This is a genomic window from Aeromonas sp. R2-3, assembly GCF_040908375.1.
Taxonomy (GTDB): domain Bacteria; phylum Pseudomonadota; class Gammaproteobacteria; order Enterobacterales; family Aeromonadaceae; genus Aeromonas; species Aeromonas veronii.
On record NZ_JBFODP010000029.1, the window covers coordinates 1 to 45,940 of the forward strand.

38 protein-coding genes, 1 tRNA gene and 3 pseudogenes are annotated in these 45,940 nt (G+C 59.0%); 31 read left to right on the forward strand and 11 right to left on the reverse strand.

The window, feature by feature from the left end; genetic code table 11:
• The first annotated feature begins 15 nt into the window (after positions 1-15).
• The 5 genes and pseudogenes from pykF (at position 16) to AB5Z02_RS14950 (ending at position 9,065) form a co-directional block, all read left to right on the forward strand.
• Entirely contained in the window at positions 16-1,428 is a 1,413-nt protein-coding gene (pykF, locus tag AB5Z02_RS14930; protein ID WP_100654233.1) for a pyruvate kinase PykF, read from the forward strand.
• 150 nt (positions 1,429-1,578) lie between these two features.
• On the forward strand, positions 1,579-4,908 hold the full coding sequence (mscK, locus tag AB5Z02_RS14935; protein ID WP_136501503.1) for a mechanosensitive channel MscK: 3,330 nt from the start codon (positions 1,579-1,581) through the stop codon (positions 4,906-4,908).
• 409 nt (positions 4,909-5,317) lie between these two features.
• A complete protein-coding gene (locus AB5Z02_RS14940; protein ID WP_368216336.1) occupies positions 5,318-5,722 on the forward strand; it encodes a hypothetical protein in 405 nt (134 codons plus the stop codon).
• A 54-nt stretch (positions 5,723-5,776) separates the two neighbouring features.
• Positions 5,777-7,793, forward strand: a pseudogene (locus AB5Z02_RS14945) (M13 family metallopeptidase).
• 339 nt (positions 7,794-8,132) lie between these two features.
• Entirely contained in the window at positions 8,133-9,065 is a 933-nt protein-coding gene (locus tag AB5Z02_RS14950; protein ID WP_368216337.1) for a GGDEF domain-containing protein, read from the forward strand.
• Between the two features lie 98 nt (positions 9,066-9,163).
• On the opposite strand, the gene crr is transcribed toward AB5Z02_RS14950, so the two are convergent.
• From crr to cysK, 4 genes are all read right to left on the reverse strand, one after another.
• Positions 9,164-9,673: a PTS glucose transporter subunit IIA gene (gene crr, locus AB5Z02_RS14955; RefSeq protein ID WP_005338264.1), complete on the reverse strand. Its 510-nt coding sequence runs from the start codon at positions 9,671-9,673 to the stop codon at positions 9,164-9,166.
• A 42-nt stretch (positions 9,674-9,715) separates the two neighbouring features.
• Positions 9,716-11,443 (reverse strand): phosphoenolpyruvate-protein phosphotransferase PtsI, encoded by a 1,728-nt coding sequence (gene ptsI / locus AB5Z02_RS14960; protein ID WP_019446785.1) that lies wholly within the window; start codon positions 11,441-11,443, stop codon positions 9,716-9,718.
• A 46-nt stretch (positions 11,444-11,489) separates the two neighbouring features.
• The gene (locus AB5Z02_RS14965) at positions 11,490-11,747 is read right to left on the reverse strand and encodes an HPr family phosphocarrier protein (protein ID WP_005338266.1); all 258 of its coding nucleotides are present in this window, start codon (positions 11,745-11,747) and stop codon (positions 11,490-11,492) included.
• A 440-nt stretch (positions 11,748-12,187) separates the two neighbouring features.
• A complete protein-coding gene (gene cysK / locus AB5Z02_RS14970; protein WP_368216339.1) occupies positions 12,188-13,156 on the reverse strand; it encodes a cysteine synthase A in 969 nt (322 codons plus the stop codon).
• 159 nt (positions 13,157-13,315) lie between these two features.
• Here cysK and AB5Z02_RS14975 point away from each other — a divergent pair, with 159 nt between their 5' ends.
• The 18 genes and pseudogenes from AB5Z02_RS14975 (at position 13,316) to exeN (ending at position 32,250) form a co-directional block, all read left to right on the forward strand.
• On the forward strand, positions 13,316-14,158 hold the full coding sequence (locus AB5Z02_RS14975) for an AAA family ATPase (protein ID WP_368216340.1): 843 nt from the start codon (positions 13,316-13,318) through the stop codon (positions 14,156-14,158).
• Between the two features lie 3 nt (positions 14,159-14,161).
• Positions 14,162-15,325 carry a VWA domain-containing protein gene (locus AB5Z02_RS14980; RefSeq protein WP_231720402.1) on the forward strand — a complete coding sequence of 388 codons (1,164 nt, stop codon included), beginning with the start codon at positions 14,162-14,164 and terminating at the stop codon, positions 15,323-15,325.
• A 54-nt stretch (positions 15,326-15,379) separates the two neighbouring features.
• Entirely contained in the window at positions 15,380-16,501 is a 1,122-nt protein-coding gene (locus AB5Z02_RS14985; RefSeq protein ID WP_139459968.1) for a beta-ketoacyl-ACP synthase III, read from the forward strand.
• A 49-nt stretch (positions 16,502-16,550) separates the two neighbouring features.
• Positions 16,551-17,996: an HD domain-containing phosphohydrolase gene (locus AB5Z02_RS14990; protein ID WP_368216342.1), complete on the forward strand. Its 1,446-nt coding sequence runs from the start codon at positions 16,551-16,553 to the stop codon at positions 17,994-17,996.
• A gap of 327 nt (positions 17,997-18,323) precedes the next feature.
• Positions 18,324-19,892, forward strand: a complete 1,569-nt coding sequence (locus tag AB5Z02_RS14995; protein ID WP_368216344.1) for an ExeA family protein — start codon at positions 18,324-18,326, stop codon at positions 19,890-19,892.
• Positions 19,892-20,587, forward strand: a complete 696-nt coding sequence (exeB, locus tag AB5Z02_RS15000) for a GspB family T2SS assembly factor variant ExeB (RefSeq protein ID WP_368216345.1) — start codon at positions 19,892-19,894, stop codon at positions 20,585-20,587. The genes AB5Z02_RS14995 and exeB overlap by 1 nt, the downstream gene beginning before the upstream one ends.
• Positions 20,588-20,815: 228 nt before the next feature.
• On the forward strand, positions 20,816-21,649 hold the full coding sequence (exeC, locus tag AB5Z02_RS15005; protein WP_368216364.1) for a GspC family type II secretion system variant ExeC: 834 nt from the start codon (positions 20,816-20,818) through the stop codon (positions 21,647-21,649).
• Between the two features lie 21 nt (positions 21,650-21,670).
• Positions 21,671-23,710, forward strand: coding sequence for a GspD family T2SS secretin variant ExeD (gene exeD / locus AB5Z02_RS15010; protein ID WP_064336999.1), 2,040 nt, complete (start codon positions 21,671-21,673; stop codon positions 23,708-23,710).
• Positions 23,710-25,215 (forward strand): GspE family T2SS ATPase variant ExeE, encoded by a 1,506-nt coding sequence (gene exeE, locus AB5Z02_RS15015; protein ID WP_040065841.1) that lies wholly within the window; start codon positions 23,710-23,712, stop codon positions 25,213-25,215. Before exeD ends, exeE begins: the two co-directional genes overlap by 1 nt.
• 1 nt (position 25,216) lies before the next feature.
• Positions 25,217-26,437 carry a GspF family T2SS innner membrane protein variant ExeF gene (gene exeF, locus AB5Z02_RS15020; RefSeq protein ID WP_005338296.1) on the forward strand — a complete coding sequence of 407 codons (1,221 nt, stop codon included), beginning with the start codon at positions 25,217-25,219 and terminating at the stop codon, positions 26,435-26,437.
• A gap of 97 nt (positions 26,438-26,534) precedes the next feature.
• A complete protein-coding gene (gene exeG / locus AB5Z02_RS15025) occupies positions 26,535-26,966 on the forward strand; it encodes a GspG family T2SS major pseudopilin variant ExeG (RefSeq protein ID WP_005338297.1) in 432 nt (143 codons plus the stop codon).
• A gap of 38 nt (positions 26,967-27,004) precedes the next feature.
• Positions 27,005-27,577 carry a GspH family T2SS minor pseudopilin variant ExeH gene (gene exeH / locus AB5Z02_RS15030; protein ID WP_368216346.1) on the forward strand — a complete coding sequence of 191 codons (573 nt, stop codon included), beginning with the start codon at positions 27,005-27,007 and terminating at the stop codon, positions 27,575-27,577.
• Positions 27,574-27,933, forward strand: coding sequence for a GspI family T2SS minor pseudopilin variant ExeI (gene exeI / locus AB5Z02_RS15035; RefSeq protein WP_368216347.1), 360 nt, complete (start codon positions 27,574-27,576; stop codon positions 27,931-27,933). Before exeH ends, exeI begins: the two co-directional genes overlap by 4 nt.
• Positions 27,930-28,577 (forward strand): annotated as a pseudogene (gene gspJ / locus AB5Z02_RS15040) (type II secretion system minor pseudopilin GspJ); the annotation flags it as partial. The gene exeI and the pseudogene gspJ, both read left to right, overlap by 4 nt.
• Before the next feature lie 112 nt (positions 28,578-28,689).
• Positions 28,690-29,691: a GspK family T2SS minor pseudopilin variant ExeK gene (gene exeK / locus AB5Z02_RS15045; RefSeq protein ID WP_368216349.1), complete on the forward strand. Its 1,002-nt coding sequence runs from the start codon at positions 28,690-28,692 to the stop codon at positions 29,689-29,691.
• Between the two features lie 122 nt (positions 29,692-29,813).
• On the forward strand, positions 29,814-30,998 hold the full coding sequence (gene exeL / locus AB5Z02_RS15050) for a GspL family type II secretion system protein ExeL (protein ID WP_368216350.1): 1,185 nt from the start codon (positions 29,814-29,816) through the stop codon (positions 30,996-30,998).
• Entirely contained in the window at positions 30,995-31,486 is a 492-nt protein-coding gene (exeM, locus tag AB5Z02_RS15055) for a GspM family type II secretion system protein ExeM (protein ID WP_204479835.1), read from the forward strand. Before exeL ends, exeM begins: the two co-directional genes overlap by 4 nt.
• Entirely contained in the window at positions 31,483-32,250 is a 768-nt protein-coding gene (gene exeN / locus AB5Z02_RS15060) for a GspN family type II secretion system protein ExeN (RefSeq protein ID WP_368216352.1), read from the forward strand. Before exeM ends, exeN begins: the two co-directional genes overlap by 4 nt.
• A gap of 63 nt (positions 32,251-32,313) precedes the next feature.
• Here exeN and AB5Z02_RS15065 read toward each other — a convergent pair whose 3' ends face one another.
• The 5 genes and pseudogenes from AB5Z02_RS15065 to AB5Z02_RS15085 form a co-directional block, all read right to left on the reverse strand.
• On the reverse strand, positions 32,314-32,958 hold the full coding sequence (locus AB5Z02_RS15065) for a 3-keto-L-gulonate-6-phosphate decarboxylase UlaD (RefSeq protein ID WP_368216353.1): 645 nt from the start codon (positions 32,956-32,958) through the stop codon (positions 32,314-32,316).
• A gap of 125 nt (positions 32,959-33,083) precedes the next feature.
• On the reverse strand, positions 33,084-33,776 hold the full coding sequence (locus AB5Z02_RS15070; RefSeq protein ID WP_368216354.1) for an L-ribulose-5-phosphate 4-epimerase: 693 nt from the start codon (positions 33,774-33,776) through the stop codon (positions 33,084-33,086).
• 40 nt (positions 33,777-33,816) lie between these two features.
• Positions 33,817-34,293, reverse strand: coding sequence for a PTS sugar transporter subunit IIA (locus AB5Z02_RS15075; protein WP_368216355.1), 477 nt, complete (start codon positions 34,291-34,293; stop codon positions 33,817-33,819).
• A gap of 44 nt (positions 34,294-34,337) precedes the next feature.
• Positions 34,338-34,853 carry a hypothetical protein gene (locus AB5Z02_RS15080; RefSeq protein ID WP_368216365.1) on the reverse strand — a complete coding sequence of 172 codons (516 nt, stop codon included), beginning with the start codon at positions 34,851-34,853 and terminating at the stop codon, positions 34,338-34,340.
• Positions 34,854-36,152: pseudogene (locus tag AB5Z02_RS15085) on the reverse strand (PTS ascorbate-specific subunit IIBC); the annotation flags it as partial. It lies immediately after the preceding gene.
• A 449-nt stretch (positions 36,153-36,601) separates the two neighbouring features.
• Here AB5Z02_RS15085 and ulaG point away from each other — a divergent pair.
• The 5 genes from ulaG (at position 36,602) to AB5Z02_RS15110 (ending at position 40,843) form a co-directional block, all read left to right on the forward strand.
• A complete protein-coding gene (gene ulaG, locus AB5Z02_RS15090; protein ID WP_021229099.1) occupies positions 36,602-37,669 on the forward strand; it encodes an L-ascorbate 6-phosphate lactonase in 1,068 nt (355 codons plus the stop codon).
• A 119-nt stretch (positions 37,670-37,788) separates the two neighbouring features.
• Positions 37,789-38,613 (forward strand): Cof-type HAD-IIB family hydrolase, encoded by an 825-nt coding sequence (locus tag AB5Z02_RS15095; protein ID WP_368216356.1) that lies wholly within the window; start codon positions 37,789-37,791, stop codon positions 38,611-38,613.
• A gap of 14 nt (positions 38,614-38,627) precedes the next feature.
• Entirely contained in the window at positions 38,628-39,500 is an 873-nt protein-coding gene (locus AB5Z02_RS15100) for an L-ribulose-5-phosphate 3-epimerase (RefSeq protein ID WP_368216357.1), read from the forward strand.
• Between the two features lie 97 nt (positions 39,501-39,597).
• A complete protein-coding gene (gene ulaR, locus AB5Z02_RS15105) occupies positions 39,598-40,356 on the forward strand; it encodes an HTH-type transcriptional regulator UlaR (protein WP_069526315.1) in 759 nt (252 codons plus the stop codon).
• Positions 40,357-40,585: 229 nt separating this feature from the next.
• Positions 40,586-40,843, forward strand: coding sequence for a hypothetical protein (locus AB5Z02_RS15110; protein WP_368216359.1), 258 nt, complete (start codon positions 40,586-40,588; stop codon positions 40,841-40,843).
• 75 nt (positions 40,844-40,918) lie between these two features.
• On the opposite strand, the gene AB5Z02_RS15115 is transcribed toward AB5Z02_RS15110, so the two are convergent.
• Positions 40,919-41,917: an acyltransferase family protein gene (locus tag AB5Z02_RS15115; RefSeq protein WP_368216360.1), complete on the reverse strand. Its 999-nt coding sequence runs from the start codon at positions 41,915-41,917 to the stop codon at positions 40,919-40,921.
• Between the two features lie 321 nt (positions 41,918-42,238).
• Positions 42,239-42,326, reverse strand: a tRNA-Ser gene (locus AB5Z02_RS15120).
• A 208-nt stretch (positions 42,327-42,534) separates the two neighbouring features.
• Here AB5Z02_RS15120 and AB5Z02_RS15125 point away from each other — a divergent pair.
• The 3 genes from AB5Z02_RS15125 to AB5Z02_RS15135 all read left to right on the forward strand — a co-directional run bounded on the left by AB5Z02_RS15125 (position 42,535) and on the right by AB5Z02_RS15135 (position 45,896).
• A complete protein-coding gene (locus AB5Z02_RS15125; protein ID WP_005338308.1) occupies positions 42,535-43,191 on the forward strand; it encodes a Bax inhibitor-1/YccA family protein in 657 nt (218 codons plus the stop codon).
• 164 nt (positions 43,192-43,355) lie between these two features.
• The gene (yccS, locus tag AB5Z02_RS15130; RefSeq protein ID WP_368216362.1) at positions 43,356-45,521 is read left to right on the forward strand and encodes a YccS family putative transporter; all 2,166 of its coding nucleotides are present in this window, start codon (positions 43,356-43,358) and stop codon (positions 45,519-45,521) included.
• Between the two features lie 24 nt (positions 45,522-45,545).
• The gene (locus AB5Z02_RS15135; protein WP_019446869.1) at positions 45,546-45,896 is read left to right on the forward strand and encodes a TusE/DsrC/DsvC family sulfur relay protein; all 351 of its coding nucleotides are present in this window, start codon (positions 45,546-45,548) and stop codon (positions 45,894-45,896) included.
• Positions 45,897-45,940 lie beyond the last annotated feature (44 nt).

Sequence of the window (45,940 nt, forward strand, 5' to 3'; positions counted from 1 at the left end):
ACCATGAAGATTGACATGAAAAAGACCAAAATTGTCTGCACCATCGGTCCGAAGACCGAATCCAAAGAAATGCTGGCCAAAATGCTGGACGCCGGCATGAACGTCATGCGCCTGAACTTCTCCCACGGTGACTACGCCGAGCACGGCAGCCGCATCAGCAACCTGCGCGCTGTAATGGCCGAGACCGGCAAGCACGCAGCTATCCTGCTGGACACCAAGGGTCCGGAAATCCGTACCATGAAGCTGGAAGGCGGCAACGACGTCGCGCTGGTCGCTGGCCAGACTTTCACCTTCACCACCGACCAGACCGTGGTTGGCAACAAAGACAAAGTGGCCGTGACCTATGCAGGTTTCGCCAACGATCTGCGCGTCGGCAACCGCATCCTGGTTGATGACGGCCTGATCGGTCTGGACGTTATCGAAATCACCGAGCGCGAAGTTATCTGTAAAGTGCTGAACAACGGTGACCTGGGCGAGAACAAAGGCGTTAACCTGCCGGGCGTCTCCATCAAGCTGCCGGCCCTGGCCGAGAAAGACAAGCGCGACCTGATCTTCGGTTGCGAGCAAGGCGTTGATTTCGTTGCTGCTTCTTTCATCCGTAAGAAAGAAGACGTTCTGGAAATCCGTGAGCACCTGAAAGCCCACGGTGGCGAGAACATCCAGATCATCTCCAAGATCGAAAACCAGGAAGGTCTGGACAACTTCGACGAGATCCTGGCTGTTTCCGACGGCATCATGGTTGCTCGTGGCGACATGGGTGTAGAGATCCCGGTTGAAGAAGTTATCTTCGCCCAGAAGATGATCATCGCCAAGTGCAACAAAGCCCGCAAAGTGGTTATCACTGCCACCCAGATGCTGGACTCCATGATCAAGAACCCGCGTCCGACCCGCGCCGAAGCTGGTGACGTGGCCAACGCCATCCTAGACGGTACCGACGCAGTGATGCTGTCCGGTGAATCCGCCAAGGGTAAGTACCCACTGGAAGCCGTGACCATCATGGCCACCATCTGCGAGCGTACCGATGCCGTGATGCCGTCCAACCTGTCTGCTGCCAACGACAGCAAGAAGCTGCGCATCACCGAAGCCGTATGTAAAGGCGCCGTAGAGACCTCCGAGAAGCTGGACGCCCCGCTGATCGTGGTTGCTACCGAAGGCGGCAAATCTGCCAAGGCCATTCGCAAGTACTTCCCGAAAGCCTGGATCCTGGCTATCACCACCAACAAGAAAACTGCTGCCCAGCTGGTTCTGACCAAGGGTGTGGTTGCCCACGTGGTTGACAGCATCGCCTCTACCGACGATTTCTATCGCATCGGTAAAGAAGCCGCGCTGGAAATCGGCATGGGTCTGAAAGGTGACGTGGTTGTGATGGTCTCCGGTGCTCTGGTACCGAGCGGCACCACCAACACCGCTTCTGTTCACGTTCTTTAATCAGAGCTGAACGAGTTGAAAACGGCGCCTGCGGGCGCCGTTTTTTTTGTCCCTCCCCCCTGCTTACCTGACAAGCCCGGTGTTAGAATCCACGCGAATTTAATCTATGCGGGAAATCTCCCGAATATCGCGTAATAACCCGGAAGTTATATGCCCTCAATACGTTTTAAAAGAGTCTCGGCCACCCTGTTGCCGCTGCTCTGTCTCCTTGCCAGCCTCTGCGTTCCGCAAGCCATGGCGCAAGATGTCCCCTCTCGCAACGCAGTTCAGCGAGCGCTGGATGGTCTGGGTAAATCAGAGACCCTGACCGTCAGTCAGCAAGCGGATCAGAAGTTGCTGACCGAAACCCTCGGACTGCTCGACAGCATCGACAAGGAAGAGGCGAAGGCCAAGACCCAGGCCCAGCGGATCCGCAACCTGCCCACCGAACTCAGAGAGATCAGTGCCAAGCTCGATGCACTGACCAAGGGCAAGAGTGCCGAGCAGATCAAGAGCGAATACGCCAGCATGAGTCTGGCAGAGCTCGACAGTCGTCAGCCGGAAGTGCTGGCCAACATGCAGGCGGCTCAGGAGGCCCTCGGCGCCATCGGCAGCCAGCTCACCAGCTTGCAGACCCTGCCGGAGCGGGCCCAGGCCAGCATGAGCCGCGCCTACCAGCGCAGTCAGGAGATCCGTACCCGCCTCAACGCAGGTGAAAGCGTCTCCAGCGCCGAGAAGATGAAGCTCGGTGCCGAGCTGGCCCTGCTCGACCTGCAACTGGCCCACTTGCAAAAGGAGCTGGATAACCGTACCAGCATGCAGGATCTGGCGATCAAGCAGCGCGACTACCAGAGTGCCCGTCTCGCCAGCGAAGAGCAGAAACTGCAGCTGTTGCAGGATCAGAGCAGCGCCAAGCGCCTCGGCGACACCGAAAAAACCGCCGAGCAGACCGGTGAACTGGTGGCGACCGAAGACAGCCCGCTGGTGCAAAAAGAGCAGGAGCTCAACCACCAGCTCAGCCAGCAGCTGATCGGTGCCACCACCAGCCTCAACTCGCTGGTACAGAAAAACCTGCAAGCCAAGAGCTGGCTGGAGCGCGGCATCCAGACCGAGCGCAACCTCAATGAACAGGTGCAGATGCTCAAGGGCAATCTGCTGCTGTCACGCATCCTCTATCAGCTCTACCAGCAGCTGGAAGCGGCGCCCACCATCGCCGTCAAAAACCTGGAAGAGCAGATCGCCGATCTGCATCTGGCCCAGTTTGAACTGAGCCAACAGCGTGACCAGCTGTTCCAGAAGAACCTCTATCTGGACAATCTGATCGCCGGCAGCAAGGATCCGGTCAGCGAGGAGGACAAGCAGAGCCTTGCCAAGCTGCTCGATACCCGCATCAATCTGCTCGATCAGCTCAACCGCCAACTCGACAGCCAGCTCACCAACGCCATCAGCCTGCAGCTGACCCAGCAGCAGCTGGCGCGGGTCTATGCCTCTATCGAATTTACCCTGCAGCAACACATCTTCTGGGTAAGCAGCAACAAGCCCATCGACAGCAAGTGGTTTATCAGCTGGCCCGCCCAAGCATACAAACAGGCATCCGACTGGGTATTGAAACCGGACTGGAAACGCTGGCGCGAAGAGCTGCTGGGGATCTCCCTGCTCGCCTTCCCGCTGCTGCTGATCGGCGGCCTGCTGGTCTGGAAACGTCCGGCGCTGGTTGAGCGCGAGAAGAAGATCACCAAGGACCTTGGCCGTTTCCGTCAAGACAGCCAGTGGCACACCCCGCGCGCCCTGCTCTATACCGTGCTGCAACGCCTGCCGGGCAGCATGTTCATTCTGGCTGGCGGTCTGCTGCTCACCTACTGCGGTCTGCTCAGTCCCAAGCTGATGTTCCAGATCACCCTGAACCTCGCCCTCGGTTATCTGGTGTTCAGCGTCTATCTGGCGGTGATGCGCCCGGGCGGCATCGCCGAAACCCACTTCCGGATCCCGAAAGCGGAGCTGCAGGCCAAGCGCAACAGCATGCGCTACATCTGGTTGCCACTGCTGCCGCTCATCATGCTTGCAACCAAGGCGGTGGTTGAACCCTCCACCCTGGGCAACGACGTGATCGGTCAGGCCATGACCCTGACCCTGCTGGGGCTGGCCGCCTATCTGGTGTTCCCCATCTCCCGCGCCCGCATCAAGGGCGAGGCGAGCATGCAGAAGTCGCTGATCGCCATCGCCCTGGCGCTGGCACCGGTGGCGCTGATCGTGCTGGCCGTGCTCGGTTACTACTACACCGCGCTGAAGCTGACCGGTCGCCTGATCGAATCCTTCTACCTCATCATCATCTGGAGCCTGGTCTACCGCACCGCCCTGCGTGGTCTGGAGCTGGCTGCCCGTCGTCTGGCCTACCGCCGTGCGGTGGCCAAGCGTGAGCACAAATCTTCGGAAGATGCGGAAGGTGGCGAGTCCATCGAAGAGCAGCCCATGGATCTGGAGGATGTCAGCCAGCAGTCCCTGCGTCTGACCCGTACCGTGCTGATGCTGATCTTCGGCGTCGCCTTCTACTGGCTCTGGTCCGATCTGGTGGCGGTCTTCTCCTACCTCGACAGCATGGTGCTGTGGCACCGCAGCGAAGGCACCGGCGCCAACGCCGTGCTGTTCCCCATCAGCCTGAGTGACGTGCTGATCGGCTTCCTGCTGCTCGGCGGAGCCTGGTCACTGGCGCGCAACCTGCCGGGCTTGCTGGAGGTGCTGGTGCTCTCCAAGCTCAACCTGGCTCAGGGGACCGCCTACGCCATCACCACCATGCTCAACTACGTGCTGATCGGCTTTGGCTCCCTCACCGCTCTCTCCATGATGGGCGTGCAGTGGGACAAGCTGCAGTGGGTTGCGGGTGGTCTGTCAGTCGGTATCGGTTTCGGCATGAAGGAAATTCTTTCCAACTTCGTCTCCGGCATCATCATCCTGTTCGAGCGTCCGGTGCGGATCGGTGACACCGTCACCATCGGCTCCTTCTCCGGTACCGTCTCGCGGATCCGCATTCGCGCCACCACCCTGACCGACTTCGACCGCAAAGAGGTGATCATCCCCAACCAGCAGCTGATGACAGAACGGCTCATCAACTGGTCGCTGAGTGACACCGTCACCCGGGTGATCGTACGGGTGGGCGTGGCGTATGGCTCGGATCTGGAGCTGACCCGCACCCTGCTGAAACAGGCGGCGGACGAAAACAGTCGGGTACTGAAAGACCCGGCCCCCATCGTCTACTTCCTCACCTTTGGCGCCAGCACGCTGGATCACGAGCTGCGCTTCTTCGTGAGCGAACTGGGTGATCGCAACCCGGCGGTGGACGAGTTGAACCGCAAGATCGACCAGCTGTTCCGCGAGAATGGCATCGAGATCGCCTTCAACCAGATGGATGTCTACATCAAGAACATGCAGGGCGAAGAGCAGAAGGTGGAGTCCAACTCCGCCGCTCTGCCGCCGCCCGCAGAAGATGGCAAGCAGCCAGCCTGATAGCGAACTGCATGAATCTGATGGCAACAGCCGCTCACCCTGGTGAGCGGCTTTTTTATGCCCAGTTTATGGCGATAGAGACAGTGATCCATTGCCAGCATCAGTGAAAGCCACGCAACAGTGCGGCCATCGCACTTGATAAAATATAAAGAGAAATAAAAGCATAAAAACAATAACTTAAGTCACAAAGCAACTGACTGCGTGGATCAAACCTATGCTCTTCTCCCCTCACCGCTTACCCCATGCTCCGCTCGCTCCGGCTCCCGGACTTTTATAACTTTTTTTAATTTTATTTGAGTGTTCTCTTCATCCTGACCATTGCAAAGTAGCGCCATTCCCGCGCCGGGCCCTGTGACCACCGTCCGGCTGACACCGACTTGCTCATTTGATAATTGAAAGGATCCGAGAGATGAAATACTCCTTGATGGTAATGGGGTTGGCCGCCTGTCTGGCATTGAGCGGCTGCCAGAATATGGACACCAAGAAAGTCCTGATAGGTGCAGCTGCGCTGGGTGCCATCGGCGCCGCTGGCTATTACGCCGGGAAAAAGCACAGCGATAACAAACACGAGCATGATGGCCAACATGACGATAGCGATGACCAGCATATGGCCACCAGCAAGATGCCCCGCTACTGCTCGGGGGAAGCGGCCAGCAAATTTCATGTCTCCCCGCGCGATATCACCACCGAGTCGGCAGAAGAGAGTGGCCACAGATACAAGGTCTATGGCCAGTACGAGACCGACGATGATGCGGTCGACTTTACCTGCACCTTCGATCACGACGGTCGCTTCCTCTCGGTCGTTCGCAGCTGATTGGCCAGCGGTTACAGCCAATTCACCACCGACTCTCCATACAGGACACTCACGATGAAACAGCAACGCAGCATGATCGCCAGCCTCATTGCGCTGGCCCTGCTTGGCCTCGCGCCATGCGTCGGTGCCGCCAGCGGCCACTCCGGGGTGGATCTGGCCAGCATGGATAACAGCGTGCGCGCGGCGGACGATCTGTTTCGCCACGTCAACGGCAACTGGCTGGCCCAGACCCAAATACCGGATGACCTGCCGGGGCAGACCATCGGCAATCTGCTGGCGGACAAGTCGCTGGAGGATCGCAAGGTGTTGCTGGAGGAGCTGCTCAAGCGCCCGCAACAAGCCGGAACCCCTCGCCAGCAGATCGCCGATCTCTACGCCAGCTATCTGGATCAGGCCGGACGGGATGCCAAAGGGCTGACCCCCATTCAGCCACTGCGCGACGAGATCATGGCCATCCATGATAGCGCCTCGCTAGCCACCTACTTTGCCCGTGTTAACAAGCTGGGGGGCGGCGCTCCCTTTGGTATCGGGTTCATGGCCGACAAGAAGCAGCCTGACAGCTACGGGATCTACCTGCAGCAATCCGGCCTCGGTCTGCCGGATCGGGACTACTACCTGAAAGCAGATGCCGCCAGCAAGGCACTGCGGGCCAGCTACGAGCAGTTCATTACCGCCCTGCTCAACCATGCCGGCGTCGAGGGGGCGAGCGAACAGGCCGCTGGAGACCCGCCTCGCCAGCCTGCAGTGGGACAGAGTCAAGCTGCGGGATGACAACCTCACCTACAACAAACTACCCCTCGCCCGCCTCAGTCAGTTGCTGCCCACGCTGGATTGGCAACGCTACCTGGCAGAGGCCGGTATCGCCGGGGAAAGGGAGATCATCGTTAGTGAGCCGGACTATCTGGAGAAGCTGACCGCCGTGATGCAGGAGACCAGCATCGCGCAGTGGCAATCCTACTGCCTGTTCCATCTGCTACGCACTTATGCGCCCTATCTCGACAGCCAGAGCAATGCCCTGCACTTCGCTTTCTACGGTACGACCCTGAGCGGCATCCCACGGCAGAGGGAGCCCTGGAAGCAGGCCATGGAGGTGCTGGACGACTATCTGGGTCAGGCGGTGGGCAAACTCTACGTGGAGCGCTACTTCCCGGCCGAAGCCAAGGCACAGATGGCGACCATGGTGCGCAATCTGATCGCCGCCTATCGCCAGGAGATCGGTGGGCTCGACTGGATGTCTGCCCCGACCAAACAGCAGGCGCTGGCAAAACTGGCCAAGGTACGGGTCAAGATCGGCTATCCCGACCAGTGGCAGGATTACAGCGCAATCGAGATCCGTCCCGATGATCTGGTCGGCAATGCCCAGCGCGCGGCCACGGTGCGTTACAACGAGCACCTTGCCCGCCTCCATCAACCGGTGGATCGGGAGGAGTGGTTCGACAATCCGCAGACGGTGAATGCCTACTACAACCCGAACAACAACGAGATTGTCTTCCCGGCAGCCATACTGCAACCGCCCTACTTCGATCTGAAGGCGGATGATGCGGTCAACTATGGCGCCATCGGCGCGGTCATCGGTCACGAGCTGAGCCATGGTTTCGATGATCAGGGGGCCAAATTCGATGGCAACGGTGCCTTGCACAACTGGTGGGCGGCGACCGATCTCAAGGAGTTCACCGCCAGAGCGCAAAAACTGGCGAAACAGTACGACCGTTTCGAGCCCATCAAGGGGGAGCATGTCAATGGCCAGCTGACCCTTGGCGAGAACATCGGCGATCTCGGCGGCTTGACCATCGCCCACAAGGCTTACTGGCTCGCCCTGGGCAACCGCCTGCCAGCGGTGCTCGATGGCTTCACTGCCGAGCAGCGTTTCTTTATCGGCTGGGCGCAGGTGTGGAAAGGAAAGTACCGGCCCGAGCTCGCTGCCGTTCTGCTCAAGACAGATCCCCACTCGCCGCTGGAGTACCGGGTCAACGGCGTCGTCGTCAACATACCGGCCTTCTACAGTGCCTTTGCTATCAAGCCGGGAGACAAGCTCTATCTGCCACCTTCCGAGCGTGTGAAGATTTGGTGACCACCAGCAGGGGCCCTGGCCCGAAAAGCTCCAGCAGATGGACCACCTCCACCTGAGCTGAAGATGACCGACACAGGGAGTGTCTGTTTTACCCTGCCTGGTTTTTCCCGACCCACATGTGCCTGACCATGTGGGTTTTTTTGACCCTTTTGCCCCGCCGCTTCTCCTCAGCCTGCCCAGCTTTCACCCGATACGGCCACGGCAAACAACTCCGCCATTTTCTCGCCTTTGCCATTGGCTGAAAAACCGGCGGCGTAACCGCCATAAATCGGTTTACCACCACACTGGTCTGACCTATGGTAAAGCATATAAAAGATGCATCGTGGAGCTGCTTTTCCTATGAATGACCGAGAACTGCAACAGATCCTGTTTCGCTCCTTCGATGTGATCCCGCTGCCTATTCTGGTGTCCGAATCCATTGCCCGTCACGATGGCTGCTCACCCGACATGATCCCGCAGCGGCGCCACCGCTTCCTGAATAAAGCCTTTATTGAGCAACTGGGCTACAACCTTGACGATCTGCCGGACATGGCCTCCTGGTTTCAGGTCGCCTACCCGGATGAAGGGTATCGCCGCACCATCATCGACGCCTGGCACTCCCAGGTGGAACAGAGCTTGTCGCAAGGGCTGGAGGTCGCCGAGATGCCTGCGCTGATCCGCTGCAAGAGCGGTCAGTCACGCTGGTTTATCGTCACTGCCCAGCTGGGTGCCGATGCCATCCCGGATGGCCATATCGTCACCTTTCGCGATATCCACGACCTGCAGTGCATGGTGGAAGAGGTGAGCCGCCTCTCCTGCACCGATCCGCTCACCGAACTGACCAACCGGCGCGGCGCCCAGCAACAGCTGCAGGCCCTTTGGTTGCAGGGTGAGCCCCTCTCGGTGGTACTGGGAGATATCGACCATTTCAAGCAGGTCAATGACCGCTACGGCCACCCTGCGGGTGATGCCGCGCTCTGCGCCGTCGCCCACGCCATGGCGAGCCAGCTGTTGCCGGGGGAGAGTCTGGCCCGTTGGGGCGGAGAAGAGTTCCTGCTGATCCTGCCTGGTTGCGATATTGAACAGGCGGCACGGCGCGCCGAACAGCTGCGCCAGCATGTCAGTATCACCCGCTTGCCATGGCAGGGGACGCAGCTATCTCTCACCATCAGTCTGGGGTGTGCCAGCATGAAGGGGCAGGAGAGCATCGACTATCTGCTGATGATGGCAGACCGGGCCCTTTATCAGGCCAAGGATCAGGGCCGTAACCGGGTTGTCATCTCGACGGAATAGAGTGGTAACCAGAACGGAAAGCCCACTCGCGGCCATAAAAAAACCGAAGCACAAGGCTTCGGTTTTTTACTGCGCAACTGGCGTGAGCCAGCCGGGCATTACTTCTTGATACGGATAACCGGGGTCTCGCCCACAGTCACGGCACCAGTCATTTTGATCAGCTCTTTGATCTCGTCCATGTTGGAGATGACAACCGGAGTCAGGGTAGACTTGGCTTTCGCTTCCAGAACGGCCAGATCGAACTCGATGATGGTGTCGCCGCGCTTGACCTGTTGACCTTCCTGAGCGATACGCTTGAAGCCTTCGCCTTTCAGTTCAACGGTGTCGATACCGAAGTGAACGAACAGCTCGATACCGGAGTCGGATTCCAGAGAGAACGCGTGGTTGGTCTCGAAAATCTTGCCGATGGTGCCATCGCACGGAGCAACCATCTTGTTGCCAGCCGGTTTGATGGCGATACCGTCACCAACGATCTTCTCGGCGAAGACAACGTCAGGCACATCTTCGATCGGCACGATTTCGCCAGACAGCGGAGCAAAGATTTCGATGCCGCCGGTGTCAGAGCTATCGTCGGAAACCAGTTTCTTCAGTTTATCAAACAGACCCATATAAAGCTCCTAGAGATGATTTGTCGCTGTTTGCAGCCGATCTTAGCAGACTGCTTTCTGCTTAATAAAGTTATCTACGCATGCTTCGATTTCGGCGGCGGTGGCAAAGCTCAGTGCTTGATCAGCCATTGCCTTCACATCTTCGAAGTTGGTGTTGCGGATAAGCTTCTTGATACGCGGTACAGAGATGGCGCTCATGGAGAACTCATCCAGACCCATACCCAGCAGCAGCAGGGTAGCGCGCTCGTCACCAGCCAGTTCACCACACATACCGGTCCACTTGCCTTCGGCGTGGGACGCATCGATAACCATCTTGATCAGGGTCAGGACGGAGGGTGACAGCGGGTTGTACATGGCGGAGATCATCTCGTTACCACGATCGACAGCCAGAGTGTACTGGGTCAGGTCGTTGGTACCGATACTGAAGAAATCCACTTCCTTGGCCAGATGATGAGCCATCACGGCAGCGGCCGGGGTCTCGATCATGATACCCACTTCGATGGATTCATCAAAGGCTTTGCCTTCGGCACGCAGTTCGGCTTTCAGCGTCTCTACGGTAGCTTTCAGGCTACGGAACTCTTCGACAGAGATGATCATCGGGAACATGATGCGCAGTTTGCCGAAGGCAGACGCACGCAGAATGGCCCGCAGCTGAGCATGCATGATGTCTTCGCGGTCGAAGAAAATACGCACGGCACGCCAGCCCAGGAAGGGGTTCATCTCTTTCGGGAAATTCATGTACGGCAGCTCTTTGTCGCCGCCAATGTCCATGGTACGCACGATGATCGGCTGATCCGGCATCGCTTCGGCCACTTCTTTGTAGGCTTTGAACTGCTCTTCTTCGGTCGGCAGCGCGTCACGATCCATGAACAGGAACTCGGTACGGTACAGACCCACGCCTTCGGCGCCATTGCGGATGGCACCTTCGGTATCCTTGACGGTACCGATGTTGGCGCACACTTCGACCTGGTGACCATCCAGAGTGATGGCGGGCAGATCTTTCAGCTTGGCCAGCTCATCTTTCTCGGCCTGGAACTGAGCCTGGAACTTCTTGGCTTCGGTCAGTTGTTCAGCGGTCGGATTGATGATGATCTGGTTGTTGATCGCATCCAGCACCAGCATATCACCGTTCTTGACGCGCTCGGTGATGTCGTTGGTGCCTACCACGGCCGGCAGCTCCAGGGAGCGGGCCATGATGGAGGTGTGAGAGGTACGGCCACCGATGTCGGTGACGAAACCCAGCACATATTTCAGGTTGATTTGAGCGGTTTCAGACGGGGTCAGGTCTTTGGCGACCAGGATCACCTCTTCGTCGATGGTGCTCAAGTTGACAACGGCGATGCCCAGTACGTTCTTGACCAGACGGGTACCGATGTCACGGAAGTCGGTAGCGCGTTCGCGCAGATAAGGGTCATCCAGCTCGGCCATCATCTTGGCGTACTGTTCGATCACCTCATAGATGGCTTTGTCAGCGGAAGCCTTGTTCTCTTTGATGAAGGATTTGATATCCCCTTCCAGCTCCTCATCTTCGAGCAGCATGATGTGGCCTTCGAAGATGGCCTCTTTTTCCTCACCGAAGGTGCGACCGGCCATCTCTTTGATGGCTTCCAGCTGGGTAGCTGACTTGGTACGAGCTTCGAGGAAACGGTTGATCTCGGCATCAATCTGGTCAGCAGAGATTTTGCCCTGATTGATAACGATTTCATCTTCTTTCAGAAGAAGCGCCTTACCGAATGCGATACCGGGGGACGCAAGAATGCCAGATATCATAATCCTTCCTATTAAAACGACTGTGGGGGAGGAATCTAAAGCTGGATTACTCCAGCTCGTCCATCAGGGCAACCAGCTTCTCAACAGCTTGCTGAGCATCCGGGCCGTCAGCCTGGATAGTTACGTTGGTACCCTTGGTCAGGCCCAGGGTCTGCAGCTTGAACAGGCTCTTGGCGCTGGCGGACTTGCCACCGGAGACCACAGTGATCTCGCTTTGGAATTCTTTGGCTTCTTTCACGAACTGAGCTGCCGGACGGGTGTGCAGGCCGTTTTCAGCAGTAATAACAACAGACTTCTCGTACATGGTTTCACCCCATATTATTGATATTTTTTGGTGGATTGGTCGTTTTTGAAGCAACCTGACCCACCGTGTCAGTATGGATATGTTGTAAAGTAACGAAAGCAGACCCGCAATGGTTTAATCCAGGTCAAGTTTCTGTGCAGTAATCGGCGCGCTGGTTGGCAATTTTCAGTTATTGGGCTACAAGCCGCATCAGGACTGGCCTGAAATTATTTTATAACGAAAAATAACACTTTGTTACTTTGTGATACCCAGCCAGCAAACACCGCGTGACGCCGCACAGGATATGAGATTTAGAGCGGAATGTCTGCTTTTTTTCTCACTCCGGAACTTGTTATTTTACCCCAAAAAATAAGGATCAAGTGACACTAACAGGGGTTGAGTCTAGCCCATAAAGAAGCGGCGCTCCTGGGAGCGCCGCTGTTTTGAAAGATTCCGATCAGTTACTGCTGCAGTTCCTGCTCGCTGAACACCCCGGCAAACAGGGCGCTGGAGAGGTAACGCTCAGCTGCACTCGGCAGGATGACCACGATGGTTTTGCCCGCAAATTCCGGCAGCTCGGCCAGACGGCTGGCAGCCACCACCGCAGCACCGGAGCTGATACCGGCCAGGATCCCCTCCTCCTCCATCAGGCGGCGAGCCATCTCGATGGCTTCATCGCTGGTCACCTTCTCCACCCCATCGATGAGGGAGAGGTCCAGGTTGCCCGGGATAAAGCCGGCGCCGATCCCCTGGATCTTGTGGGGGCCCGGTTTGATCTCTTCCCCGGCCAGCTTCTGGCTGATGACCGGCGACTCCGCCGGTTCGACCGCGACAGAGACCACCGCCTTGCCTTTAGTCTGCTTCAGATAGCGGGAGACACCGGTAATGGTACCGCCGGTACCGACCCCGGCCACGAACACATCCACTTCGCCGTCAGTGGCATCCCAAATCTCGGGGCCGGTGGTCTTTTCGTGGATCTCCGGGTTGGCCGGGTTTTCAAACTGTTGCAGCAACACATACTTGCCCGGCTCGGATTCGAGGATCTCATTGGCCTTGGCAATGGCCCCCTTCATGCCGAGGGGCCCTTCGGTTAACACCAGATTGGCACCGAGCGCCTTGAGCAGCTTGCGGCGCTCCAAGCTCATGGTGGCCGGCATGGTCAGGGTGATGGGATAGCCGCGAGCTGCCGCGACAAAGGCCAGAGCAATACCCGTGTTGCCGCTGGTGGGCTCGATGATCTCCTTACCCTTGGTCAGGATGCCGCGCTTCTCGGCATCCCAGATCAGGTTGGCACCGATACGGCACTTGACGCTGAAGCTGGGGTTGCGGCTCTCGATCTTGGCCAGCACGCGGCCTTTGGTAACACGGTTGAGACGAACCAGCGGGGTGTGACCGATAGTCTGGCTGTTGTCCTCAAAAATTTTGCTCATGGCGCTATCCCTGTGTTTGTTACGACGATGAAACAAGATTACCCTGTGGTTTCTGAATGAGAAGTGACTATTCGTTATAACCATATGGTATTACAACATATAGAGCTTATTCTCTCTGGCCCCTGACTCCGGGCGCCAATCGTCAAAGGAACCGACGTTATGGGATTTTCAGGAAGCAGCCAGTATCTCGCCTCCGATGCATTGAAGATGGCTGTCAATGCCGCCATCACCCTCGAAAAACCGCTGCTGATCAAAGGGGAGCCGGGCACCGGCAAGACAGTGCTGGCGGAAGCGGTCGCCGACCATCTAGGCACCGACCTCATTGCCTGGCATATCAAGTCCACCACCAAGGCCCAGCAGGGACTCTACGAATATGATGCGGTGGCCCGGCTGCGGGACTCCCAGCTCGGCGACACCAGAGTGGCCGATATCAGCCACTACATTCGTAAAGGCAAGTTGTGGCAGGCCTTCAGCGCCGAGCAGCGGCCAGTGCTGCTGATCGACGAGATCGACAAAGCCGACATCGAATTCCCCAACGATCTGCTGCTGGAGCTGGATCGGATGGAGTTCGACGTTTACGAGACCGGCGAGCGAGTCAAGGCGCGCCAGCGGCCGGTGGTTATCATCACCTCCAACAACGAAAAAGAGCTGCCGGACGCCTTCCTGCGCCGCTGTTTCTTCCACTACATCCGCTTCCCCGACAAGGCCGAGATGCAGGCCATCGTCAAACTCCACTACCCCGACCTCAAGGAGAGCCTGCTTGGCGAGGCAATGGATCTCTTCTTCGAGCTGCGCGAGGTAGAGGGACTACGCAAGAAGCCCTCCACCTCGGAGCTGCTGGACTGGATCCGCCTGCTCTTGGCCGACGATATCGCCCCCGAGGCGATGCATGCCCGCGAGCCCGGCAAGCTGGTGCCCGCGCTATATGGCGCCCTGCTCAAGACCGAGCAGGATCTGCATCTCTTCGAGAAGCTCGCCTTTCTGGCCCGGCGCGGCAGCTGACCCATGCTGATCGACTTTTTTACCCACCTGCGCCGCCACAAGCTCCCCTGCTGCCTGCGCGAGCTGCTGGACTTGCACGCCGCACTGGCAGCCCGGTTGGTCGCTATCGATATGGACGAGTTCTACCAGCTCTCCCGCTGCCTGCTGGTAAAAGACGAGGCACACTACGATCGCTTCGATCGCGCCTTCGCCGAATACTATGAGGGGCTGGAAGCCATTCCCCTGCTGCCGGAGAGCCTGCCCGAGGAGTGGCTGCGCAAGGAGTTCGAGCGACTGTTGAGCCCAGAGGAGAAGGCGCTGCTCAAATCCCTCGGCGGACTCGACAAGCTGATTGAAACCCTTAACCAGCGATTACGCGAGCAGAAAGAGCGCCACGCCGGCGGCAACAAGTGGGTGGGGACTGGTGGCAGCAGCCCGTTTGGCCACGGCGGTTTTCACCCCGAGGGCGTTCGCATGGGTGGAGAGGGGCAGCACGGCAAGGCGGCCAAGGTGTGGGAGGCCCGTCACTATCGCAACTTCAGCGACGACTCACCGCTCGGCCAGCGCGCCATCCAGCTGGCACTGCGCAAACTCAGACGCTGGGTGCGCAAAGGCAATCCCGACGAGCTGGATCTCGACGACACCATAAAAAGTTCGGCCCGCCAGGGCTGGCTGGATGTGAAGCTGCGGCCCGAGCGCCACAACGGGGTGAAGCTGTTGGTTTTCTTCGATGTAGGAGGCTCCATGGATGCCCACGTGGCCGAGGTGCAGCGCCTATTCTCTGCCCTGCGCCACGAGTTCAAGCATCTGGAGTACTTCTATTTTCACAACTGCCTCTATGACTTCGTCTGGAAGGATAACGCCCGCCGCTTTGAGGAGCGGTTCGATACCCTGCGGCTGCTGCGCACCTACGGCAGCGACTACCGGGTGATCCTGGTGGGGGATGCCACCATGGGCCCCTACGAGATCACCTGGCCCGGCGGCAGTGTCGAGCAGTGGAACGAGGAGTCGGGTCAGGTGTGGCTCACCCGCTTGCAGCAGCACTTTCCCAAACTGGTGTGGATCAATCCCACCCCGCGGCGGGAGTGGCTCTGGCATCCCTCCATCAAACTGATGAATGACGTGGTTGGCGGACGGATGCATCCGCTGACTCTGGCGGGTCTCGCTGCGGCGATCGACCAGCTGTAACCCTCTCTACCCTATAAACCGACAAGCCGGGAACGCACCCGGCGAGGAGCAAAGATGACCTCTATCGTGATCAGTGGCTCAGGCCTCTATACCCCACCCTTTGCCGTCAGCAATGAAGAGCTGGTGGCCGCCTTCAACCAGTATGTGGATCTCTACAACGAGGAGAACGCCTCCGCCATCGACGCCGGCCAGCTCCCCGCCAAGCAGCATTCCAGTTGCGAGTTCATCGAGAAGGCCTCCGGCATCAAGAGCCGTTATCTGGTGAGCCGCGAAGGGGTACTCAACCCCGACATCATGCAGCCGCTACTGGCGGAGCGGCCCGATGAGATGCCCTCCATCATGGTGGAGATGGCGGTGGCTGCCGCCGAGCAGGCGCTGATCGCCGCCGGCCGCGAGCCGGGTGAGATCGACCTGGTGATCGTGGCCGCTTCCAACATGCCGCGCCCCTACCCGGCGCTGGCCATCGAGCTGCAGCACTATCTGGGGGCGAGCGGCATGGCCTTTGACATGAACGTGGCCTGCTCGTCTGCCACCTTCGGCATCAAGACAGCCGCCGACATGCTGGCGGCAGGCACCGCCAACGTGGCGCTGGTGGTCAATCCGGAGATCTGCTCGGGACACCTCAATTTCCGGGACAGAGACAGTCACTTTATCTTCGGCGATGCCTGCACCGCGGTGCTGCTGGAGCGGGAGGCCGATTGCAAGGTGGCCAATCCGTGGCAGCTGGTAGCCAGCAAGCTGGTGACCCAATACTCCAACAACATCCGCAACAACTTCGGCTTTCTGAACCGGCTGAGCCCGCGTACCCGCTACGGCGATGACAAGCTGTTTCGCCAGCAGGGGCGCAAGGTGTTCAAGGAGGTGTTACCGCTGGTGTGCGACCAGATTGCCAACCAGCTCGATGAGCAGGGCTGGCCCGCCGAGAGCCTGAACCGGCTCTGGCTCCATCAGGCCAACCTCACCATGAACCAGTTCATCGGCCGCAAACTGCTCGGCCACGATGCCAGCCAGCAGGAGGCGCCGGTCATTCTTGATAGCTATGGTAATACCAGCTCGGCGGGTTCCATCATCGCGTTTCATCTGTACAATCGCGACCTTCCTGCGGGGGCTCGCGGCGTACTGTGCTCCTTTGGCGCAGGCTACTCCATCGGTAGCCTGCTGCTGCGGCGCCTGTAATGGCGGGCCTCCCGCCGACATAACAATAACCAGCAACATGGGTGGGAATATGCAGAGGATCACGGGGCGCTGCGCCCTGCACTACGGGGTAACCCTGTCACTATTTTGTCTCTATGGCTGGCAGGTTTGCCCGTTTCTCGAGAGTCTCACCCTGCCCCAGTTGCTGGGGCCGACCCTGGTGACGTTTGCCATCATGTTCGCCGTGCGCAATTGGCTGCTCTCAAGTCGGCCCTTGGCGCGCAACGGGCTGGACGGGTTTGGACTGGAGGTGGGTTTCTACCTGCTGGGAGCACTGCTGCTCTCGAGCTACAACGCCCTGGCCCACAACTTCCCGCTGGAGAGTCACCTCAAGGTGCTGCTGGGGATGACCACCCTCGGCTTTCTGGTAGCGGCCGACCTGACTCTGGAGCGAGACTTGCATCGGGCCAGAGCACGGCAAGCCGAGCAGAGCCTGGCACTGAGCCACCCGCTGGCCATGCCGCTGCCACGCAAGTTCACCCTCTTTACTCTGGCGACCCTCACCCTGCTGGGAGGCGTCTTCTTCTTGCTGTTCAACAAGGATCTGGAGTGGCTGGTGACGGTGGAGCGCAGCCTGCCGAGGGTCGATGCCCAGCACTACATCCTGTGGGAGATCGCCTTCGTAATGACGGTGACCTTCTGTTATCTCGCCCTCATTATTCACGGTTATGGTCGCAATCTCGGCCTATCCCTGCGCCAGCAGACCCGCACCATGGCCAGAGTACAGTGTGGTGACTTCGACGCCCGGGTGCCGGTCACCCGGGATGACGAGTTCGGTCTTATCGCCGCCAGCACCAATCAGATGATCGGCGAGCTGAAATCCCGCAGTGACGAGCTCAACCTGACCCGCGACGTGGCCATCCTCGGCCTCGCCTCGCTGGCGGAGACCCGGGACAACGAGACCGGCGCCCATATCATCCGCACCCAGCACTACGTCAAGGCGCTGGCGCAATACCTCAGTCGCAGCGATTGGGAGCGCTATCCGCTCGATGACGCCACCATCGACCTGCTGTTCAAGTCGGCCCCTCTGCACGATGTGGGCAAGGTGGGCATTCCCGATGCCATCCTGCTCAAACCGGGCAAGCTGACCGACGAGGAGTTCGCCATCATGAAGCGCCACCCGCAGATCGGCGCCGATGCGCTGGCGAGTGCCGAGGCGCAGCTGGGCTCCAACTCCTTCTTGCGGCTGGCCCGGGAGATCTCCCTCACCCACCACGAGAAGTGGGATGGCAGCGGCTATCCGGCAGGGCTGGCGGGTGAGGCGATTCCCCTCTCCGGGCGCTTGATGGCGGTAGCGGATGTCTACGATGCCCTCATCTCGAAACGGGTCTACAAACCTGCTTTCAGCCATGAGGAAGCGAAGGAGATCATCGTGAAGGGGAGCGGCAGCCATTTTGATCCCGGCATCGTCGCGGCGTTTCTCGCCTGCGAAGCGCAGTTCAGGGAGATTGCTGCGCAGTTTCAGGATCACCACTGAGCAAGTACATCCCGACCAGCTTGCCCTGATGGCTGACAGGGCAACCAGCGTCATAAATTGTACACAAACAGGTCTGACCATTGCCGGTTCAGCGCCATGCTGACGGCATTTGCCACGCCGCACCTATATTGATATTTCCCTTTATTTACAGCTGTTTTTTGTCATTTTGTGATCCGGATTCGTGCCAATGACGCAACCGGGATCACAAGATGGCAGGAAAAGGCCGCAATTTGCCCTTCGGCGCCAATGATGGCTTCCAATGAAAGCGAGGTTTGCTATCATCCGGAGACATTTTTCATCTGTCGCCGGCTACAAAAGAATACCCTCATGTACACACAGTTCTTCGGCCTCTCGGAACACCCGTTTTCCATCTCGCCCAATCCCAAGTACCTCTATATGAGCGAGCGCCACGGCGAAGCCCTTGCTCATCTCAACTATGGATTGCAGGATGGCGGCGGCTTTGTGCTGCTGACCGGCGAAGTGGGCACCGGCAAAACCACAGTCTCCCGCTGCCTGCTGCAACAGCTCCCCGCCGAGACCGAGATCGCCTACATCCTCAACCCCTCCCTGACCGAACGGGATCTGCTGGCCGCCATCTGCGACGAGTTTCAACTCCCCTATCCCGAAGATGCCGGGATCAAGCGGCTGTTCGACCTTATTCGCGATCACCTGCTGGCCAACCTGGCGGCAGGCAAGCGCAGCGTGGTACTGGTGGATGAGGCGCAGCACCTGCTGCCCGGCGTACTGGAGCAGCTGCGTCTGCTCACCAACCTCGAAACCGACGAACGAAAACTGCTGCAAGTGGTGCTGATCGGTCAGCCCGAGCTGCAACAGATGCTGCGCCAACCCCTGCTGCGTCAGCTGGCCCAGCGCATTACCGCCCGCTATCACCTGCTGCCGCTCTCTCACAGCGATGTGGATGCCTACGTCCGCTTCCGGCTGCAAGTTGCAGGCTGCGTACAACCCATCTTTACCCCGCGCGCCATCAAGACGCTCCATCGCCTGAGTGGCGGCATCCCCCGTTTCATCAACCTCATCTGTGACCGCGCCCTGATCGCCGCTTTCGCCCGTGGCAGCTACAAAATTATCCACAGCGATATCAGCCAGGCCGCCTTCGAGGTCAATGGCGTGCGGGACGAAGGAAGCTGGGCCTCCGGTCTGATGGTGACGCTGGCGGGCGCCCTGCTGGTGGCCGCAGGCTGGTGGGGCTGGCAATTTTTCGGCGTGTTCCCCACCCGTCCGGTAGTCAAGGTCGAGGTGCCGGTCACCATCGACGAGACCGCCGAGCAGCAGGAGCAGCTGACCGAGGCGATCAATCAGGCCATCGACCCCGACAGCGCCATGCAGAATCTCTATCGGGTCTGGGGTTATGAACCGGAACCGTTCGAGGCAACCTGCGACAACGCCCCCCGTGCTGGTCTGCGCTGCCAGGAGGGAGAGGCAAGCCTCGACGAGCTGCGCGCCTTGCAGTATCCCGCCATGATCACGCTCACTGACCCGACTGGCGGCCTCTACTACGCGACCCTGGTCAATCTGGGACCGGGCAAGGCCAGCCTGATGATAGGTGACCAGAGCTGGCAGGTGGATCGCCAGTGGCTCAGCGACAACTGGGGCGGCAGCTACACCCTGCTCTGGCGCATGCCGAAAGGGGGCGTCAGCCTGATCGCCAGCAATGCCGGTCAGACCCAGATCCAGTGGCTCGACAACGCCCTGAGCCGTGCGCTGCAGCAACCCGAGCGCAAGGTGCGCCGTTTCGATGGCGAGCTCAAGAACAAGCTGCAGCAGTTCCAGCGGGCTCAGGGGCTCACCCCTGATGGCATCGCGGGCAGCAACACCCTGCTGCGTCTCAACGCCCTCTCCGGTGAACCCATGCCCAGACTGGAGGAGGCCTCCTGATGTCTACACTGCTCAAGGCGCTGCGCCGTGCGCAGCAACCGCAACTCTCCGCCCATATTCCGGCCATCGGCTTGCCCATGCCCCGGGAAGAGGAGCGCAGCCCACGCCGCATTGGCTGGCTGCTGGCTCCCCTGGCCCTGTTGCTGGGGGCGGGCGCCAACTATGGCTGGCATCTGCTCCACCTGCGCCCCATCGAGGAGAAGGTGGAGGTGAAAGAGGTGATCACTCCACCCTTCGTGCGGGTCGAACCCAAGGCGATGGTGACCCGTCCGCTACCCCCTCCCCTGCCGGAGCCGGTGGTACAACCCAGAGCAGTGGCCAAAAACGAGGGGGTCAGTCAGGGGAATACCTCCACGCTGAGTCTGGCCGAGCAGCTGATGAAAGCCCTCAATGAAACCCCATTGCAGGAGACGCCACACGCCACCGGCCAGAACAACGTGCAACCGGCCCAGTTGATGGCGCTGGGCTCGGCACCACAATCGGTGCGCCAGCAGGTACCGCAATTGAACTATGGCTCTCATGTATTCTCCTCCAACCCCGCCAAGCGCGCCGTGGTGCTCAATGGCCGGGAATACCGGGAGGGGAGCGAAATCGCCCCGGGAGTCGTGCTCGCCACCATCGACCAGCAATACATAGTGCTGCAGGTCGCCGGACAGAGCGTGACCCTTAAGGCGCTGCAGGATTGGCGAGGATGAGTACGCACCGTACCCTGATGTTCGCTGGCAAGCAGCGATACACCTCACCTGAGTGCCACTTTTGTGAGCATTCAAAGGTTTACGGTGTGATGAAATATCCATTTTTACGGTTTGGCGCGCCCCGACCCGTTGTGTCACAGCACTCCGCCGTACACAATACGCAGCCGCCCCAGAGCCTGGAATTTGTTGATTAATATGACGCTACGATTCAGGGATGACATCTTGACCATGCTGCTGGCCCAGTGCCGACGGCTTCCCATGACCAGAGTCACCCAGGTGGCCTTTCTGGCGCTGCTGATCATGCTGGCCCAGCAGAGCGCCGCCCTCACCTGGCGTCTGCTCACCCTGGCAAGCCCGCAAACCAGCCAACCGTGGCAACCCTCCGCCGTGGCGGTCAGCGGCCAGAGCAACCCGCGCCTTGAACTGGGCGAGGTGAGCCGAATGGCACTGTTTGGCAAGGCAATCCCCAAGGCGCAAGCCAAAGCCGCCGTGGCCGCCAATGCGCCGCGTACCCAGCTCAATGCCCAGCTCAACGGAGTGTTAGCGAGCTCGGATCCCGCCAAATCCATCGCCATCATCGCCATGTCCGGCATCCAGAACTCCTATGGGGTCGGTGACATGATTGACGGCACCCAGGCGCGGATCCGGCAGGTCTATCCGGATCGGGTGATCATCGAGCGGGATGGCCGCGACGAGACGCTGATGCTGGATGGCGAGGAGTATGGCAAGCCGCTGCCGCAGACCAACTCCGCCCCCCTTGGCTCCCTGCGCAGCGAGCTGATGGCCGATCCGGGCAAGATCACCGATTACCTCAATATTTCACCGGTTCAGGTGGATGGCCGCATGACCGGCTATCGCCTCAATCCGGGCAGCAATCCTGAGTTTTTCAACCAGAGCGGGCTGCAGGCCAATGACCTGGCCATCAGCATCAACGGGCTGGATTTACGGGACAACATGCAAGCCATGCAGGCGATGCAGCAGATGGCTGGCGCAACGGAAATGACAGTGACCGTCGAGCGACAGGGCGAACAGTTCGACATCTATGTGCGCTTGTCAGAATAATGATTTGGAGTCGTACCAATAATGACCACTAAAGGGAAAAGCTGGCGTCTGGCCACTATCGCAGCGGCACTGATGATGGCGGGCTCAGCTTGGGCCACCGAATACTCTGCCAGTTTCAAGAACGCCGACATTGAAGAGTTCATCAATACGGTGGGCAAGAACCTCAATAAAACCATCATCATAGAGCCCTCGGTGCGCGGCAAGATCAACGTGCGCAGCTACGACCTGCTCAATGAGGAGCAGTACTACCAGTTCTTCCTGAGCGTGCTCGATGTCTACGGCTTTGCCGTGGTGCCGATGGACAACGGGGTGCTCAAGGTGCTGCGCTCGCGGGATGCCAAGACCTCCGCCATTCCGGTGGTGGATGGCAGCAACCCGGGCTCCGGCGACGAGATGGTGACCAGAGTCGTGCCGGTGCGCAACGTCTCGGTCCGTGAACTGGCGCCACTGCTGCGCCAGCTCAACGACAACGCCGGTGGTGGCAACGTGGTGCACTACGAGCCCTCCAACGTGCTGCTCATCACCGGCCGCGCCGCCGTGGTCAACCGCTTGGTGGAAGTGGTGAACCGGGTCGACCGCGCAGGCGATCAGGATGTGGACATCATCAAGCTCAAGTTCGCCTCGGCGGGGGAAATGGTGCGACTGGTGACCAACCTCAACAAGGATGGCAACCCCCAAGGCGGCACCGCCTCCCTGCTGCTCTCCCCCAAGGTGGTGGCCGACGAGCGCACCAACTCTGTGGTGGTGAGTGGTGAGCCGAAAGCGCGCGCCCGCATCATCCAGATGGTGCGCCAGCTCGACCGCGACCTGCAGAGCCAGGGCAACACCCGGGTCTTCTACCTCAAATATGGCAAGGCCAAAGACATGGTCGAGGTGCTCAAGGGCGTCAGCTCCAGCATCGAGGCCGACAAGAAGGGCGGCGGCGCAACCACAGGTGGCGCCAGTATCGGCGGTGGCAAGCTGGCCATCTCCGCTGACGAGACCACCAATGCGCTGGTCATCACCGCCCAGCCGGACGTGATGTCCGAACTGGAGCAGGTGGTGGCCAAGCTCGATATCCGCCGCGCCCAGGTGCTGGTGGAGGCGATCATCGTCGAGATGCAGGATGGCGACGGCCTCACCCTTGGCGTCCAGTGGGGCAATGCCAACGGTGGTGGCACCCAGTTCACCAACTCAGGTCTGCCCCTCGGCAGCGCCATTGCGGCGGGCAAGGATTACCAGAATGGCAAGACCGACACCGCTGCCGGTCTGCTGAAAGAGTTCAACGGCATGGCCGCCGGTTTCTATCACGGCGACTGGGCCATGCTGGCCACGGCGCTGGCCTCCAATACCAAGAACGATATTCTCTCCACCCCGAGTATCGTCACCATGGACAACAAGGAGGCCTCTTTCAACGTCGGTCAGGAGGTCCCGGTCCAGAGCGGTTCGCAAAGCTCCACCACCAGCGATCAAGTGTTCAACACCATCGAGCGCAAGACGGTGGGCACCAAGCTGGTGGTGACCCCGCAGATCAACGAAGGGGATTCGGTGCTGCTCAATATCGAGCAGGAGGTCTCCAGCGTCGCCCAGACCCAGGCGACCGGTACTGCCAACCTTGGCCCCACTTTCGATACCCGTACCGTCAAGAACGCGGTGCTGGTGAAAAGTGGCGAAACCGTGGTGCTGGGCGGTTTGATGGACGAACAGACCAAGGAGCAGGTCTCCAAGGTGCCCTTGCTTGGCGATATCCCGGTGCTGGGCTATCTGTTCCGCTCCACCTCCAACACCACCTCCAAGCGCAACCTGATGGTCTTTATCCGGCCAACCATCTTGCGTGATGCGGACGTCTATACCGGTGTCTCCAGCAACAAGTACTCCCTGTTCCGCGCCGAGCAGCTCAATGCCGCCTCGCAGGAGGGGTATCTCACCTCCCCCGCCCGTCAGGTATTGCCTGCCTATGGCCAGGATGTGATGGTGTCGCCCGAGCTGCAAAAAGAGATCCAGAAGCAGATCAACGAGATGCGGAGCAGACAGCAGAACACTGTCGAGACCACCACCCCGTTTGTGCAGAGTAAGCCCTGATGAGTGCCTACCATCTGGATGGAAGCGCCGGGCCTGCGCCACTGCCCGAGCTCCCCTTTGTCTTTGCCCGCAACTTCGGGGTGATCCTGATTGAGCGGGACGGCGCCCCCGTGCTGCAGTGCCGCCCTGGCGTCACCCCGCAGGCCCTGCTGGAAGTACGGCGAGTCGCGGGTTGCAGCTTCGCGGTGGAGCAGCTCGACAACGAGGCCTTCGAAGAGCTGCTGATGGCCCACTACCAGCGAGACTCCTCCGAGGCGCGCCAGCTGATGGAAGATCTCGGCAACGAGATGGACTTCTTCGCGCTGGCCGAAGAGCTGCCCCAGAGCGAAGATCTGCTGGATGCCGACGACGATGCCCCCATCATTCGCCTCATCAACGCCATGTTGAGCGAGGCGATCAAGGAGGAGGCCTCCGATATCCATATCGAGACCTTCGAGCGGGCACTGGTGATCCGTTTTCGCATCGACGGGGTGCTGCGGGAGATCCTGCGCCCCCATCGCAAGCTAGCCTCACTCCTGGTCTCCCGGATCAAGGTGATGTCGCGGATGGATATCGCCGAGAAGCGAGTGCCGCAGGATGGCCGTATCTCGTTGCGTATCGGCGGCCGCGCCGTCGACGTGCGGGTCTCCACCATGCCGTCCAGCTACGGCGAGCGGGTGGTATTGCGTCTGCTCGACAAGAACAACGTGCGCCTCGAGCTCAAGCAGCTGGGGATGACCGCGGCCAACCGCACCATCATCAGCGAGCTTATTCGCAAGCCCCACGGCATTATTCTGGTCACCGGCCCGACCGGTTCCGGTAAATCCACCACCCTCTATGCGGCGCTGTCAGAAATCAACTCGCGGGATCGCAACATCCTGACGGTGGAAGACCCCATCGAGTATGACCTCGAAGGGGTGGGCCAGACCCAGGTCAATACCAAGGTGGACATGACCTTCGCCCGCGGCCTGCGCGCCATCTTGCGTCAGGATCCGGATGTGGTGATGGTGGGGGAAATTCGAGATCTGGAAACCGCCCAGATTGCGGTGCAGGCGTCGCTGACCGGTCACCTGGTGATGTCGACCCTGCACACCAACACCGCCATCGGCGCCATCACCCGGATGCGGGACATGGGAATCGAGCCCTTCCTGCTCTCCTCGTCGCTCTTGGCGGTGCTGGCCCAGCGGCTGGTGCGCACCCTCTGCCCCGATTGTCGCGCCCCGCGCCCCATCACCGAGCAGGAACGCCTCGCCATGGGCATCGAGCTGGCCCCCGATCAGCAGGTGTGGCGTCCGGTCGGCTGCGAGTTGTGCAACCACACCGGCTACCGTGGCCGGACCGGCATCCACGAGCTGGTGGTGATCGATGAAGCGGTGCGTGAAGCCATTCACAGCGCCAGCGGCGAGCTCGCCATCGAGCGGCTGATCCGCGGCCACACCCCCAGCATCCGCCGTGACGGCATCGACAAGGTCCTCAAGGGGCAGACCAGCCTCGAAGAGGTACTGCGCGTGACCCGGGAAGATTGAGATGGCGGCATTCGAATACAAGGCCCTCGACAACAAGGGGCGCAGCAAGAGCGGCGTGATGGAGGGCGACTCGGCCCGTCAGGTGCGCCAGCTGCTGCGCGAACAGGGGCTCACCCCCCTCGAGGTGAACGAGACCACCGAGAAGGCGAAACGGGAGGCGACCCGCTTCGCCCTGTTTCGGCGCGGTGCCAGCACTGCCGAGCTGGCTCTGATCACTCGCCAGCTGGCGACCCTGGTGGGGGCCGGTCTCACCATCGAAGAGGCGCTCAAGGCGGTGGCCGAGCAGTGCGAAAAGGCCCACTTGCGCTCTCTGGTGGCGACCGTGCGCAGCAAGGTAGTGGAAGGGTATTCGCTGGCCGACTCGCTGGGGGCTTTTCCCCATGTATTCGACCAACTGTTTCGCTCCATGGTGGCGGCCGGTGAAAAATCGGGCCATCTGGAGAAGGTGCTCAACCGCCTCGCTGACTACACCGAGCAGCGCCAGCATATGCGCACCAAGCTGCTGCAGGCGATGATCTACCCCATCGTATTGACCTGCGTCGCTATCGGGGTTATCTCGATCCTGCTCACCGCCGTGGTGCCCAAGGTCGTTGCCCAGTTTGAACACATGGGTCAGCAGCTGCCGGGCACCACCCGTTTTCTCATCGGCACCAGCGAGCTGATGCAGGCCTACGGCCTCTGGTTCCTGCTGCTGATCTTCCTTGGCAGCTTTGTCTGGCGCTGGTGGCTCACCGATGAAAAGCGCCGCCGACGCTGGCATCAGGTGCTGCTCGGCCTGCCGGTGATTGGCCGGGTCAGCCGCGGCCTTAACACCGCCCGTTTCGCCCGTACGTTAAGCATCCTCAACGCCAGTGCGGTGCCGCTGCTGGAGGGGATGAAGATCTCCGGCGAAGTGCTCTCCAACGACTTTGCCAGAATGCGCATTCTCGAGGCCGCCGAACGGGTGCGCGAGGGGACCAGTCTGCGCAAGTCGCTGACCGAGACCAAGATTTTCCCGCCCATGATGCTGCACATGATCGCCTCCGGCGAGCAGAGCGGCGAGCTCGACAGCATGCTGGAGCGGGCGGCGGACAACCAGGATCGGGAGTTTGAATCTCAGGTCAACATCGCCCTCGGGGTGTTCGAACCCATGCTGGTGGTCTCCATGGCCGGGGTGGTGCTGTTTATCGTGATGTCGATCCTGCAGCCGATCCTCGAGCTCAACAATATGGTGAATATGTAAGTTTCCGGCGTTCGGTGGCGCCGCTGGCGGCCCGTCGAACCCACCCAGTGATCACTCTCTGATGGGCCATCCCATCTCATTCGTTACGGAGCAACTCATGAACAAACGTCGTCAATCCGGTTTTACCCTGCTGGAAGTCATGGTGGTCATCGTGATCCTCGGCATTCTGGCCAGTCTGGTGGTGCCCAACCTGATGGGCAACAAGGAGAAAGCTGACCAGCAGAAAGCGGTCTCCGATATCGTGGCGCTGGAAAACGCCCTCGACATGTACAAGCTGGACAACAACCGCTACCCGACTACCGAACAGGGGCTGGATGCGCTGGTGACCAAGCCCTCCATCGATCCGGCGCCGCGCAGCTACCGCGATGGCGGCTACATCAAGCGCCTGCCGCAAGATCCCTGGGGCAACCCGTACCAGCTGCTGAGCCCGGGCCAGTTCGGCAAGATCGACATCTTCTCCATGGGTCTGGATGGTGAAGCCGGTACCGATGACGACATCGGCAACTGGAACCTGAAGGATTTCCAATAAGTGATATGCCGCCACCGCACTCCTTGTGAGCTGACTGCATGAAGCGCTCTCTCTCCTTTCATCGCCAATCCGGCTTTACTCTGCTGGAAGTGTTGCTGGTCGCCATGCTGATGGGGCTGGTAGCCACCGCCGTCACTCTCAGCATGGGAGGCGCCAGAGGAGATCGGGAGCTGGACAAGCAGGCGCGCCGCCTGATGGCGACGCTGCAGCTGGCGCAGGAGTATGCGGTGATGGATGGTCGGCTGGTAGGCATTCGTATCGAGGATAACGGCTGGCAGTTTATGCAGCGTCAGGCCAAGGATCGCAAGTGGCTGGCCCTGACTGGCGACAAGCAACTTGGGCCGGTGCAACTGGCCGAGAACATGACGCTGGTGCTGGAGCTGGAAGGCTTTGGCTGGCAGCCGGACTCCGACGAGAAAATCGAACAGAAGCGCGACGAAAAGGAGCGCACGCCGCAGCTACTGATCTTCCCGGGCGGCGAGCTGAGCCCGTTCGTGCTCACCTTCACCCAGCAGGATGACGATGCCCGCTACACCCGCATCGTCAAGGGGGACGAGTTCGGCCGCCTCACCCTGCTCACCGGCGATGAGGATGAAGAGGTGACAGAGTGAACGCCCGCGGTATGACACTACTCGAAGTCATGGTGGCGCTGGCAGTCTTTGCCATCGCGGGTCTGGCGGTAATGAAAACCGCCAGCGAACACCTCTCGGCCCTCAACTATCTGGAGCAGAAGACACTCGCCACCTGGGTGGTAGAGAACCAGCTGGTGCAACAGAAGCTCGAAAACAAGTGGCCCGGAGACAGCTGGGTGGAAGGGGATGAGCAGATGGCCGGGCAGACTTGGTACTGGCGCTATCGCGGTGTCGCCACCGCAGACAACAACTTCCGGGCACTCGATATGGAAGTGCGCACCGAGGCCAAGGCCGAGAACCCGGTCGCCATGATGCGGACCTATCTCAGCCGATGACCCAGCTATCCGCCCGCACGCCTCGCCCCGTCCGTCACGCCGGTTTCACCCTGCTCGAAATGCTGGTGGCGATCGCCATCTTCGCCAGCCTCAGCATGGGCGCCTATCAGGTGCTGCAGGGGGTGCTCACCAGCGACGAGGTAGCCAAGCGCAAGGAGGCCCGCCTCAACGAATTGCAGCTCGCCTTCACCCTGCTGGAGCGAGACATCACCCAGATGGTGCCGCGCAGCGGTCGCATCGAGGGGGAGAACAACAAGGTGCTGCTGGCGGCTTCCCGGTTCGGCCAGCAGAGCGATGACTGGGGCATGGCCTTTATGCGCAGTGGCTGGCTCAACCCGGACGGCATGCTGCCTCGCTCCCATCTGCAACGGGTCGGTTGGCGCCTCAAGGATCAGAAGCTGGAGCGCCTGAGCTATCTCTATCCGGATCCGGTGATCGGCACCGAGCCACGCATCCAGCCGGTGCTGGCGGGAGTCACGGCGTTTCGCCTCTACTTCTTCGACAAGGGCAACTGGAAAGAGGAGTGGACCCAGCGCAGCGTACTGCCCCACGGGCTGGCAGTGGAGCTGGATCTGGAAGATTACGGCACCATTCGCCGCCAGTTCCTGATTGGTGCCGGTGGCCAGCGCGCCGAAGAGAACAGCCAGAGCAGCAACCCCGACCAGGGGGGCGGCAACAACAGCAATAACGGGAACAACGGCGGCAACGGCAATACCAATGGCGGTAATGGTGACAGCCAGAACGGAGGGGGCGCCAATGCGGGCTAATCTCGCCGCCCCCGGTCACCAGCGCGGCATGGCGCTGCTGGTGGTGCTGCTGATCCTCTCGGTGATGGTGATCATTGCCAGCAATATGAGCGGCCGCCTGCAGCTTGAGCTGCGCCGCACCGCCAACATCACCACCGGCAAACAGGCGTGGTGGTATGCCCTCTCGGCGGAAGCGCTGGTGAGCAAGGTGCTGACGCAGGATTTCAAGGACAACCCCGAGGTGGTCAACCTCAGCCAGAACTGGGCCCGCAAGAACACTGTGTTTCCGGTGGACGATGGCCAGCTCAAGGGCGAGGTGACCGACCTGCAATCCTGCTTCAACCTCAACAGCCTGAGCGTGGCCTCCAAGGCGGGAAGCGGCGAGGAGCTGGCGCAGCAGCCCTATCCGGTGCAGGTGTTTCGCGAACTGCTCAAGCAGCTGGCGATGGATGATTACGAGGCGACCCAGCTCACCGATGCTATTCGTGACTGGACCGACAAGGATACGGTGCTGGTCTCCAGCCTTGGTGCAGAGGACGCCTATTACGAGGGGCTCAAGCCACCCTATCTGACCGCCAACCAGTGGATGCTGGGCAAGGATGAGCTGAGGGCGGTGCGCGGGGTGACGGCCAGGGTCTATGCCAAACTGGCCCCCTACGTCTGCACCCTGCCCAACGACAAGTTGAAGATCAATATCAATACCCTTGCCCCCCAGCGCCCCGAGCTGCTGGTTGCCCTCTATCTGGGAACTATCGGGCTGGATGACGCCAAGCGAGTGCTGAACGAGCGGCCACAGAAGGGGTGGAAAGAGAGCAAGCTGATGACGGACATGCTCGCTCCGGTCGATTCGGTGAAAGGACTGAAAGAGGCGCTGGTGGTCAAGAGCGACTTCTTCGAAGCCCGAGTCGTGGCAGAGGTCGGCGACAACCGGGCCTGGCTCGAAACCCTGTTCCAGCGGGGCAAGGACAATAAACTGGTGATGCTGCGCCGGCTCAGTAGCGGCGCCGAATAAACAGCGCACCTGCAGGCCATCGCCTGCGGGTACGAGAGATGTTGGATGCAGCCTGCGGGCTGCGCACCGGTTGCCAGGGCGCACAACGCCCTTTGCAAACCGGTATCGCAGGAGAGAGATGCGTGAGCGAAAGTCTGGTCATCCGACTGGGGACCAATAAACAACAACCCGTGGCCTGGCTGGTCTGGTCCGGTCAGGAGCAGGAGATCATCGCCTCCGGCACCCTGCCCTCGGCCGATGCCCTGAGCGAGCTGCAGGAGCGGGCCGGTGGCCGCCCCGTGGTCACGCTAGTGCCGGGCAGCGATCTGATCTTCCGGCGCGTCACCCTGCCGGGTCGCTACAACCGCCAGTCGGCAGCGGCCCTCCCCTACCTGCTGGAGGAGCAGATCGCCTCCGATGTGGACGAACTCCATCTGGTGGTGCTGGCCCATGAGGGCCAGCAGGTGGATCTGATGGCGGTGGATCGGCAGAAGATGGCCGAGTGGCTCGGCTGGCTCGATGCCGCTGGCCTCAAGAGCCTGCAACTGCTGCCCGATGTGCTGGCGCTGCCACAGGCCGCTGATGGCTGGTCTGCGCTGCAACTCGGCAATGAGTGGCTGGTACGCCAAGGCCCCTGTCAGGGGATCGTCGCCGACGAACCGCTGCTGGCTATCTTGCTGGCAACCGAAACGGAGCCGGTCACCATCCACAGCCACACCCTGGTGCCCGCCATTGCCGCCGCCAACTGGCAGGCGGCGGAGCCGGAACTCCCCATGCTGCTGCTGGCCAAAGGGGCCCTCACCTGCCGCGCCAACCTGCTGACCGGCTCCTACCGGCCGCAGACCGAATATGCCCGCTACTGGTTGCAGTGGCGCAAGGTAGCCATCACCGCGGGTCTGTTGCTGCTGGTGGCCCTCGGCCAGCGCGGGGTACAGCTCTATCAGCTCACCGAGCAGGACAAGGCGCTGAAAGCGGAGATCCGTGCCGTCTATACCCGCATCTTCCCAGGGGAGAGCCGCATCGTGAACGTGCGCAGCCAGATGAACCAGCATCTGCAACAGATGGGACAGGCCCCGCAAAACGGCGTGCTGCTGATGCTCACCGAGCTGGCCCCCACCTTTGCCGAAGTCCCCGGCCTGAAACCACAGGTGATGCGCTTTGATGCCAGTCGCCGCGAGCTGCGGCTGCAGGTGACCGCTCCCGGCTTCGCCGAGATCGAGCGGTTCCGTGAGCTGGCTGGCAAGCAATTCGAGGTACAGCAAGGCGAGGTGCGCAGCACCGAGGGCAAGGTAGAGGGCGCACTGGTGCTCAAGGGTAAATCATCATGATGGAAAAATTGCAGAGCTGGTGGCACGGCATCACAGCACGGGAACAGCGGCTGGTGGTCGCAGGCGGCGTTCTGCTGCTGGTCGGTCTCTTCTACTGGAGCATCTGGCAGCCCATCGCCAACCGCATCGCAGAGCGGGAGCGGCAGGTGCAGAACCAGCAGCAGACCCTCGCCTGGCTCAAGGAGAAAGGTGAAGAGGTGCTGGCCATGCAGGGGGGTCAGGGGCGCCAGATAGACACCAGCGGCACCCTGGAAGGGGTGGTCAACCGCACCGCCTTCAACCACAAGATCAAGATTGCCCGGCTGCAACCCCAGGCGCAGGAGCTGCAAGTGTGGATCGACACTGTCCAGTTCGATGACTTGCTGCTCTGGCTCTCCACGCTGGTGGAGCAGCACGGCATTCAGGTTCAAATCATCGAGATCGCCCGCGAGGATCTGGCCCCGGGTCTGGTCAAGGTCAGACGTTTGCAGTTGAGTCGTCCACAATGAAAAAACGCATCCTGATTGCCAGCCTGTTTCTGGCCGCCTATCTGCTCTTCCTGCTGGCCACCCTGCCCGCGGCACTGGTGGCTCGCCATCTGCCGCTGCCTGCCAATGTTGCCAACCTGCTGAAACTGGAAGGGGTGAGCGGCACCCTCTGGAGTGGCCAGATTGCCCGACTGCAATATGCCAGCGAATCGGTGAACCAGCTGCGCTGGGATCTCAACGGCTGGTCGCTGCTGCGCTTCGCCCCCGAAGTGGCCATACGTTTTGGCGATCGCAACGGGCTGAACGGTCAGGGCATTGTCGGCTGGAATGGCGCCGCCTTCGGCCGGGACCTGACCCTCAACGCCCCCGCCCCCTGGTTGCTGAGCCGGGTGCCGATGCGCCTGCCGATCCCGTTCACCGTCAGCGGCCAGCTGCAGCTCAAAGTGGAGCAGTTTGCCCAGGGCAACCCCTGGTGTGACAACCTCTACGGCAACCTCGACTGGTACAACGCCAGCGCCGATACCCCGGCGGGCAAGCTGGATCTGGCTGACCCCGAGCTGAAACTCACCTGCCTCGACTCCAAACTGGTGGCTGAACTCAAGCAGAGCTCCGATGCGGTGCAGACCATGGGTCGCCTCGAGCTGCAACCCAATGGCCAATACCTGTTCCAGGGCACCCTGAAACCGGGCCCGGAACTGCCACCACAGATGCAGCAAGGGCTCCCCTTCCTCGGCCAGCCCGACAGTCAGGGCCGCTTCCCCCTGCGCTATCAGGGGTGGATCTAACCCCTGCTGCGACAAGGCCCCGGAGTATTTCCGGGGCCTTTATCCGCTAATAACCTGCTCCTGTTACCAATATTTGCTTATCTCTCGGCGCAACGCTTCGGCGGTTGCCTGACCGCTTTCCGATGCCAGTGCCCGTCCGGCGATAAAGGTCTTGGCCCGGATCCCTTCAAACAGATGGATATCTTCCGGCACGATACCGCCGGTGATCGACAGCTCCAGCCCCAGTTTGGAGAGTGCCCGCATCTTGCTCAAATCGGCCTGCGTCCAGCTGACTCCGGCCAACTCGGCATCCCGCGAGCGGTGATAGATAGCCTGGGTGATCCCCATATCGGCCCACTGTTTGGCATCATCCAGCGTCCAGTTGCCATAGATCTCGATCTGGATCTCCCCACCAAACTCGTCCGCGACTTTCTTGCATGCAGCAATGGTAGCGACATGTGCGGCGGCCGATACCGTGATCCAGTCAGCTCCGGCCGAGAAGGCCATGCGAGCCAGAATGGCACCACCATCTGTGGTCTTCATATCACACACGATAACGTGATCAGGATGACGCTCGCGCATGGTGCGTACCGCAGACATGCCTTCCGCAAAGGCCAGAATAGTGCCGACCTCGATCACCTCGACATAACCGGCAACGCGATCGGCAATATCCACGGCGGTAGCAAGATCGGTAGAATCCAGAGCAATCTGTAACATGGGTTTGGTCATACTATATTTCCTCAATTTAAAACCTTGGCTTAATTGATTGGCCCATTGATTTAAAGTCGATAAAGGGCCGTAACCTGATGTCACTAATATAAATAGATGGGTAATTTAAATAATGGGCCAACTAATTAACGCTGGCCGTAATAGGCATTCTCACCATGTTTTCTGAAATAGTGTTTGTCAGACAACGCCTGCGCAATATGGATGGCCGGATTCAACGCTCTGGTTGCCAGCGCCATGGTGGCGACCTCCTCCAGCACCAGCGCATTGTGCACCGCATCCACCGCACTCTTGCCCCAGCAAAACGGGGCATGGCCAGTAATGACCACGCCAGGCAAGGCCTGCGGATCCAGATCCCGTCGCTGAAATTCTTCGACAATGACCTTGCCGGTATTTTTTTCATAATCAACGCGAATTTCATCTTCGCTCAGCGGACGGGTGCAGGGAATATCGCCATAGAAATAATCGGCATGGGTGGTACCCAAGGCGGGAATATCCATTCCCGCTTGCGCCCAAATAGTGCCATGACGGGAATGGGTGTGCACAATACCGGAAATGCCTTTAAACGCTTTATATAAAACCAGATGGGTTGCGGTATCACTGGACGGGGATAAATGTCCATCGACGATCTGGCCTGCCAAATCAACCACCACGATATCGTCAACGGTCATATTGTCGTAAGAGACCCCCGACGGCTTGATGGCCACCACGCCCAGATTGCGATCAATCTGGGACACGTTGCCCCATGTCAGGGTAACCAGACCGTATCGGGGCAACAGCAGGTTGGCCTCCAGTACCGCCTCTTTCAATGAGTTGTACATTTCGTTCTCCTGGGCCCCTTGCGGGGCCGCGTTGGGTGCCTCAGACCACTTGCGCCAGCGCCTGATCAATGACGTTGAATACATCTGCCGTGCTTTGGCACGCTCGCAGCTTCTCGAGGTTGATCCCGCTCTCGCTGTTTTCATCCTCCAGCACCTGAGTCACCTCCATCAGCCCCTCCATGTGTTCATCCGAGGTGCTGCCCGCCAGCGTCACCAGCACGTCCACCGGCTCCTCTTCCCCTTCAAATTTCACTGGCGTAGTCAGGGTGACCAGTGCAAACGCCGTGCGATTGACTCCATCCTCCGGTCTTGCATGGGGCATCGCGAATTGGGGGGCAATCACGATATAGGGCCCCATTTTTTCAATGCTGCCGATGATCGCATCGTGGTAACGCTGCTCCACGGCGCCGGAGCGGATCAGCATGTCGGTGCCCAGCTTGATGGCGTTGCGCCAGTCGATGGCAGCCGCGTTGAGCAATACAGAGTTGTTTTCCATCAGAGATTGTTTGAATTTCATCTTGTTCTCCTTGCCCGCGGCCACATGCAGCGAGACTCATCGGCTTAATTTGCAAAGTTGTTCTTGATGATGCCCAGCAGTTCATCACCAAACGAATTGGGGTTGAGCATGTTCTGCACGCCCAGCACGAATTTGCCCTCACCGGGGCTCATCTCGCCGGCCAGATGCTTGGAAGAGACGATGATGTCGGTGGTCTGCAGCTTGGTTTTGTAATCGGCCACGGCGCAGGAGTCCATGACATGGGGCACGCCACGCTGCTCGAGAAACTTGCCGATCTTCATCTTCATCATCATGGATGAGCCCTGACCGTTGCCGCATACCGCCAGGATCCGCACTGCATGTCCCCCTTTGGCACTCTCGACTGGCGAGGCTGGCAGATCGGCCGCGTCTTCAGCCACGGCGGCACTAGGGACAGCCATATCCTCTTCCATCCGCAGGGTGCGGGAAGCGAAGTACATATAGAGCCCGGCGCCAGCCAGTAACACCACGAAGAACAGGGAAGATAGCGAGAGACCCTGCATGATCACCGGGAATACCAGCGCCCAGTCAGCCATCCCCATCCAGCCGTTGAAGCTGGTGCCATTGACCGCGAACAGGTGGATAGCCCAGGCAGAGCCAAGCACCTCGATGATCCCCATGACGAAGCAGATCTTCATCACTGCGCGCCAGCCGCCAAAGTGGTTGGCGAACACCCCTATGGTGGCGTTGGAGAAGAACATGGGAATGAAGCCCGGGATAATCATGATGGGCGCCTGGAATGCAAGCAGGGCAAGCACAGCAAGGAACTGACCGATAGCCCCCCACATGAAGCCAAAGACCATGGCATTCGGCGAGTAGGCGTAGATAGCGGCGCAATCGATTGCCAGGACGGCGTTGGGAATGACCCGTTCGGAGATCCCCTTGAAGGCCTAGGAGAGTTCGGCAACGAACATCCGCACCCCCACCACGATGACCTGAATAGCGACCGCAAACTTGAGACCGGTTTCGAGAATGTAGATGGACCAGTGAGTCTGGCCCGCCATCTGTTGCAGATTATCGAGGCCAAACGAGAGCAGGATGATACCGAAGAAGATGGTCATCACGATGGCGGTCGCCGTGATGCTGTCGTGGAAGATGTGCAGCCACTTTGGCAGCTTCAGGTGATCGACGCTCTCTTCCTTATTGCCCAGTTTCGGCGCCACCTTGGTGGCAATCCAGGAGGCAACCTGTTGCTGGTGGCCAATGGAGAACCCCGCCCCACCAGTTACTTCCTGAGTCGGCTTGAACATGATGTTGGAGGAGATCCCCCAATAGAGCGCCATGATAACGGCGGAATAGAGGATGGTTTCCCACATCGAGGCGCCCATCACCATATAGAAGACCGCGATGAGACCTACCTGCTGAAACATGATGTGGCCGGTCAGCATGATGGTGCGGATCCCGGTATAGCGCCGCAGCAACACCAGCAGAATATTGAGGGCAAGGGCCAGCAATACCGCATAGCCGACCCAGGAGTAGTTCTCTCCCATGGTTTCCATGGTCGCCATCATGGTGGTGTAGGGATCAATCACTGAACCGGTGAGGTGATGATATTCCGCAATTTTGTCCACCACCGGCTTGAAGCCTGCCACCAGCGTACTGGCGCCCACCTGCACCAGCATGAAACCGACGATGGTCTTCACAGTGCCCTTGACGACCGTCGTGCCATCCTGCTTGAGCAACAGGTAGCCAATACAGGTCACCAGCCCCAACAGCAGGGGTGCCTTGGTCATCACCTGACTGTAAAAGATGTAAAAAGCGTTGTAGAGGGTTTCCATATTTATGCTCCGTCCAGATGAGGACAACTCATGGCTATTGGATTGGTGCGGACATCTCACCATTCATATGGGCATTGCTTTACCTGACGCCCCGCGAGCAGATTCAACTGCCACCATTCACTATCAAATCCAAAATAATCATACATAATCACACTGTGATTTATTGTGATGAAGATCGAGGTCGAGAGAATCTCTTTTTTCCACCATCTGGATGTAAAATTTCGGTTAAAAGGGTACTCAAAGCTGCATGAAAGGATTCAATAAATCCCTAAAAATAGGCAATAAATAAGTAAATCCAATAAATACAAACACTTAAAAATGTACTCATCTCTTGATTGTGATATGCCGCAATTAATCTCACAAAACAATCACCACAATCATTGATAATCACAAGGACGGGTAATATAGTCACAACCAATCAAAGCAAATCACTGACTCGCAACCATGCAAGTCATGTCATCACCCGATGAATCACCACTGTGTGAACCATCCAAATCAGAAAGGTATGTGAGATGAGCAAGATTGAAGAAATCACCCGTGAATCGTGGATCCTCAGCACCTTCCCCGAGTGGGGCACCTGGCTGAATGAAGAGATTGAGCAGGAAGAGGTCAAACCGAATACCTTCGCCATGTGGTGGCTGGGTTGCACCGGTATCTGGCTGAAGTCTGCCGGCAATACCAACATCTCCATCGACTTCTGGTGCGGCACGGGCAAGCGAACCCATGGCAATCCCTACATGAACAAGCAGCACCAGATGATGCGGATGGGGGGCGTGCGCAAGCTGCAACCCAACCTGAGAACCTCACCTTTCGTGCTCGATCCGTTCGGGATTAAAGATATCGATGCGGTGCTCGCCACCCACGATCATGCCGACCATATCGACGTCAATGTGGCGGCTGCCGTGCTGCAAAACTGTGGTGAGCATGTGAAGTTCATCGGCCCGAAAGCCTGTGTCGACCTCTGGCTGCGCTGGGGGGTGCCTGCCGAGCGTTGTGTGGTGGCCCGCGTTGGTGACGAGATCCCGGTGGGCGATATCGTGATCCAGGTACTCGATGCCTTTGACCGTACCGCGCTGGTCACCCTGCCGGCGGGGGTCTCCTCCACCGACAAGAGCATTCTGGATGGCATGGATGATCGGGCAGTGAACTATCTGGTCAAGACATCCGGGGGCAACCTCTACCACTCGGGTGATTCTCACTACTCCAACTACTACGCCAAGCACGGCAATGACTACCAGATCGATGTGGCGCTGCTCTCTTATGGCGAGAACCCCCGCGGCGTGACCGACAAGATGACCTCATCAGACATCTTGCGGGCCGGGGAGTCCCTCAACACCAAGGTGGTGATCCCGTTCCACCACGATATCTGGGCCAACTTCCAAAGCGATCCCCGCGAGATCGAAGTGCTCTGGAACATGAAAAAGGATCGCCTCGGCTATCGCTTCAGCCCCTTCTTCTGGCAAGTCGGTGGCAAGTACACCTTCCCGACCGACCAGAGCAAGCTGCACTACCAGCACCCGCGCGGGTTCGATGACATCTTCATCGATGAGCCGGAGCTGCCTTACAAATCTTTCCTGTAAGCACACCCTGTCAGACGTCGGGTAATACGAGGGAGGGTGATGGAGATGGGCCAGCAAGGCGTCATCTCAATCACCCCCTCTATTGCCCCCACCTCACCGGATAATAAGAAGATCAGACGATGCGCTATCACGCCCTGGCCCTCGATCTCGATGGCACCACCCTGACCAGTGCTCACACCATCATGCCGGCCGTCAAAGAGGCCATCATGAGGATCAAGGAGCAGGCCACCGTCATGCTGGTCACCGGCAGACACCACACGGCAGCCCACCCCTATCACCACGAACTGGGGCTGACCACTCCCATCATCTGCTGCAACGGCACCTACGTTTACGACTACGACCGGCGCGCCGTGCTGGCAGAGAACGCCATTCCCCATCAGCTGGCACAGCGCTTTATCGCGCTGGCAAGGGAGCACCGGCTCAACCTCGTCATGTATGTCACTGACCGCATGGTCTACTCCGCTCATCAGCCGGTGCGCTACGTGGCGGCCCTGCAGCAGTGGGCCAGCGGCTTTGCGCCGCCGATCCAGCCGCAGGTAGCCAGTGTTGACTCGTTTGAAGATGAGCTGGCCAACAGCAGCCATGTCTGGAAGTTCGTGGCCGAGGGAGAGATCACCGCCATTCAGGCCTTCTCACATCACCCTTGGGTACGCGAACACTTCAGTGGCGAGCAGTCATGGGCCAATAGGGTCGATTTTGCCCGCCGCGGCAACAGCAAGGGAGCGCGACTGCAGGATTATCTGGACCAGCAAGGGATCAGCCCGGCGCGACTGGTCGCCATCGGCGACAACCACAACGACGCCTCCATGCTCTGCCTCGCAGGGATGGGCATCGCCATGGCCAATGCCGAGCCGGAGATTAAGCAGATGGCCAACCGGGTCACCTGCGAGAGCAACGACGAGGGCGGAATCCTCGAGGTATTGAACCGCTATTTCTCTATCTGAATGCAGGAGCTTGTATGCACCACTTTGACCATGCCTTACGCCTCGGCCTCTATGAAAAAGCCATGCCCTCTGCACTGGAGTGGCAAGAGAAAATTTTGTCGGCCAAGGAGCTTGGCTTTGATTTCATCGAGATATCCATTGATGAATCAGATGAAAAACTGCAACGGCTCGACTGGTCAGATAGCGAAATCTATCGGCTCAGACGCCTGTGCGAGCAGCACAGCTTGCCGTTGCACTCCATGTGCCTGAGCGCCCATCGCCGCTTTCCGTTTGGTTCGCAGGATCCGGCCATCCGCGCGCAGGCGGCCATCATCATGGAAAAAGCGATCAATCTGGCGTACAAGCTCGGCATTCGCTGCATCCAGCTGGCGGGCTACGACGTCTATTACGAACCGCAAAGCGACGAGACCCACCGCCACTTCGTCGACGGGATGAAGGCGGCAGCCAAAATGGCAGAACGGGCAGGCATCATGCTGGGTGTGGAGATCATGGATACCCCCTATCTCAACTCCCTCAGCAAATTCGAGGTGCTGAAAAAGCAGATCCCCTCCCCGTACTTCATGGCCTACCCGGATGTCGGCAATATCACCGGCTGGAACTATGACACCTGCACCGAGCTGCAACTGAGTGCGGACCATATCGTACAGATCCACCTCAAAGACACCCGCAAGGTAACGGCCAATGGCAGCGGGCAGTTCCGTGATCTGGTCATTGGCGAAGGAGAGGTCGACTTTGCCGCCATTTTCCATACTCTGGCAAAAATCGGTTACAACGGCCCCCTGGTGCTGGAGATGTGGGCCAAGGATGAAGCGTGGGCCAGCAACCTGAAAACGGCCAAGGGGCGACTGGTCGAACACGCTCGGCAAGCCGGTCTGGCGATCGCCTGAACGCCCGTTATCAGAAGAGTTAACAAGGTTGCTGTCATCGACACCTATGCGCGATATAATCACCACCCAATCAGATTCAATCATCATCAGGCATGATATGACAGAAGCACATCGCCATAACGCCATTTTGGAACTGCTCAATCAGAAACGTCATCTGTCGGTCAACAGCATAATGCAAGCCTTTGATATCTCTCCGGCCACCGCGCGCCGCGATATCAACAAGCTCAATGACTCCGGCAAGCTGCGCAAGGTGCGCAACGGGGCCGAAGCCCTGATGCAGGCCAGAAAGGCCCACTGGTCTCCGCTCGACAGCAATGAAAGCCTCAATCACAGCGAAAAGGTGCGCATCGCCCAGGCGGCAGCAGCCCTGATCAAACCGGGGGAAAGCGCGGTCATCAACTGTGGCTCCACCGCCTTCGTGCTGGGTCAGGAGATCTGCGGGCAGGATGTTCAGGTCATCACCAACTACTTCCCGCTCGCCAACTACCTGATCGAGAATGACCATGACGGCGTGGTGATCATCGGCGGTCAATACAACAAGTCGCAATCCATCACCCTGGCACCGCAGGACGAGATCTCCTCCCTCTATGCCGGGCACTGGATGTTTACCAGCGGCAAGGGTGTCACCGCAGATGGTCTCTACAAGATGGATATGCTGACCGCGATGGCGGAGCAGAAGATGCTCAACCACGTCGGCCGGCTGGTGGTACTGGCTGACAGCAGCAAGGTGGGACAGCGGGCAGGCATGCTGTTTTGCGCCGCCAGCAAGATCGACATTCTGATCACCGGCAAGGATGCGGATAAAGAGGTTATCGAGCAGATCAAAGCCAGAGATGTGCAGGTCATTCTGGTCTAGGACATAAAGTGCCGGGGCGATTTGTCGGCGCCTTCATTCAAGGCCATTTTCGGCCAGAAACCGCAGATACAAAAAAGCCCAAGCGATTGAATCGCTTGGGCTTTCTCTTTGAATATGGCGGAGGAGGTGGGATTTGAACCCACGGATAGTCACCCATCGCCGGTTTTCAAGTAACTGGTAGGCTGATTTTACGCTACTGTGTGCTTCTTGCGTAAGCTTTACGAGTTCCATGGAAACAAGCATTTACGCCGGATTTACATTTTGTGTAGTGCAGCCCACCGAGCAGCACATGCAGTCCATCATCAAGGATCGAGTTAGCGCCAAGCTCTACGAGATGGCAGACCCGGCCAATAGCAAGAACGCCAATTCGCGGGTGAAGGCACTTGCCGCACTGGCAGAACTGCACGGCCACTACCAGCCTATGAGCTTTGCCATGCCGACGCTGGAACAACTCAACGCCGCTATCGCCAGCCATCAGGGGCAGTAATGAGCGAGGGGCGCGACATTATCGAACCGGCGCAATGGCCGCAGCGCAACGACAAGCGGGGCCAGTATGGCAAAGCTAACGCTTGGCCAGCAGGAATTGCTCTTGCTTGGCGAGAACTGGTTTTTTGTATATACGAATGAATGGGTACTCGACAGTAAGTGACATTAACCACGAAAAGACAATCGAGAGCATCACGATTATCAAGTAGGTCGCATGCATTCCAATGGTCTCTTTGGCTGCATCCATTAGTCCAGGAGTTAGCATCGCAACCTCCCAGATAAATATGTGCATTAAGTACAGTGGATAGGACAGCCTCGCTAATGCAATAACCATTTTCGATTTAATTGGAACCCAATAAACGCTCAATATGAAAGCAGCACCCATTGCGCCCAAAAGAGTGGGGAGCCACACCGTGTCGCGGGTCAGCGTTTGCGGACTTTTTAAGTACAATGGGTGCGCAAGCATGAATGCCAAAAAAATCGCCAACAGAACAATGGAGGAAACAGCAAGTGCCTTTGATCCTCGCTTTAAATCGGGGGTGCTGCGTACCAAGGCGGCACAAATAACGCCTGCCAGTAGCTCGTCAAATCTTGAGTGAAATTGAATAAAACTTGCAAAGTGCCAATTGGGATCGTCAGGAGAAAACCCGCTTGTCATAGTCAGCCTTATGGGGATTGCTGCCAAAGCAATCAAGCCGAGTACTATTGCAACACTCCTGAGTCTCGCAGTAGTGCCGACCAGCAAGATCAGCACCAATGGCGAAAATATATAGAACATTTCCTCAACAGCGAGACTCCATGAGCCACCAGGAATAAACGAGTGATCAATTACAAATTGATTTGGAAAAAAATAAGGTCCAGTCGTCTGAAGAAAAGTAGCTGCTGTCGCAATACTTTTCAATGCAACATTATCTAAGGGTTTTGCTCCTGCCTTGAGAAAAATACACAGTACAATCATTGTGTAATAGACAGGGAGAATTCTAAGTGCTCTATTGCGGTAGAACTCAATCATTGAAAAGCGCTTTGCAATCGCTTTATCAAGAATAATTCCTCCAATCAGAAATCCGCTGATCACGGCTGATCACGAAAAAAAGATCAACGCCAATCCATCCAAACGGCAGCCATTTGAAGTGAAACAGAATTACGGAGGAGACAGCTAATGCCCTAGCTGCATCTATGCCGGGGTATCCACCAGCCTTGGTCAGGTATTCCCAATGGTCACGGAGGTACGATTTCAGCATGTTATAAATTTCTTTAGGCAGCTTACTATCTGCTTACGGTTTGGTTTTTTCTCGACGCTGGTTAGCACCAAATTCGCCCTTGCATGTGGTCAGTTACAGGGCTTTTATTCACTCGCCTTGCGCCGCGCATAAGTTGGCTAAATTGTTGTTTTTATTGGCGGAGGAGGTGGGATTTGAACCCACGGATGGTCGCCCATCGCCGGTTTTCAAGACCGGTGCATTCAGCCGCTCTGCCACCCCTCCGAACGGCGTGCATACTACGCTAAGCCCTTGTTCATATGCAATACATATTTCCTGTGGGATAGTGTGCGGGAGCAAAATGGCAGGTGGCTTGAAATTGTTCCTCGTCATCCCTATTTGTTCTACATACAATGCGTAAACATGCAGTAACAAACAGCGATCACGAGGCGGCTGCTCGCCGTCTCACCCGGACATCAAGAGGACACCCAAGATGGATACCCGTTCTATCTACACTGGCACCCAAAGTGCCGTACGCGATACCAACAAGGTGCTGCGTAACACCTATATGCTGCTCTCCCTCACTCTGGGCTTCTCTGCCGTGGTGGCGGGGGTCGCTACCGTGATGAACATGCCGCCGCTGCACTGGGCCGTGTTCCTGATCGGTGTCTACGGTCTGATGTTCCTGACCGAGAAGAATCGCAACAACGGCATGGGGCTGGTCTTCACCTTCGCCCTGACCGGTCTGCTGGGCTATAGCCTGGGCCCCATCATCAACATGTACATGAACAATGGTGGTGGCGAGATCGTGATGACCGCCCTGGGCGGCACCGCGCTCACCTTCTTCGGTCTGTCGGCCTATGCCCTGACCACCAAGCGTGACCTCTCTTTCATCGGCGGCATGCTGTTCGTCGGTTTCTGGGTACTGCTGGTGGCCATGATTGCCAACATCTTCCTGCAGATGAGCGCCCTGAGCCTGGCTCTGTCCGCCATGTTCATGCTCTTCTCCTCCGGTGCCATCCTGCTGACTACCCAGCAGATCGTGCGCGGCGGCGAGACCAACTACATCTCTGCCACCGTCACCCTGTATGTCTCCATCTACAACATCTTCCTGAGCTTGCTGAGCCTGCTTGGCGGCAACCGCAACTAATCAGAAACCCCGCTTCGGCGGGGTTTTTATTGGCTCCTCTTTCTGTCAGGATAAGTTGTAAATCAAGGATATGAAGCGAAGTGGCCCTGATTTGGATCAGGGCCACTTCGCGCTTGGCGGGTTACTATCTCGCTCTCGTTTCGATCAAGGGTTTCACCTGTCTCATGCCGATGGATCTCTCTGGCCTGCTGCGCCGACTGCTGACCGATAGTCACATCTACTTCGCTCTCAAAGTGCTGCTGGCCATTCTCGGTCTGCTCGCCTTCACCCTGGCCACCGGCAATATCCAGCTCACCGTGCTGCTCTCCCTCGGGGTAGTGGCGGGTGCCATCGCCGAAACCGACGACAGCCTGTGGGGACGCCTCAAAAACCTCGCAATGACGCTGATCTGCTTCATGTTCGCGTCCCTCTGTGTGCAGTATCTCTACCCCACCCCCTGGTTGTTTGCCATCGGGCTGGCCAGCTCCACCTTTATCTTCGTGATGGTGGGGGCGCTCGGTGCCCGCTACGCCACCATCAGCTTCGGCTCGCTGCTGATCGCCATCTACACCATGCTGGGGGCCGCCAAGGCGCCGGATCTCTTCTACCAGCCGCTGGCCCTCGGCGCTGGCGCCCTCTGGTACGGGCTGGTCTCGTTTATCTGGCTCTGGCTGCTGCCCTACAAAACCCTGCACGAGCAGCTGGCCCAGAGCTACTTCGCCCTTGGCCGCTACCTGCTGGAGAAATCCCGCTTCTTCCCTGCGGACGAGCACGGCGCCCAGGCCATTCGCCACAATCTGGCCCAGCTCAACATCAATCTGGTGAGCGCACTGACCCTAACCAAGTCGGCCCTCAACGCCCGCCTGAGCCGCCGCCATCCGGCAAGCCCCGAGCTTGCCAGCCTGCTGCGCCTCTACCTGCTGGCGCTGGAAATTCACGAGCGTGCCACCTCCAGCCACTACCCTTACAGCCGGCTGGAAGCGGAGCTCAAGCAGGGCATCGTACTGGAAGGATTTCAGGAGGTGTTCCTGCAACTCTCCGAGGCGTGCCAGCGGCTCGGTTACGCCATTCTGGTGCACAAGCCCTACGCCCATAACAAGCGCATCCACTGGACGCTGGAGGCCCTTGGCGATCAGCTGGAGTTCACCAATCTCAAGCAGCACTACCCGAAAACCCTGCTGACGCCGATGAAGTTCCTGCGCCGCAATCTGGCCAGCATCAACCAGCTGCTCGGCAGCGCCGAAGTGTTGCAAAACCCCGAGCAACCAGAGCAGGAGCTGCCCGCGCTGGCGCGCCCGCCCCGCCTGCCGCTGCTGGCCCAGCTCAAGCAGCACATCACCTTGCACTCCATGGTGTTTCGCCATGCGCTGCGTTTGTCACTCGGGCTGGTGATCGGCTACGGCATACTGCAAGCCTTTGATCTGGAGAAGGGCTACTGGATTTTGCTGACCGTGCTGTTTGTCTGCCAGCCCAGCTACAGCGCCACCCGCCGCCGACTGGTGCAGCGGATGCTCGGCACCTTCGCCGGTATTCTGGTGGGCATTCCGGTGCTCTGGCTGTTCCCCGAGCTGCACGTCCAGCTGGTGGTGATGGGGCTCGCCGCCTTCCTGTTTTTCACTCAGGTGCGCAACAACTACAGCGCCGCGGTCTGCTTTATCACCCTCTACGTGCTGATGGCGTTCAACCTGCTTGATGGCATCGGCTTTGCCATTCTGGGGCCGCGGCTGCTCGATACCTTGCTCGGCTGCCTGATCTCTTACGGGCTGGTAGCCTGGCTGTGGCCTGACTGGCAGTACAAGCGGCTACCGACCCTGATCGCCAACTCGCTCTCGGCCAACGCCCGCTACCTCTCGGCAGTGCTGGCGAGCCTCAAGCAGCAGCGGGACGAGTCCATCGACTATCGGGTGGCGCGCAAAAGCGCCCATCTGGCGGATAGCGAGCTGGCCACTGCCTGGCAGAGCATGCTGGTGGAGCCGCAAAAGCGCCGCCGCTTCCTCGATCTCTGCTTTACCCTCACCTGGCGCAACCACGCCCTGCTCTCCTACATCTCGGCGCTGGGGGCTCATCGCGACAAGCTTGAGGCCATCAGCGGGCTGGATGAGGTGCGCCACCACATCTGCCACACCCTTGAGCAGGCTGCCGGCCATCTGGCGGGCAACCCCTCCAGCTCAATCGGTGGTCAGAGCCCCCTTCTTTGCACGGACAGCTGTCCGGACAGCAGCGAGGAGCAGCTGATGCTGACCCAGCAGCTCAACCTGATCAGCGAGCTGGCGGATCAGCTGCTGCATCTGGCCAACGAGAGCCGGTTGCTCACCGGGGATCAAGGCGCTACCATGCCCGCCCAATCCTGATAGCCCCATAAGCGAGGAGCCCTCATGTCTGCGTCCGAAAAACATCAGCTGGAATTCAACGGCCAACTCATCGAGACCGATGCCAAGGGCTACCTGCTCAACAGCAACGACTGGAGCGAGGAGCTGGCACTGGTACTGGCTGCGCAGGAGGGGATCACGCTTGAGGAGCCGCACTGGGAAGTGGTGCGCTTTGTGCGCGCCTTCTATCTGGAGTTCAACACCTCCCCCGCCATCCGCGCACTGGTCAAGGCGATGGAAAAGCAGTACGGTCCCGAGAAGGGCAACAGCCGCTACCTCTACAAGCTGTTCCCGGAAGGGCCTGCCAAGCAGGCGACCAAGATTGGCGGCCTGCCCAAACCGGTGAAGTGCATCTGATCCCATGCATCTCATCCCATAACAACGGGGGGCCGCAACTGCGG

Excerpts from the sequence above, each read along its gene's own strand:
- AB5Z02_RS15110 (WP_368216359.1), top strand. The coding sequence starts at position 40,586 with ATGGAAACAAGCATTTACGCCGGATTTACATTTTGTGTAGTGCAGCCC.
- mscK (WP_136501503.1), top strand. The coding sequence starts at position 1,579 with ATGCCCTCAATACGTTTTAAAAGAGTCTCGGCCACCCTGTTGCCGCTG.
- AB5Z02_RS15065 (WP_368216353.1), bottom strand. The coding sequence starts at position 32,958 with ATGACCAAACCCATGTTACAGATTGCTCTGGATTCTACCGATCTTGCT.
- cysK (WP_368216339.1), bottom strand. The coding sequence starts at position 13,156 with ATGAGCAAAATTTTTGAGGACAACAGCCAGACTATCGGTCACACCCCG.
- crr (WP_005338264.1), bottom strand. The coding sequence starts at position 9,673 with ATGGGTCTGTTTGATAAACTGAAGAAACTGGTTTCCGACGATAGCTCT.
- yccS (WP_368216362.1), top strand. The coding sequence starts at position 43,356 with ATGCCGATGGATCTCTCTGGCCTGCTGCGCCGACTGCTGACCGATAGT.
- AB5Z02_RS15070 (WP_368216354.1), bottom strand. The coding sequence starts at position 33,776 with ATGTACAACTCATTGAAAGAGGCGGTACTGGAGGCCAACCTGCTGTTG.
- ptsI (WP_019446785.1), bottom strand. The coding sequence starts at position 11,443 with ATGATATCTGGCATTCTTGCGTCCCCCGGTATCGCATTCGGTAAGGCG.
- exeM (WP_204479835.1), top strand. The coding sequence starts at position 30,995 with ATGATGGAAAAATTGCAGAGCTGGTGGCACGGCATCACAGCACGGGAA.
- exeC (WP_368216364.1), top strand. The coding sequence starts at position 20,816 with ATGCTGCTGGCCCAGTGCCGACGGCTTCCCATGACCAGAGTCACCCAG.
- exeD (WP_064336999.1), top strand. The coding sequence starts at position 21,671 with ATGACCACTAAAGGGAAAAGCTGGCGTCTGGCCACTATCGCAGCGGCA.
- AB5Z02_RS14975 (WP_368216340.1), top strand. The coding sequence starts at position 13,316 with ATGGGATTTTCAGGAAGCAGCCAGTATCTCGCCTCCGATGCATTGAAG.
- AB5Z02_RS15095 (WP_368216356.1), top strand. The coding sequence starts at position 37,789 with ATGCGCTATCACGCCCTGGCCCTCGATCTCGATGGCACCACCCTGACC.
- AB5Z02_RS14985 (WP_139459968.1), top strand. The coding sequence starts at position 15,380 with ATGACCTCTATCGTGATCAGTGGCTCAGGCCTCTATACCCCACCCTTT.
- ulaG (WP_021229099.1), top strand. The coding sequence starts at position 36,602 with ATGAGCAAGATTGAAGAAATCACCCGTGAATCGTGGATCCTCAGCACC.
- exeH (WP_368216346.1), top strand. The coding sequence starts at position 27,005 with ATGAAGCGCTCTCTCTCCTTTCATCGCCAATCCGGCTTTACTCTGCTG.
- exeN (WP_368216352.1), top strand. The coding sequence starts at position 31,483 with ATGAAAAAACGCATCCTGATTGCCAGCCTGTTTCTGGCCGCCTATCTG.
- exeB (WP_368216345.1), top strand. The coding sequence starts at position 19,892 with ATGTCTACACTGCTCAAGGCGCTGCGCCGTGCGCAGCAACCGCAACTC.
- exeF (WP_005338296.1), top strand. The coding sequence starts at position 25,217 with ATGGCGGCATTCGAATACAAGGCCCTCGACAACAAGGGGCGCAGCAAG.
- ulaR (WP_069526315.1), top strand. The coding sequence starts at position 39,598 with ATGACAGAAGCACATCGCCATAACGCCATTTTGGAACTGCTCAATCAG.
- AB5Z02_RS15125 (WP_005338308.1), top strand. The coding sequence starts at position 42,535 with ATGGATACCCGTTCTATCTACACTGGCACCCAAAGTGCCGTACGCGAT.
- AB5Z02_RS14995 (WP_368216344.1), top strand. The coding sequence starts at position 18,324 with ATGTACACACAGTTCTTCGGCCTCTCGGAACACCCGTTTTCCATCTCG.
- AB5Z02_RS14940 (WP_368216336.1), top strand. The coding sequence starts at position 5,318 with ATGAAATACTCCTTGATGGTAATGGGGTTGGCCGCCTGTCTGGCATTG.
- AB5Z02_RS14980 (WP_231720402.1), top strand. The coding sequence starts at position 14,162 with ATGCTGATCGACTTTTTTACCCACCTGCGCCGCCACAAGCTCCCCTGC.
- AB5Z02_RS15135 (WP_019446869.1), top strand. The coding sequence starts at position 45,546 with ATGTCTGCGTCCGAAAAACATCAGCTGGAATTCAACGGCCAACTCATC.
- exeG (WP_005338297.1), top strand. The coding sequence starts at position 26,535 with ATGAACAAACGTCGTCAATCCGGTTTTACCCTGCTGGAAGTCATGGTG.
- AB5Z02_RS14965 (WP_005338266.1), bottom strand. The coding sequence starts at position 11,747 with ATGTACGAGAAGTCTGTTGTTATTACTGCTGAAAACGGCCTGCACACC.
- AB5Z02_RS15100 (WP_368216357.1), top strand. The coding sequence starts at position 38,628 with ATGCACCACTTTGACCATGCCTTACGCCTCGGCCTCTATGAAAAAGCC.
- pykF (WP_100654233.1), top strand. The coding sequence starts at position 16 with ATGAAAAAGACCAAAATTGTCTGCACCATCGGTCCGAAGACCGAATCC.
- AB5Z02_RS14990 (WP_368216342.1), top strand. The coding sequence starts at position 16,551 with ATGCAGAGGATCACGGGGCGCTGCGCCCTGCACTACGGGGTAACCCTG.
- exeK (WP_368216349.1), top strand. The coding sequence starts at position 28,690 with ATGCGGGCTAATCTCGCCGCCCCCGGTCACCAGCGCGGCATGGCGCTG.
- exeE (WP_040065841.1), top strand. The coding sequence starts at position 23,710 with ATGAGTGCCTACCATCTGGATGGAAGCGCCGGGCCTGCGCCACTGCCC.
- AB5Z02_RS14950 (WP_368216337.1), top strand. The coding sequence starts at position 8,133 with ATGAATGACCGAGAACTGCAACAGATCCTGTTTCGCTCCTTCGATGTG.
- AB5Z02_RS15075 (WP_368216355.1), bottom strand. The coding sequence starts at position 34,293 with ATGAAATTCAAACAATCTCTGATGGAAAACAACTCTGTATTGCTCAAC.
- AB5Z02_RS15080 (WP_368216365.1), bottom strand. The coding sequence starts at position 34,853 with ATGGGGATGGCTGACTGGGCGCTGGTATTCCCGGTGATCATGCAGGGT.